Source organism: Siccibacter colletis (assembly GCF_000696575.1).
Taxonomy (GTDB): Bacteria; Pseudomonadota; Gammaproteobacteria; order Enterobacterales; family Enterobacteriaceae; genus Siccibacter; species Siccibacter colletis.
Map to the genome: position 1 here is coordinate 169,072 of NZ_JMSQ01000011.1, position 55,823 is coordinate 224,894.

Annotated in this window: 43 protein-coding genes, 1 other RNA gene and 1 other annotated feature (1 of these 45 running past the window's edge); of the genes, 25 read left to right on the plus strand and 19 right to left on the minus strand. The window is 55.2% G+C overall.

The genetic code is table 11. The features are described 5' to 3' along the window. The 3 genes from ET34_RS0114165 to ET34_RS0114175 all read right to left on the minus strand — a co-directional run. Nucleotides 1-552 carry the 5' portion of a WYL domain-containing protein gene (locus ET34_RS0114165; protein ID WP_031523101.1) on the minus strand. It extends 150 nt beyond the left edge of the window, so 552 of the gene's 702 nt are visible here — the first part of the coding sequence; it begins with the start codon at nt 550-552; the stop codon falls past the left edge of the window. A 216-nt stretch (nt 553-768) separates the two neighbouring features. Then, on the minus strand, nt 769-1,590 hold the full coding sequence (locus ET34_RS0114170; protein ID WP_031523103.1) for a DUF932 domain-containing protein: 822 nt from the start codon (nt 1,588-1,590) through the stop codon (nt 769-771). Nucleotides 1,591-1,683: 93 nt separating this feature from the next. Beyond that, nucleotides 1,684-2,547, minus strand: coding sequence for a GTPase family protein (locus ET34_RS0114175; protein ID WP_031523105.1), 864 nt, complete (start codon nt 2,545-2,547; stop codon nt 1,684-1,686). Between the two features lie 408 nt (nt 2,548-2,955). Between ET34_RS0114175 and ET34_RS0114180 the strand changes: the two genes are divergently transcribed. The 4 genes from ET34_RS0114180 to ET34_RS0114190 are packed head-to-tail and all read left to right on the plus strand — an operon-like array spanning nt 2,956 to nt 7,299. Further along, the gene (locus ET34_RS0114180) at nt 2,956-4,026 is read left to right on the plus strand and encodes a nucleotidyltransferase domain-containing protein (RefSeq protein ID WP_031523107.1); all 1,071 of its coding nucleotides are present in this window, start codon (nt 2,956-2,958) and stop codon (nt 4,024-4,026) included. Then, nucleotides 4,023-5,759 carry a ThiF family adenylyltransferase gene (locus tag ET34_RS21920; protein ID WP_053294971.1) on the plus strand — a complete coding sequence of 579 codons (1,737 nt, stop codon included), beginning with the start codon at nt 4,023-4,025 and terminating at the stop codon, nt 5,757-5,759. The genes ET34_RS0114180 and ET34_RS21920 overlap by 4 nt, the downstream gene beginning before the upstream one ends. Continuing rightward, entirely contained in the window at nt 5,752-6,222 is a 471-nt protein-coding gene (locus ET34_RS21925; RefSeq protein WP_053294972.1) for a Mov34/MPN/PAD-1 family protein, read from the plus strand. Before ET34_RS21920 ends, ET34_RS21925 begins: the two co-directional genes overlap by 8 nt. Nucleotides 6,223-6,225: 3 nt before the next feature. After that, on the plus strand, nt 6,226-7,299 hold the full coding sequence (locus ET34_RS0114190) for an SAVED domain-containing protein (RefSeq protein ID WP_081826938.1): 1,074 nt from the start codon (nt 6,226-6,228) through the stop codon (nt 7,297-7,299). Nucleotides 7,300-7,652: 353 nt separating this feature from the next. Here the strand turns inward: ET34_RS0114190 and ET34_RS21930 are convergent, their stop codons facing one another. The 3 genes from ET34_RS21930 to ET34_RS21935 all read right to left on the minus strand — a co-directional run bounded on the left by ET34_RS21930 (nt 7,653) and on the right by ET34_RS21935 (nt 10,169). Continuing rightward, the gene (locus ET34_RS21930) at nt 7,653-8,279 is read right to left on the minus strand and encodes an inovirus Gp2 family protein (protein WP_053294974.1); all 627 of its coding nucleotides are present in this window, start codon (nt 8,277-8,279) and stop codon (nt 7,653-7,655) included. A 135-nt stretch (nt 8,280-8,414) separates the two neighbouring features. Further along, the gene (locus ET34_RS0114195) at nt 8,415-9,830 is read right to left on the minus strand and encodes a YfjI family protein (RefSeq protein WP_031523111.1); all 1,416 of its coding nucleotides are present in this window, start codon (nt 9,828-9,830) and stop codon (nt 8,415-8,417) included. Between the two features lie 126 nt (nt 9,831-9,956). Beyond that, on the minus strand, nt 9,957-10,169 hold the full coding sequence (locus ET34_RS21935; RefSeq protein ID WP_053294975.1) for an AlpA family transcriptional regulator: 213 nt from the start codon (nt 10,167-10,169) through the stop codon (nt 9,957-9,959). Nucleotides 10,170-10,294: 125 nt separating this feature from the next. Between ET34_RS21935 and ET34_RS21035 the strand changes: the two genes are divergently transcribed. Further along, nucleotides 10,295-11,173, plus strand: coding sequence for a hypothetical protein (locus tag ET34_RS21035; protein WP_035891386.1), 879 nt, complete (start codon nt 10,295-10,297; stop codon nt 11,171-11,173). A 58-nt stretch (nt 11,174-11,231) separates the two neighbouring features. On the opposite strand, the gene ET34_RS0114205 is transcribed toward ET34_RS21035, so the two are convergent. Both ET34_RS0114205 and ssrA read right to left on the minus strand, forming a co-directional pair. Then, nucleotides 11,232-12,473: an integrase gene (locus tag ET34_RS0114205; RefSeq protein WP_031523115.1), complete on the minus strand. Its 1,242-nt coding sequence runs from the start codon at nt 12,471-12,473 to the stop codon at nt 11,232-11,234. A 203-nt stretch (nt 12,474-12,676) separates the two neighbouring features. After that, nucleotides 12,677-13,040: a transfer-messenger RNA gene (gene ssrA / locus ET34_RS21940) on the minus strand. Nucleotides 13,041-13,669: 629 nt separating this feature from the next. Between ssrA and ET34_RS0114210 the strand changes: the two genes are divergently transcribed. The 4 genes from ET34_RS0114210 (at nt 13,670) to ET34_RS0114225 (ending at nt 30,691) form a co-directional block, all read left to right on the plus strand. Then, nucleotides 13,670-25,888 carry an Ig-like domain-containing protein gene (locus tag ET34_RS0114210; protein WP_031523117.1) on the plus strand — a complete coding sequence of 4,073 codons (12,219 nt, stop codon included), beginning with the start codon at nt 13,670-13,672 and terminating at the stop codon, nt 25,886-25,888. Nucleotides 25,889-26,042: 154 nt separating this feature from the next. Further along, nucleotides 26,043-27,347: a TolC family outer membrane protein gene (locus ET34_RS0114215; RefSeq protein ID WP_051640547.1), complete on the plus strand. Its 1,305-nt coding sequence runs from the start codon at nt 26,043-26,045 to the stop codon at nt 27,345-27,347. Between the two features lie 27 nt (nt 27,348-27,374). Next, on the plus strand, nt 27,375-29,510 hold the full coding sequence (locus tag ET34_RS0114220) for a type I secretion system permease/ATPase (RefSeq protein WP_031523121.1): 2,136 nt from the start codon (nt 27,375-27,377) through the stop codon (nt 29,508-29,510). A gap of 11 nt (nt 29,511-29,521) precedes the next feature. Then, complete coding sequence (locus ET34_RS0114225) at nt 29,522-30,691, plus strand: HlyD family efflux transporter periplasmic adaptor subunit (RefSeq protein WP_031523122.1); 1,170 nt, start codon at nt 29,522-29,524, stop codon at nt 30,689-30,691. A 171-nt stretch (nt 30,692-30,862) separates the two neighbouring features. On the opposite strand, the gene smpB is transcribed toward ET34_RS0114225, so the two are convergent. Then, complete coding sequence (smpB, locus tag ET34_RS0114230; RefSeq protein WP_031523124.1) at nt 30,863-31,345, minus strand: SsrA-binding protein SmpB; 483 nt, start codon at nt 31,343-31,345, stop codon at nt 30,863-30,865. Between the two features lie 152 nt (nt 31,346-31,497). Between smpB and ET34_RS0114235 the strand changes: the two genes are divergently transcribed. Together ET34_RS0114235 and ET34_RS0114240 are read left to right on the plus strand one after the other, a co-directional pair. Beyond that, nucleotides 31,498-31,935, plus strand: coding sequence for a type II toxin-antitoxin system RatA family toxin (locus ET34_RS0114235; protein ID WP_031523126.1), 438 nt, complete (start codon nt 31,498-31,500; stop codon nt 31,933-31,935). Continuing rightward, nucleotides 31,925-32,215, plus strand: coding sequence for an RnfH family protein (locus tag ET34_RS0114240; protein WP_031523128.1), 291 nt, complete (start codon nt 31,925-31,927; stop codon nt 32,213-32,215). Before ET34_RS0114235 ends, ET34_RS0114240 begins: the two co-directional genes overlap by 11 nt. A gap of 110 nt (nt 32,216-32,325) precedes the next feature. Here the strand turns inward: ET34_RS0114240 and bamE are convergent, their stop codons facing one another. The 3 genes from bamE to nadK all read right to left on the minus strand — a co-directional run bounded on the left by bamE (nt 32,326) and on the right by nadK (nt 35,527). Next, complete coding sequence (gene bamE / locus ET34_RS0114245; protein ID WP_031523130.1) at nt 32,326-32,667, minus strand: outer membrane protein assembly factor BamE; 342 nt, start codon at nt 32,665-32,667, stop codon at nt 32,326-32,328. Nucleotides 32,668-32,900: 233 nt separating this feature from the next. Further along, on the minus strand, nt 32,901-34,562 hold the full coding sequence (gene recN, locus ET34_RS0114250) for a DNA repair protein RecN (RefSeq protein WP_031523132.1): 1,662 nt from the start codon (nt 34,560-34,562) through the stop codon (nt 32,901-32,903). Nucleotides 34,563-34,648: 86 nt separating this feature from the next. Next, complete coding sequence (gene nadK, locus ET34_RS0114255; protein ID WP_031523134.1) at nt 34,649-35,527, minus strand: NAD(+) kinase; 879 nt, start codon at nt 35,525-35,527, stop codon at nt 34,649-34,651. A gap of 122 nt (nt 35,528-35,649) precedes the next feature. Here nadK and grpE point away from each other — a divergent pair, with 122 nt between their 5' ends. Beyond that, on the plus strand, nt 35,650-36,246 hold the full coding sequence (gene grpE, locus ET34_RS0114260) for a nucleotide exchange factor GrpE (protein WP_031523136.1): 597 nt from the start codon (nt 35,650-35,652) through the stop codon (nt 36,244-36,246). 39 nt (nt 36,247-36,285) lie between these two features. Here grpE and ET34_RS0114265 read toward each other — a convergent pair whose 3' ends face one another. Both ET34_RS0114265 and ET34_RS0114270 read right to left on the minus strand, forming a co-directional pair. Next, nucleotides 36,286-37,572, minus strand: coding sequence for an HlyC/CorC family transporter (locus ET34_RS0114265; protein WP_031523138.1), 1,287 nt, complete (start codon nt 37,570-37,572; stop codon nt 36,286-36,288). 25 nt (nt 37,573-37,597) lie between these two features. Beyond that, nucleotides 37,598-38,389: a cytochrome C assembly family protein gene (locus tag ET34_RS0114270; protein ID WP_031523140.1), complete on the minus strand. Its 792-nt coding sequence runs from the start codon at nt 38,387-38,389 to the stop codon at nt 37,598-37,600. Between the two features lie 169 nt (nt 38,390-38,558). Here ET34_RS0114270 and ffh point away from each other — a divergent pair, with 169 nt between their 5' ends. From ffh to ET34_RS0114305, 7 genes are all read left to right on the plus strand, one after another. Further along, nucleotides 38,559-39,920 carry a signal recognition particle protein gene (gene ffh, locus ET34_RS0114275; protein WP_031523142.1) on the plus strand — a complete coding sequence of 454 codons (1,362 nt, stop codon included), beginning with the start codon at nt 38,559-38,561 and terminating at the stop codon, nt 39,918-39,920. Between the two features lie 245 nt (nt 39,921-40,165). After that, on the plus strand, nt 40,166-40,414 hold the full coding sequence (rpsP, locus tag ET34_RS0114280; RefSeq protein WP_031523143.1) for a 30S ribosomal protein S16: 249 nt from the start codon (nt 40,166-40,168) through the stop codon (nt 40,412-40,414). A gap of 18 nt (nt 40,415-40,432) precedes the next feature. Then, nucleotides 40,433-40,981, plus strand: a complete 549-nt coding sequence (gene rimM, locus ET34_RS0114285; RefSeq protein ID WP_031523145.1) for a ribosome maturation factor RimM — start codon at nt 40,433-40,435, stop codon at nt 40,979-40,981. Between the two features lie 31 nt (nt 40,982-41,012). Next, nucleotides 41,013-41,780, plus strand: a complete 768-nt coding sequence (gene trmD, locus ET34_RS0114290; protein ID WP_031523147.1) for a tRNA (guanosine(37)-N1)-methyltransferase TrmD — start codon at nt 41,013-41,015, stop codon at nt 41,778-41,780. A gap of 43 nt (nt 41,781-41,823) precedes the next feature. After that, the gene (gene rplS / locus ET34_RS0114295) at nt 41,824-42,171 is read left to right on the plus strand and encodes a 50S ribosomal protein L19 (protein ID WP_002914145.1); all 348 of its coding nucleotides are present in this window, start codon (nt 41,824-41,826) and stop codon (nt 42,169-42,171) included. Between the two features lie 159 nt (nt 42,172-42,330). Beyond that, on the plus strand, nt 42,331-42,777 hold the full coding sequence (locus ET34_RS0114300; RefSeq protein ID WP_031523151.1) for a DUF2946 domain-containing protein: 447 nt from the start codon (nt 42,331-42,333) through the stop codon (nt 42,775-42,777). A 60-nt stretch (nt 42,778-42,837) separates the two neighbouring features. Next, nucleotides 42,838-44,208 (plus strand): PepSY-associated TM helix domain-containing protein, encoded by a 1,371-nt coding sequence (locus ET34_RS0114305; RefSeq protein ID WP_031523152.1) that lies wholly within the window; start codon nt 42,838-42,840, stop codon nt 44,206-44,208. Between the two features lie 28 nt (nt 44,209-44,236). Here ET34_RS0114305 and ET34_RS0114310 read toward each other — a convergent pair whose 3' ends face one another. Beyond that, nucleotides 44,237-44,614 carry a DUF2799 domain-containing protein gene (locus ET34_RS0114310; protein WP_031523154.1) on the minus strand — a complete coding sequence of 126 codons (378 nt, stop codon included), beginning with the start codon at nt 44,612-44,614 and terminating at the stop codon, nt 44,237-44,239. A gap of 268 nt (nt 44,615-44,882) precedes the next feature. On the opposite strand from ET34_RS0114310, the gene aroF reads away from it, so the two are divergent. The 3 genes from aroF to ET34_RS0114325 all read left to right on the plus strand — a co-directional run bounded on the left by aroF (nt 44,883) and on the right by ET34_RS0114325 (nt 48,029). Next, nucleotides 44,883-45,953 (plus strand): 3-deoxy-7-phosphoheptulonate synthase AroF, encoded by a 1,071-nt coding sequence (gene aroF, locus ET34_RS0114315; protein WP_031523156.1) that lies wholly within the window; start codon nt 44,883-44,885, stop codon nt 45,951-45,953. Nucleotides 45,954-45,962: 9 nt separating this feature from the next. Next, nucleotides 45,963-47,084, plus strand: a complete 1,122-nt coding sequence (gene tyrA, locus ET34_RS0114320; RefSeq protein WP_031523157.1) for a bifunctional chorismate mutase/prephenate dehydrogenase — start codon at nt 45,963-45,965, stop codon at nt 47,082-47,084. A 72-nt stretch (nt 47,085-47,156) separates the two neighbouring features. After that, nucleotides 47,157-48,029 (plus strand): SMP-30/gluconolactonase/LRE family protein, encoded by an 873-nt coding sequence (locus ET34_RS0114325; protein WP_031523159.1) that lies wholly within the window; start codon nt 47,157-47,159, stop codon nt 48,027-48,029. Here ET34_RS0114325 and pheA read toward each other — a convergent pair. From pheA to bamD, 4 genes are all read right to left on the minus strand, one after another. Further along, the gene (pheA, locus tag ET34_RS0114330) at nt 48,026-49,186 is read right to left on the minus strand and encodes a bifunctional chorismate mutase/prephenate dehydratase (protein WP_031523160.1); all 1,161 of its coding nucleotides are present in this window, start codon (nt 49,184-49,186) and stop codon (nt 48,026-48,028) included. The genes ET34_RS0114325 and pheA overlap by 4 nt on opposite strands. A gap of 24 nt (nt 49,187-49,210) precedes the next feature. After that, nucleotides 49,211-49,336: a sequence feature (Phe leader region), on the minus strand. Continuing rightward, nucleotides 49,288-49,335 carry a pheA operon leader peptide PheL gene (pheL, locus tag ET34_RS22840; RefSeq protein ID WP_121497579.1) on the minus strand — a complete coding sequence of 16 codons (48 nt, stop codon included), beginning with the start codon at nt 49,333-49,335 and terminating at the stop codon, nt 49,288-49,290. It overlaps the preceding feature by 48 nt. A 99-nt stretch (nt 49,337-49,435) precedes the next feature. After that, the gene (gene raiA, locus ET34_RS0114335) at nt 49,436-49,783 is read right to left on the minus strand and encodes a ribosome-associated translation inhibitor RaiA (RefSeq protein WP_031523162.1); all 348 of its coding nucleotides are present in this window, start codon (nt 49,781-49,783) and stop codon (nt 49,436-49,438) included. A gap of 257 nt (nt 49,784-50,040) precedes the next feature. Further along, complete coding sequence (gene bamD, locus ET34_RS0114340) at nt 50,041-50,772, minus strand: outer membrane protein assembly factor BamD (protein ID WP_031523164.1); 732 nt, start codon at nt 50,770-50,772, stop codon at nt 50,041-50,043. Between the two features lie 153 nt (nt 50,773-50,925). On the opposite strand from bamD, the gene rluD reads away from it, so the two are divergent. The 3 genes from rluD (at nt 50,926) to clpB (ending at nt 55,337) form a co-directional block, all read left to right on the plus strand. Continuing rightward, nucleotides 50,926-51,906 (plus strand): 23S rRNA pseudouridine(1911/1915/1917) synthase RluD, encoded by a 981-nt coding sequence (gene rluD, locus ET34_RS0114345; protein ID WP_031523166.1) that lies wholly within the window; start codon nt 50,926-50,928, stop codon nt 51,904-51,906. Continuing rightward, on the plus strand, nt 51,903-52,634 hold the full coding sequence (gene yfiH / locus ET34_RS0114350; protein ID WP_031523168.1) for a purine nucleoside phosphorylase YfiH: 732 nt from the start codon (nt 51,903-51,905) through the stop codon (nt 52,632-52,634). Before rluD ends, yfiH begins: the two co-directional genes overlap by 4 nt. 129 nt (nt 52,635-52,763) lie before the next feature. Continuing rightward, the gene (gene clpB, locus ET34_RS0114355; RefSeq protein ID WP_031523170.1) at nt 52,764-55,337 is read left to right on the plus strand and encodes an ATP-dependent chaperone ClpB; all 2,574 of its coding nucleotides are present in this window, start codon (nt 52,764-52,766) and stop codon (nt 55,335-55,337) included. Nucleotides 55,338-55,823 lie beyond the last annotated feature (486 nt).

Below are 55,823 nucleotides of genomic sequence, written 5' to 3' on the forward strand. Positions count from 1 at the left end.
ATGGATTTCATCAAGTGTGAATACGGCGATATGCCCTTCGTGTTCAGCCACCAGATACCAGGTCTGCTGGTGGATGAGTAACCGGCAGGGAGCCAGGCGCTCACAGCGTCGCCCCTCCGCAATCAGCGTCACCCGCCTGCGCCCGGTAATGGCCTGAATCAGTCTCCAGAAAGACAATGCTCCTGAAGGCGAAGGAACCGGATTGGCTGGTGCTATCACGCAGGGAGACTCATCGCACATCAGCAGTGCATTCACCAGACGGCGGTCAAGGCCGGGAAAAAGCCCGGCCAGCCCGCTGCGGTGGGCAAAGATAAGCACGTCGGGCACCATCTGCATCTCACTGCCAGCAGTGCGTAAGCGGCAGTATCCGGACTGATACTCCAGGTCCAGATACATCAGTCGTTCACGAAAATCACGCCGCAACGTGCGCATTGACACGCCAAACTCAGCCGCCAGTTTGCGCACGCTCAACGTTTCACCCGCAACCAGACGGCTGATTATCAGTGACAGCCTGACAGCCAGCCGGTCATGGCGGCGTTCTGCCTGTGTCATGAGAGGTTCTCCAGAAAAGTTAACTGACTGAAAATGATGTGATTACTTTAAAGAGGGGGGCGGACAGGGTATGGACAACGCAGAAACTATTTTTTATTTCTGCAAAAGCCAGATGTAACGGGGGTTAAAAGCTATAACCGGGGGATTGAGGCACACGAGCACATAGCGATGCGGACAGGTGGTGTCCGATATTAACAACGTGGCAACATGAAACGTCTACTGCAGTTGCGTGAGCAGTGTTTCTGCCATCACCCACAGCGCACGGTTAAGCTTCACGTCCCCGTCAATGCCACGTACGGCACGGGTATGCGTTCGTCCGCCTTTAGCATTACGCCCGCTGAGTCCGCCCTTAATCAGGTTTTCCTGAATCCGCTGATAGATGGTCCACAGGTCATTGCTCTCATCCTGCCAGCGGCGCGGGGAGAGAATCTGCGATTCACTGACAGGCTGGTGGTCCTCACCAAAGCGGTACGTGAGTGCAGCTTTTGCCAGTGCCTGCTGAGCGGGAGGTGGTAATAGTAGCGATTGCATGGCATCCCGCTTTTCTTCCACCCGGTCAAAAATCCCCAGTACCTCATACGCTCCTTCTATTACCTGGCTTACCACGTCCCCCTTGTGCGGCACCCGTACCTCGCCAAACGACTCGCCGCAGACAAGACCGTTCTGACAAACCGCACGAAATAGTCCCGGCAGCATCTGATATGAGCTGGTTCCGTCATGGGAGTTGAGCAGGATAATTTCCGGCACCTGCTTACCGGTTATCTGCCCCTCCCGGCGCAGGCGCAACATGTGCTTTGTGTGTTCCCGACGACCTGGGTCACGAACACGGGTCTGGCAGGCAAAGAAAGGCTGAAAGCCTTCACGCTGCAGATTTTTAAGAACAGTAATTGTTGGTATCCAGGTATAACGTGCGCTGCGTGACGCATGCTTCTCCTCGCTGAAGACACTGGGCACCACACGAAACAGCTCTTCGTGCGTTAACGGACGGTCACGACGGATAAGATTTGCTGCGCCAAAGCGCGAAGCCAGACGGGTCATAAGCAGACTCCTCAAGATGGAAAATAAATACAAAAAGCCCCGCCGCAAAATCGCGGCAGGGCTCAGGAAACTACGGGTTAGAATGGTTAATGTTCAGAAGAAGAAATTCCAGACTGCACGGGCGACTGATACCACGATGTTGCGCACAGACTGAATGACTGTCCGAACCGGGGCCGGTATGAGGGGCAGGGAACTTACAGTGTCCAGTACCGAGCCTACCGTTTCACCAAAATCGTCACGGGCTTTTTTATTAACGGCATCGGTACGAAGAGGAGCACTAAGCTGTACCGCTACCGGGCTACTGGCCTCACGCGGAAGGCAACGAATCATACGCTCTGCCATCACCCGCAGTCCCCATTGCAGACGAACCGACACCGCACAGATCGGATTTACTGGTTGGAACAACTCATGCAGCAAGCAGATTTTGCGACTGATGTTCTGCTTTTGCTCCCTGGAGAGCTTACCACCGCCGCTGGTGGGTTCAGCCTTATCCGACTGACTGATAACAAACAGCACCTTATGTCGGTAAGCCTCTCCAATTACCTGATGGTAAAATTGCTCATCTACCCCCAGCGCCCGATCATCGCCCTTAATCAACCACAGCACCAGGTCCAGTTGGGGAAGTTGTTTACGGTAAAGGGCAGCATATTCGGTATCACGTGCGCCGCTTTCGCCAACACCGGGCAGGTCCACGATGGTCATATAGCGCTTTCCCATCTGCAGGCGAAAGCGCATGGGTTCGCGTGTGCAGGCGGCCACGTCGCTGACCGGTGAAACGTCCCCGGCAAACAGCGCATTGCACAGACTGCTCTTGCCCGCGCCGGTTTTCCCCATAATGCCTATTACAGGCTCGTAGTGGGTTAACTGATTTATCTGCTGCAGAATGCGTTCAGAGACCCACTGGGGCAGGCTGGAAAGCGGTTGCTGCAGGGACTGCAGACCTTCAGAATGTCTCATATATGTTCCTCGAAAAAGAATGCAAAACGGCAGAGCCAAATGGTTCTGCCGTTAAGGGGGTAGGTTCAACTATATGATATATATCTGAAATTTATTATAATACTGAAGTCCCTCTTGGCGAGATGTGAACATTATATCTGTATTAAATCCGCCACTAACATACGAACAGCGTTCTTGCTGAGCGTGGGTGAAAAGCGAACATTTTAAGCCATCTGGTTTGGCTCTCCCTCAAAGAGTTTTGTCTCCACAATTGCCGAAGTAGTTCACTTTCATGTACATGCTTATGGCTACAACCTTATGCCTATGCCTCTGTAAATCAGAAAAAGATTAATTTTTTTTGAATGTAACTTGAAAACAAGCGAAGCGGCCCCAGATTAAATTGTGTTCACAACAAATGCGGGGTTTTTTATGAGTCTTCAGAATAAATTCTTCAAGTTTCATGATGCCATACTGTTAGGCATAAAGGACGTGGCCTACAATACTGCCCGTCTTAAGGACGATAGTATCCTCAAGGAGATCAAGGCTCGCTTCAAAGAGGATGGGTTTCCAGTCATCGATGATTTCATTCAGGGCTCGATGGCAACCGATACGGGGATCCGTGAGAAGGGTCAAGATTTTGATATCGATCGCGCAATAGTTATTGAAGCGTCACTTGCGCCAGAAAATCCAATCACCCCCAAAAAGGCGGTCCTGGAAGTACTTGAAGACCGTGGATTTAAGAATGCAAAAATCAAAAAACCTTGCGTTACGGCTGATTACAAAACTGAAGATCTTCATATTGATATTCCTATATACCGCCGATATGAAAATGGACAGTACGAACTCGCGGTAGGTAAAGCACATTCTGATGAAGAAAATCGTCAATGGTCTCCTTCAGCTCCGCGTGAGCTGATTGATTGGGTGACTGCCTACGATGATAGTGCTGTGTATGCATCAAAAAAACACGATCAGTATCGCCGCATCGTTCGATATCTCAAACGATGGAGAAATTTCACTTTTAGTGAAAATGTTCGCCGCAAAATTTATTCGATTGGCATCACTGTGATGGTTAAAGAATCATTGGTCGCTTCAATCAATGATGAAGGTTTCCCTGATGACCTGTCAGCCTTACGCGCAACTATTCATCATATTTTGAATGATGGGGGTTATTTCAGCTTAATAGAGGCTGAAAAATACAAAGTTAAAGTAGATATCCCTGTAAGTCACACAAGGGATATTTTTGATAACAGTAGCATCACAACCGGCACTCAATTCCGTAATCAACTTGCCGCTCTGTTAAAAACTCTCGACAAGGTTGCGGATGAAGATAGCGAATCTAAGCAGTGTGAATTGCTTAGAAAGGTTTTTGGCGAAGATTTCCCTGAGCATGCTTCGACATCTACTGCATCGGCAGTGTCTACTGCATCCGTAGCGGCAAGTGCTGGTGCCAATACAGTCTATGCTTCCTCAGGAGCTGTAGGGACATCACAAGGCGCATGAACTATTCAGCTATCACGGATTACTTAGCCAAACGCGGATACAAGGTATCCGCGTACCCTGCTGAAACTGACCAGATTGAATTTTTCAGAATTGAACTGGAGATAGGGGATTTTCCGGTCACGTTAATCCATTACCCTGTCAAAGAAATTACCGGTTTGCCCATATTTCTCCTTGTAAACCCTTCAGCTTTGCCTAGATTGGCACATACGACAGTCTATGAAGAGATCGGCTTTGCTACTATATGTGTAAATGTTCCTGATGCGGTTTCAGTTAACTACGAGTGCCCTGAACTGGCGTTTGAGGAGTCACTTAAACGACATATTACATTACTTACACGTGCCTTAACGGACCGAGATTGGAATACCCAGGAACTGCTGAGAGAGTTTGAAGCGGGATGGGGAAGTATCATTGAGCCGGAAACAATACCATTTCTTTGCTTATCAGATGAGGGGGAGGCTGAGTCTCTTTCTGTTTTTAAGCCTCGTAAAAACGCCAAAGCTGGACTTAATACATATTTTTTAGGCTATAGAGAAGGTTGGAATCCTGATGCCCTCTTTTCGCCTTTGAGCCAGATCTTGAAAGAGCGCGAAGAAACTAAAGGAAATGGATTTGTCATACCACTAAAAGCAACTATGCCCGCCCCTTGGCAGAAGGAAGAATTGGCTCAATGGTATTTAGAATTACTACAAAATTTGCCACAGGATTTATTTACCATGCTGACACAACGCTTCGGTCAGCAACGAGCTCGCGAATTTTGGCTTATTTTTAATGCCCAAACCCCTTCTGGAAAAACATGGTTTGGGATCCATTTTGCGTTAAAAAATGCAGTTCAAGGTAAAAAGCATCTTCCCTTTAAAGCAAGCCACATTGAGGAGTGGGTTCTAAAAGCCCTACCTGTTTTAACATTCAATAAAGAGCGATTGATGCCTAGAAGCGGGGCTAACCAGTCCTTGCTGGGCAAGAAAGTCATGCTTGTAGGCTGCGGATCAGTTGGAGGAGAAGTTGCAGATAAGCTGGCTGCATCCGGTGTTGGTCACATCCATTTGTGTGATCCTGATTCACTATCGCTCAACAATCTTTATCGGCATATACTGCCTCCAGCATTTGTGTCATGCCCAAAAACAGTCGCGTTATGGTTAAATCTAAACAGTAAATATCCTTGGTTAGAGATTACAGGCGACATGACAAAGCTACTTGCTCTAAGAGATCGCAAGACTCTTTCTACATTCGACCTTATCATTATCGCGATAGGGTCCCCCACACAAGAACGCATGTTTCATGATTATCTGATTAAAGAAAAAATCAAAGTTCCCGTCATCAATACATGGGTTGAAGGCTATGGAGTTGGAGGGCATGCTGTTCTTGATATACCAGGAACACCAGGCTGCTTGCGATGTGCATACGTTGATTCCGACAATTTTTCTCGTGGGCTATCATCTAATCTTAATTTTCTTGCTACAAACCAAGATTTAACAAGAAATCATGCAGGATGTGGAGACGCCTTTCTTCCTTACTCCTATACATCATCAACTCTGACTGCACTTATTACAGTGGACCTGGCTGTAAAATATCTCAGTCATAGAGTAAACGTCTCATCGAGAGTTAGTTGGAAGGGCAGCTCAGAAGATGCGATTGAGTATGGTTTTGTACTGAGCGAAAGGTATCACGCGTTCAATCGCTCATTGGAAATATTACCTTTGTACAATCCTGAATGTGATATATGCAATGGATAATTCAGAACATCTCAAAATAAACACAGAAAATTTTAGCATCAATATTTTAAAAAATGTTAATGATATTTGGTTTGAATATCGACAAATAAATACAAATATGCCAGAAGCTTTTGGTGTACTGATTGGCAGTAAAGACCTTGTAACAGAACATTATAAAATCGTTAATGTGACAGTCCCACAACAGGGGGATCGCTGCTCAAGAATGAGTTTTACTCTAATGGATCCCGCACACCAACGTATAGTTGATAGCCATTATCGCGATTCCGGGGGGGAATTAGTTTATCGCGGTACATGGCATACGCATCCCGAAGATATTCCTTGTGCTTCAAATGTTGATATTAGAGACTGGAAGAAATGTAAAGAAAGAAATCAAGACAAGCAACTTTTCTTTATAATCATTGGTACAGAGAAAAAGGCTCTTTATTATTTTGTAGGTGAAAATCTACTACGGCATGAATTTTGAGGGATGATTATGAATAAAGCAATTATTTTATATATACTGAAATTAATTTTCAGACCTAAGGATATACTCACTCGTATTGGATTCGGCCTGTTCAGTGGAGGGGTAGCGGCCTCAGCCGGTGGGTGGGGCCTGAACTTAGTTTTTTCAGGGCAAATGATTAAAAAATATGTAAATATTTTTGATGGCATCTCCATTAGCTATCAAAAATGTTCTGAAGCGGTTCTATACATTGGGATCTTTGCATCCATTTTAGGGCTGTTAGTGCTGATGTATTGCATCTTCTTGGCGGTTCGTGATGTCCAAAAACGTGATATTGCTTTTATTCGTGCATATGGGTTTGAAAATATTGACCCACATGCAGCAGAAAAAATGCTTTCATCCAGAGAAAAAGTCAAAACTCTCCCCGTAGATTTAAAAGCAATTGATTCTAGGGCTAAAAGTAAAGTAATTGAAGAATCTACATTTATCAGAAGGATGATAAAGGATAGAATACAACACTCTGAAGCCACTGTCGCCTATGTTGCAGCTCTAGGGAGTATTCCTTATTTGTATATGATTGGTAGCTCAATGCGTGATGGGCACTTGCCTTTAAGACTATCCGATTTTGATCGTAATAAAAATTGCTTCCACCTTCTTGATGCCCCTCCAACCGGTTCCAAATTAATTAGGAAATTTGGTAGAGAGATAACAGAAAATAGTTCTATTGTTAGCTCGAATGTTAACAACCAAATAGGGCTAGCTATTTCATTTACGATGAATATACAGCCATCGGACCTTCCCGTAGACCTTAGCGATCATACGCTACATATCCAGCTTGATACAGGATTCAGGTTTGATAACCTTCCTTCTGAGGAAGAGCAAGAAAACATCACTAAAGAAGTAAGTTTTATAATATCAGAATTGAATAAAAAAGCTGATGAAGTACATCTATTTATCTCGGCTCAGGCATCTTTTGTTGTTCGTCTTGGCTCTCTTTACCAGGAGGGGTTACACGGTGTAATCTATGTCTGGCATTGGAACTCTATAAAAAATGAATATGAATGGAGCTTGAAAGTTTCAGGTAAAGAGTTGAGCTGAAATATGGTAAAAGCCATCGAGCCTATGCAGGTAATACTGTTGAACTGCTTGGTGTGTTGGAGCTATTAGCTGACAGTTTGCTAAAAAACAATTTCGAAAATATTAGATTAAAAATTTCATGATTATATTAACCGGCGCATATTCCGAAGAAGGCCGGTTATTTTATCAATTTAAATGTGTTTCTAGGAAATTAGGCTTACATTAATATTAGCGAGTTTGTTATCAATCATGATTGTTTACCCTACCTGTAATAACAGTAAATGACAATTTAGAGGTGCAACTTTCCGAGCATATGATTATCTACCAGGCTGTAATGCTCAAGGTAATCCATAAGAAAGGATGCTGTTTAAATATTATCCTCGACTACATCCGAAGTTACGGTCTCCATCACCGAATATTTTAGTTCTTTCTTTGGTCATGTAATCCACCCTATTCATTAAATCGTTGTAAGTTTTCTCGAAGTTGTTCCTTTTACGATTTAGGAGATATTTTCCATTTGATGGGTAATTAACTAGCTTCCCAGAGTCATCTATCGGGATGCCAAGCGCACTGTACCAGGCTGTTGTTATCATTGTGCGTAACGTGTTACGATTCAAGTCGTAATCTCCCAGGTGATAATAAGCATCCTGATTGAAAGATAATATTAAATGGTAATGCCGCTTTCCATTTTTAGTATATTCCCTGACCCATGCGTAACGTAAGGTGGAATATCGGGTAACAGGCCAGTCTTTCCGTTGAGTTTTGATATGTTTATCGTGTCTAAGCTTTGCTTTTAACGCACTGGTGAAACGAGATATAGCACCAGAGTCTATTTTTGGTTGAAAGAATGGGTTGTCTAGACTCTCTGGATCTATTGGGTCATGTAAATCAACACGTATAATCATTGTATTAGGATGTTCATTGAGTGAATCATCAATAACCTGTTTGATTCTATCCCGATATAGAGATACATGTGATCCAAACTCACTATTGTATGTCATATAGTATCCTGTTTAAAGATAATGGTGTAGGTAATATATACTGTATATTATATATTACCTATCATGATAACAAACCATTAGCCGGACTGGGCTCGGTGTTTGTTTTTACTCCTGAATTAAAATCATTTGTTATCATCAGATCACGGGGTTTAAACCAGCTATGGTTATCAATGTGGTTTTGCCTTTCTTTGCCACTAGTATTCTATTTTGAGAGTACAACATACCGAGTAATTCATTTGCTTTACTACGATTTCTAAATTTATTAGGGCCATATTGGAGCACAGTATTTTTAGTAATGTAAGGTACAACAAGGCGATTACAATGATTTTTTATCCACCAATAAAGCTCATCCGCCTCCGAGATTGCGGGCGTTAATTCCGGAGGTTTAGAAAATATGTGGATGTACTCATTAACATACCAGGTAGTTATCTTCACAGCATCTTCGACTGCAGAAAGAGGTATATCTCCATCATTGCCATTAAAATAATGCAGCAGAGAGGCCACTCTGGCCATATTTTCTGCGACCTTAGATGCATAGTCTCTAAAATCTGATAAGGTGCCGAGTAAGCCCATATCTGACTCCACCTTGTTATAAAATTCGATCCAGCGATTTTCTGCTTCTACAGAAAATCGCAGGCAAAGACGATCATTTTGGTTATCTCTGGCAATACTTTCGTTAACTATCTCCATCAGTCGTTGATGGAATACCGGCAAATGTTCGCTTGAAACAACGGGGCTGGAGATTCTTCTGGAACCTTGCTTTGAATCAGGCTGGCATATGAGACATCGAGCGAAAAAACCGATCCCTTTGGCTGTATCGCCTTTACGTTGCAGATAACCTTTAAACACATCAGGCTGAACCATAAGTGCTAGCGTCAGTCTGGCATCTCTGATTAATTTCTCTGGCTCACTTTTCCTTTCCACTGAAAATGTTGCGCCATCCCACATTTTGTTGATGAAAGGTAGTTCGTTCAACGTGTAACCGTTAAAAATAGTGCCAGCCTCATCAGACATGATACCGACAGATCTCCAATAACCACAGAGGTAATCTTTAATAGCCGCAGGAGTGGCATCATTAAATATCTGCTTGAACCTGATCGGTGGTTGCTGGTGCGACGCCAACAGCGCTTTAAGTTGTTCATTTGTCGCCAAATGATCTTTGTTACGGCGAATATCTGATTTGAGTTTTGATATCAGTGCTTTTCTTTCAAAATTAAAAATTTCTTCATCACTTCGCCAAGTATTAAGAGCATGCGTGTACTTATCAAATAATTTTTCATCCAGTTGATATAATGGCTTCATCAGCATTTTATCAACCGTACTTTTCCGTTCGCCAGATTCTGCAAGTGTCAGCAAGAAAAGTGATACTGGGCTACGTAGATTAGTAAGTCGACAAACATCAATCCGGTTCTGACAGGCAAGAGAAATTACTCCAAGAGCAGAAGCAGCAATCAAACCTTGAGGGGCCTGCGTATGCTGTTCCACTTCATAAATTGCATTTCTGATAATCTGAGGGAACGCATTTACAGGAAAAGGATGACCGTTAAACATATAATACCTCTAATACAATTCACGTTAAAAAGTTCTACGCAAGTTGCTATTCCGCTATTAATAGCAGAAATAGCAGGATGAAATAACTCTAATTACAACATTTTGAATGTATGTTAGGTAATTCCTTCAAATAAGTTTGCTGCGTTGCGCTAGCCATTCATCAATCTCTGATTCAACCCATCCAACAGATTTCACTCCGAGCATTCGCTTTTTGGGGAAGGAAGCGTCGTAACGCGGTGATTTGGGGTTCAACCAGTCGTAGATTGTTGCCCTTGCCATACCAGTTTTTTGGATTACCGCAGGTAAGCGGAGTATCCTAACGGTTGATGGATTGTTCATGCTTGATTGCCTCTCGTTAGTTCATTTTGGTTGTAGAAAGATTAGCGGCAAGCATTAATGCAAAAAATCCGCGTACCAAAAATACATTTTTTACAACACTTAACTAATTGATATTTGGTGTTTTAATGTTGACAGCGATTGAGTTTTGCGAAGAAATTAGTCAAAAATCGGTTTGTCTTTCTGGGCAGATGGTCGAATGTGATTGGGACATATACATTGATATGCTCAGCGAAAGTTATCCTGCGATACTGAAGGAACTAAGCGAAATGCGAGATCAGTTCTGGAATTCTGATAAGGTAGGAACACGAGTGGTTTTGTATAGTGATCCATCTCATGAAGAGTATAAATATTGTACTGGTGACAGAGTGGGTCAATTAATAGAGGAATATGCTGAATTATATGATCCAGTTCAGGAATGCTGGAAAGAGTTAAAGTCACGTATTTTCAGGGGAACATTTTCTCATCTTATTCAGGATCCTTTTTTAATTAATGATGTGTTTAAATCACATCTATTTTTTGCCTCGATGTCTTATCAATGGGGAAAATCAGTTATGTCAGAGAATGAGTGTGTTGCTATTAAAGCATTCATTAAATCTTCTGAATTATTTGATAGATGTATTGGTATGTCATGGTTTCATGTTTCTGTATGTGCTCAAAAAAAATTATCCCATGTTAGAGCTAAAGCCGGAAAACAAGGTGGGAGAAGTAAAGCGGAAGTATATCGAGTAATTCAAGATAAACTTGTTTATTTGATCAATGAATCTGTTCCTGAAGGTGGGTGGAAAAGTAAAGCAGCTGCGGTAAATGCTCTCATTGATCCTTTGTGGGACTTTATTAAAGAGTCAAATTTTGACATTAACAATGAAAGTAAAAAATATCGTATCGCAACAATGAGCCAAGATGCTTTGGAAGATACCATTATTAAAAACTGGTCAAGAAATATTGAAAGTATCAAATTGGCTTTAGATAATACAGTTGCTAGAAAAAAGAAAGTCACAGGATAAAAGCCCGTATTATTAATAGTTGAATTATCAGCACCCATTATGGGTGCTGATAAAGGATTCATCCCACAAGACGTATTCCCCTTACCCCACTATTAACGATACTGCCGCTATCTGCTGCTTTTACAAAATCAGCCCACCATTGCATCATCGGACGACGTTGCTCAAGATAATCACTGCGATTATAAGCGCGACGTACCTCATTTTTGTCTACATGAGCAAGTGCTGCTTCAATGACATCAGGTGGAAATCCTTCCTCATTGAGTGCCGTACTGGCGATAGAACGTAAGCCGTGTGAAACGAGTACTCCCCCTAAACCAGCACGCTTAAGGGCTGCATTCACTGTCTGGCTGTTCATCGGCTGGGTAGGCTTAATGCGACTGGGAAAGATAAATTCTCGGTCACCACTAAGTGACTTCATCATTTCCAAAACAGAGAGGGCCTCATCGGATAGTGGAACCGTATGGTCCCGGTTCATCTTCATTCGGGCAGCAGGGATTTTCCATTCGCTAGCATCAAAATCGATCTCATCCCATCGAGCTTCAGCGGCTTCGGCAGGGCGGGTAATGGTGAGAAGCTGCCACATGAATAGGCATCGTGTGGACAGGCTGATACTTGCCGTGCCCATAGTCTGCATTAATTGTGGAAGTTGATCCGGGCGGATACTAGGCATGTTTTTCTTCTGCGGTTTCTCGAATGCTTTCCCGATGTTAACGCTGGGAACAGCATCAATTAGGCCTGTGTTCTGAGCATAAATCATGACTTCGTTAATACGCTGACAAAGGCGGCGAACAGTCTCTAATGCACCTCTGGCCTGAACCGGCTGCACTGCTTTAACAAGAGTATGAGCCTTAATCTCGGTGACACTGATATCACCGATTGCTGGGAAAACATCTCTCTCAAGCGAGCGCCAGATATCATCGGCATAATCCTCTGTTACGCTGGCTTTCTTCACATTCCACCAACGCTCCGCAACTAACAGGAAAGTATTGGTTTTGGCTTCTTGAGAATTCCTAACCTGTTCTTTCTGATGTTCCTGAGGATCAATGTCTTTCGCCAACAAAACTCGAGATTCAGCTCTGAGTTTACGTGCATCAGAAAGCGAGACGGCAGGGTAGGCACCGAAGCTCTGTTTGGTTCGCAGCTTGGTTAGAGGCCGATAGTAACGGAACTGCCAGAGCTTACTACCGCTGGACTTGATTAGCAGAGTAAGCCCGTCACCATCATACAGCTGGTAATCGGCATCTTTAGGTTTGGCGGCTTTGATTTCCGTATCTGTTAACGGCTTGGTTTTTCTTGCCACGGGGGAGTCTCCATGCGTTTAGGCCCAACGAAAACAATAGAGCTTTTCGTTGGGCCTATCAATGGGCCTAAAAGGTTCGGATTTAATTAGTTCAGTTCAGACTTCGAGGGACAAATTGAGGCACAAAAAAGCCCGCAGGGCTTGCGCCGTGCGGGCTCTTAGGACTTCACCGGATGACTCTGGTAATCACCGATGGAGAATTTTGGTGGAGCTGGCGGGAGTTGAACCCGCGTCCGAAATTCCTACATCCTCGGTACTACATGCTTAGTTTGTCTTTACATTCGCCTGGCAGCTGCGGACAAACACGCCACTACCAGACTAGCCTGATTAGTTTTAACGCTTCAACCCCAGGCAGGGCATCCACGCGATCTCTTTTTGGTTTGACCTCTCTTGATCCCCGTCCTAAGAGCGGAGGCTAGGGAGAGAGGGCTCTAAGCAGGTTATTAAGCTGCTAAAGCGTAGTTTTCGTCGTTTGCGACTATTTTTTTGCGGTTTTTTTACGAGGCCTACCGCACCTCGGCATGCACCTTGGGTTTCGCGAATCCCGTCGAATCCAGAATCAGCCCCAGAAGTGTTTGCGAAGTATAGCAGAATTGTGACACGACATGCCAGTCCATATCACGTCCGCCGGTTGCGCACCACACCCCATGCGCGAAAACGCTCAAAAATCACTCACCACTATCCTGCTGAAAATCCTGACGTTGCGCAGCTATCACCTGTGCACTTTATATTATTTGCAATTATTCATGTTCGATAATATTCGTTTTGATTAATTAAACTCGTGCGCAATTAATAAATGAAAATACAGGATATATTTTTACGTTTCTTTATATTCCGTAGTCTCATAGTCACGGGTTATTAAATTTAACGCCTGTAATGCAATTATGTAGCAATACTTAACCAACGCGGAATAACTGCGGGATATATCATCTTTCATTGATAGTTTTTTGTTATTTTTGGTTTTATATTGCCTATTCCCGGATCGTTGTTTATACCTTTACATAGGAGCGCCCGCCTTATTCTGCGCCAGCGCACGTAATAAAATATCAATACTTTCATGGTGTTGTGTAACTCCATAACCGCACGGCATATACCTCCTGCGCGCCACGCTTTTGCGTGACGTTAATGCCCTGCGTCTGCGCCATATACGGAGCGGTGAGGTAAAAATATGAATAATGTTTTAGCATGAGGATAAAATGATTGCCGTGCAAAATAACCTTTCCGATTCCGTGGATATCCTTAATAAGCAAACGGGTGATGTCGTTTCGCAATATCCTCAGAGCGCAGACCGCGTTGTTAACCTTGCCGACACCAGTATTGTCAGGGTAAATGCTTCTCCCGACGTGGTTAATTTTTATGAGCGTCAGGGCGGGGACTTAATTGTCCATATGAAAGACGGGACCACGGTCCGCTATCAAAATTTCTTCCGTCTTGACCTTGACGGCCAACACAGCGAACTCATTTTTGAAGACAGCCTGGGCACGCACCACGCTGTCTTTCCTTTTGCCAGCGAGGCCGCGCCGGCCACCGCTGAAGTTATCGTTCCCACCTTCACCGATACCTCTCTCGGGGCGCTGATTGGTGCGGAAGGCCTGGGCGCCAGCGGTATCTCCGGGCTGGGTGTGCTGGGCGCTATTGCCGCCGCAGCGGGCGTGGCCGGGATCGCTATCGCCGCCAGCAACAGCGGCGGTGGCGGTGGGGATGATAACAACAACGGCGGCGGCGATGGTGGGAACGGTAATCCGAATCCCAATCCAAACCCGAATCCCAACCCGCCGGATTCCACACTGACCGTCGATCCGCTTACCGCCGATAACACCGTTAACGTAGCGGAAAGCCAGCAGCCACTGACGCTGAGCGGCACCACCAATGCTGCCAACGCCGGGAGGCCCGTGTCGTTCGTGCTCGGCGGGCGCACCTGGACCACCACCGTTGGCGAGAACGGCGAGTGGAGCGTCACTATGCCGGTGGAGCTGCTGCAGTCGCTGCCGCAGGGGCTGAACTCCATCAAAATCATCATGGTGGACAGCGAAGGGCGCACCATCTCCAAAGATTACTCGTTCAACGTCGATACCGTGCCGCCGGCGCTGGAGATGGGCGAGTTCGTGCCGGGTAACGTACTGGACTCAAGCCATCTGAATGCAGACCGCTTCGTGCGTGGCTCCTCCGACTCGGCGGACGCCGGAAGCCGCGTCGTCATCACCCTGAACGGCAAAACCTACACCACGGTGGTGGGCGAAGATGGCAACTGGCTGTCGCGTATCCCGGTCAGCGATCTGAAAGCGCTGGCCGACGGCCAGGAATACACCATCACCTATACCGTGACCGACAAGGCCGGGAACGTCACGAAAGGTGAAATCGACTTCACGGTTAACCTCAACCAGGGTGCCATTACCGTTAATCCGCTGACCGGCGACAACACGCTGGACGGTGCTGAACTGCAGCTCGACCAGATCCTTACCGGCCAGACGCAAAATATTGCCGCCGGACAAACCGTGACCATTACCCTCGGCGGCAAAACCTATTTCGCTATCGTGCAGGGCGACGGCAACTGGAAAGCCACTATACCGTCGGGCGATCTGCTGGCGCTGCAGGACGGTAGCCAGACGCTGGTGGTCAGCGTGCCGGGCAACAACGGCAGCGTGATCACCAAAGAGACGCCGATTACGGTGGATCAGAGTGAAACCAGCATTGCCATCGCCATCATCTCTACCGATGACTATCTCAACGCCGCAGAAATCACCCAGCCGCTGGAGATCCGCGGCGTTTCCACCGTTTACGGACCGGGCGTCACCATCGTGGTGCAGCTCAACGGTAAAAGTTATACCGCGGTGGTGGACGGTTCAGGTAACTGGAGTGCGGTGATCCCGACGGCGGATCTGGCCCTGCTGAAAGACGGCCCGCGTGAAGTGACCGCTACGGTAACCCTCGGTAATCAGAGCGCGTCCGATGAACATATTCTGAACGTGGCGACTAACCAGCTGCCGAAGCCGGAGATCGATACCCCGTTCGTGGATGGCATTCTCAATGGCCTCGAAGTCGGGCAGGCGCAGACCCTGACCGGTAATACTGGCGTCAGCGGCGTCGGTCAGAAAGTGTCGGTCGTGCTGGGTGGGAAAACCTATACCGGCACCGTCAACAGCGACGGTAGCTGGTCGGTAACGGTGCCAGCCGCCGATCTGCAGCAGCTGCCGCAGGGAACTGCGCCGATCGTGGTAAACGTGTCGGATGCGGCGGGCAACAACGCCTCGCTGCCCGTCAACGCCACGGTAGACACGCTGCCGCCGGAGCTGGCCGTGCTGCCGATTAGCGGCGACGGCAAGCTGAGCAGCGCCGATCTCAATACCCCGCAGGTGCTGAGCGGCGTTTCCGCCGTGAGCGAGGCCGGGCAAACCGTCACCGTCACGCTGAACGGCAAAACCTATACCACCCAGGTGGGTGGCGACGGCAACTGGCAGATCGCTATTCCGTCAGCGGATCTGAAACAGCTTCCGCCGGATGACAGCATCGCCACCGTGCGCCTGACCGATGCGGCGGGTAACGTGCGTGAAGTGCAGCAGACCATCAACGTGAAAACGGCGCAGCCGACCATCGACGTCGCCACCTTCACCGCCGACAACACCCTGGATGCAGCGGAGCTGAAAACCGATCAGGTGCTGAAAGGCACCACGACTAACGTTGAAGCGGGCAGCGTAGTCACCGTTACCGTTAACGGCTCCACCTTCAAAGGCGTGGTGGGCAGCGACGGAACCTGGTCTGTGACCCTCCCGGCAGGCGTGCTCCAGCAGCTCGCTAACGGTGAGGCGACGATCGGCCTGAGCGTCACCGACGGCTATGGCCAGACCGGAACCGGTTCCCATACCGTGGTGGTGAATAACGATACCGCCGGGGTCGCGATCAGCATTATCAGCAGTGACGATTACCTGAGCCGTGCCGAGGCGGATTCCCCGCTCACCATCAACGGCACCAGCGCCGGGCTGACGACAGGCACCGTGGTTACGGTGGTGATCAACGGCGTAACCTACACCTCGCCGGTGGATGCGGACGGAAACTGGGCGGTTACGCTCACGCCTGCGCAACTGCAGGCGCTGCCGGACGGCCCGGTCGAGATTGTTGCCAGCGCGCCAGCCAACGGCGGCACCATCACCGATGAGCACGTGCTCAACGTCGCCATCGACACCGTGCCGGAGCTGACGGTCGATCCGCTGTTTGGCGACAACACGCTGAACGGCACTGAAATTCTTGAAAATCAGGTACTGACCGGGAAAACCGGTATCACCGGGCCGGGCCAGACCGTGACGGTGACCCTCGGCGGCAACGATTACGTTGGCACCGTGGATAACAACGGTAACTGGAGCGTAACGCTTCCCTCCGGTGCGCTGGACGGCTATACCAATACTGATTCGCCGGTACCGGTGGCCATCGAAGTGGGCGACGCGGCGGGCAACACCGATTCCAGCGTGGTCGACGTGATTGTTGACGTTACCCCGCCAGTGGTCACGGTGAACCCGTTTGCCGGTAACGATTTCCTCAATCTTACCGAATCCAACAGCGCCCAGGCCATCTCTGGTATCGCCGACGGGGCAGAAGTGGGTAGCCCGGTAACGGTGGTGCTGAACGGCGTTACCTATACCGGTACGGTAACCGGGGCTGACGGGGCCTGGTCCATCTCCATTCCGTCCGCGGCGCTGAAAAACCTGCCAAACGGTGAGAACACCTTCAGCGTCACGGTAGAAGACGCGGCGGGCAACAGTGTGACTACGCCGCATACCGTCAACGTCAGCATCGATCCGCAGAAACAGCCGCTGCTGACCGTCGATCCGGTGGCGGGCAATAACGTTATCGATGCCGCAGAACGTGAAGGGGCAGTGAATATTACCGGTACCGCGCTGAACGTCGGGGCCGGGCAGACCGTGACCGTCACCCTTGGCGAGCAGAGCTGGACCGGGCTGGTGGGCGCGGACGGCAGATGGTCGGTGAGCATTCCGCAGACCGCCATCGGCGGCCTGACCACCGGGGCCTACACCCTGACGGTGCAGGTCAGCGATGCGGCGGGTAACAGCACCACCGCAGAGCGTCCGTTTAGCGTAGATACCACCGTCAGCGCCATCTCGGTTGCGCCGCTGACCGGGGATGACTTCGTCGGCCTTGACGACCTGACCAACGGCCTGACCGTCAACGGCGGCAGCACCGGGCTGGCGGACGGCACCGTGGTGACCGTCACCCTCAACGGCAAGCAGTACGAAGGCCAGGTGACCAACGGCAGCTGGAGCGTCACCATTCCTGAAGCGGATGCCAACGCCATTGCTGACGGCACCGCAACGCTCACCGTCTCGGCACGCGATACTAACGGTGCCAGCGTCAGCAAATCCCATGATTTCACCATCATCACCGATGCCGTGCCAGCGGTGAGCCTCAACACGCCGTTTACCGATGGCGTGGTGAACAGCAGCGAAGCGCTGGCTGGCGGCACCCTCAGCGGCAGCACCGGCGTGAACGGCGCAAGCCAGACGGTGACGGTGCAGATTGGCAGCGAAACCCTGACGGCGACGGTAGATGCTAACGGCAACTGGTCGGTGAACGTGCCGTCCAGCGTGCTGGTCGGCCTCGCTGACGGCAGCACCGTCCCGGTAGTGGTTACCGCCACGGACCGCGTCGGCAATGAGAACGTGCTGAACAGCAGCATTGAGATCGATAAAACGCCGCCGGCCATCACCATCGGCACCCTTGGCGGCACCGACAACATCGTCAACGCCGCCGAAGCCGCAGGTTCGCTGGCGCTGACCGGCACCGCCACCCCGTACGATCCGGATAACCCGCAGTACGTGGTGGTGCAGGTGAACGGCCAGACCTATAACGCGCTGGTACAGCCGAACGGCACCTGGAGCGTTACGCTCCCGGCCGGGGCGCTGAACGGTATGCCGGACGGCCCGGCAAGCGTGACCGCCACCGCCACCGATGCGGCGGGTAACACCTCCAGTGCAAAAGGCAGCTTTACGCTGGACGCTTCACCGGCCAATGCTCCGGTAGTCACGCTTAATCCTGTGTCTGACAATAACTTTGTCGGGGCGGATGAGATTATCGATCCGCTGATCATCAGCGGCACGGTACAGAATGTGGAAGTTGGCCGTCCGGTGACGGTGGTGCTGAACGGCATCACATACAACACCACCGTACAAGCGGGCGGCGTCTGGAGCGTTACCGTACCGGTAGAAGCGCTGGAAGCGGTGCCGGACGGGGTGCGCGAAGTGGTGGTGACGGTGACCGATGCGGCGGGCAATACCGACGACGCCACCCAGAACGTCACCTTCATTACGCAACCGGCCAGCCTGCCGACCCTGACCATCAACAACGTGGCGGTGGATAACATCATCAACGCCCAGGAGAAGGGCGAGCCGCTGACGATTACCGGCGTCTCCACTAACCTGGCGGCGGGTACCCGCGTCAGCGTCTTCCTGAACGACAAGATTTATCAGGCGACCATCGGTACCGACGGCACCTGGAGCGTGACCGTTCCGCTGGCCGACGTCACCGCCCTGAACCTGACCAACTACAACGTGGTGGCGAATGCCAGCGATGCGGCCGGTAACCAGGCGGGCGACGTTCAGCCGATCGTCATTGACCTCACCGGGCCGGTGGTTGACGTCGATACCAGCACCGGCTTCCTGCAGGATGGCAATATCAGCATTGCTGAGCTGGCAAGCGAGCAGGTGCTGAGCGGCACCACCGCGCCTGGCTCCACCGTGGTACTGGTGATCAACGGCAAAGAGATCCCGGCGCTGGTGAACGAGCAAGGGGAATGGAGCGTAACCATTCCGGCAGCCGAACTGCAGGCGCTGCCGCAGGGCGAATCCGACCTTACCGTGCGGGTGACCGATCCGCAGGGCAACACCACCAATGAACCGGTGCCGGTGAACGTCAGCGGCCCGACGCTGCCGACCATCACCTTTACCGAGTCTTATACCGCCGGCGGTATCAATGCCACCGAGTTCGCCAACGGCGGCACGATCACCGGTACCGCCAGCGGTCTGCCGGAGAACACCGTCATTACGCTGTATATAGGCGATACCGCGATTGGAACGGCGATCGTGGGCGCGGGCGGAGCATGGACGGCGACCATTGCGCCGGGGGCGCTGGACGGCCTGACCAGCGGGCAGTATGACGTGGTTGCTCAGGCGACAGACGCCTTTGGTAACCCGGCACGCGGCACGCTGGCGACCGAAATCGTGCTGGAGGAGCCTGCGGCGACCCTGCCGGGTACGCTGTTTGATGACGGGTATATTAACGAGGCCGATGCGGCTGCCGGGCAGACCCTCACCGGTAACACCGGCGTTACGGGTAGCGGCCAGACCGTGGTGGTGAATATTCCGGGCCAGGAACCTATCACCGGTACCGTAGATGCTGACGGTAACTGGACGGTGCTGGTGCCGCCGGAAGTGCTGCAGGATCTGCCGCAGGGCGAAAATACCGCTACCGTCACCGTGACCGACAGAGCCGGGAATGAAAACACCGACGACGGCACCTTCATCGTGCGCACCGAGCCGCTGGCTCCGGCGACCCTGACGCCGCCGTTTGGTAACGGCTATCTCAATGATACCGAGGCTGGGACTAACCAGACCATCGGCGGTGCCACCGGACTGGACGCCGATGAGATCGATACGGTACAGGTCAGCATTAACAACGGTCCGCTGCAGGATGCGGTGATTAATCCAGACGGTAGCTGGAGCCTGGTGGTGCCTTCCGCCGATCTGCAGGCGCTGCCGGACGGCACCATTCCGGTACGCGTTGTGGTCACCGATGTGGCGGGGAACACCTCGACCGGCGGTGGGAACTTCGAGGCTATCGTTAACGATCTGCCTGAGCCGACGGTGGAACCGCTGTTTGGCGATGGCGTGCTGAACAATAGCGAAGCCGATACCCCGCAGGTGATCCGCGGCTCCACCGGGGTGACCGGCGAAGGCCAGACCGTCACCGTGACGCTGGGCGGTGAAGACTATCCTGCCACCGTGAACCCGGCGACCGGGGAGTGGAGCCTTACCCTGCCGCCTGCGGCATTCACTGGTTTGCCTGTGGGCACCCCCCAGACCGTTACCATTGTCGCGACCGATGCGGCGGGGAACACCACCCCGATTACGCCGGCACCGACATTCACGCCGCAAACCGACCTGCCGACGCCGACCGCGCCCGATCTGTTTGGCGGCGATAACGTGTTGAACCTTGCCGAAGCCGCCGGGCCGTTAACCATCACCGGTTCCACCGGGGTGACCGGCCCGGATCAGGCGGTGACCATTACCATTGACGTCGACGGCGTCACCTATCCGGCCACCGTCACGCCGGACGGCACCTGGAGCGTCGATCTCCCGGCGGGATCGCTGCAGAACCTCGATCCTTCCGTTCCGCATGAGATTATCGTCCGGGCGGAAGATCAGTACGGTAACATCGTGGAAACACCGTTCCCGTTTGAAGTGGCCTTCACGCCACCGACGGTGGCCGTTACCACGCCGGTGTTTGGTGATGGTACGGTCAATGCTTCCGAGGCTGTAGCAGGCACCACGCTGAGCGGCACCTTTGTCTCTGACCGGCCGGAAGGCGCTACCGTCACCGTGACTATCGGTGGCAAAGAATTTGCTGCGGTTGTCGATGAGGCAAATGGCACCTGGAGCCTGGCCCTGAGCGAAGACGACTGGGATGGCGTGGGGCGCGGCGCACAGAGCATTGTGGTCACCATCGAAGACGGAGCAGACAACACCGGCAGCACCACTCAGCCTGTGAATGTCGCGGTGGATACCCCGACGCTGACGGTCACCGCGCCGCTGTTTACCGACGGCACGCTGGACTTCCTGGAAAGCCAGCAGCCGCAGGTGATTAGCGGCACCAGCACCAATCTCGCACCGGGTCAGGCGATCAGCCTTATCATTGGCGGGACCACCATTACCAATGCTGCAATCGTGCAGGCGGACGGCAGCTGGTCCTACACCGTAACGCCACAATTCATGGACGGGCTGACCAACGGCCCGCTTACGGTGCAGGCAACGGTTACCGACGCCGCGGGTAACACGGGCGAATCGGCCGAGATCCCGGTCACGGTGGATATTACGCCGCCGCCTGTCAGCGCTACCGTCTTCAGCGTGGCGGGCGATAACGTGATTAACGCCAGCGAGGCCAGTTCGGGCAACGTCACCATCACAGGTACGTCGACCGGGTATACCGCAGGCCAGGTGATCACCATCTCCATTAACGGCACCGACCTCACCGGTACCGCAACCATTGGTGAGAACGGCACCTGGTCGCTGACGGTGCCGGCGTCAGAATTCCCGACCGACGGCGTGTATGAAGTGATCGCCACCGGCGAGGATGGCATCGAAAGCCCGCCGGTCAGCGTTACGGTGGATACCGTGCCGCCAACGGTGACCATCGGCGCAATTTCCGGGGACGACATCATCAACAGCACGGAAGTGGATTCTCCGCTGGTGCTGAGCGGTACTGCCAGCGCGGACGATGCCGGGCGTCTGGTCACCGTCACGCTGAACAATAAAACCTACACCGCCACGGTGACGCCTGCAGGCACCTGGACGGTCACCGTACCGCAGGCTGACGTGAATGCGCTGCCGCAGGGTGAAAACCCGGTGACCGCCAGACTGACGGATGCGGCAGGTAACCCGAGCAATCTCGCGACCCGTCCGGTCAACGTGGACAGCGACGCGCCGCTGCTGGAGGTGGATACCCTGAGCCTGCCGCCGGTACTCAACACCGTGGAAGCGGCAACCGGCCTGCTGGTGCAGGGGCGCGGCGAGCCGGGGGACACCGTCACGGTTCGCATCGGGCCGCTGGAGTGGACCTCCACCGTCGGTCAGGACGGCAACTGGAGCTACACCTTCCCGCAAATCGATCTGAATACCCTGACCGACGGGCCGCAGGTCATCGCCATCACCACTACCGATGCGGCGGGTAACACCTCGTCGAACAGCGTCGGGCTGAACGTGGCGCTGAACCAGGGCCTTGGCGTGCTGGTGGACGATCTGTTCGGCGGCGACGGCATCCTTAACGTCGCCGAATCGCTGGTGACCCAGACCCTGACCGGGCAGGTCAGCGGGGATTCACGCGGGGCGACGGTACGCGTCACCATCGCCGGGACCGATATTGAGATCCCGGTGGGCGTGGTTGGCCCGGACGGACGCTTCAGCATCGACCTGCCGCCGAGCCTGTGGCAAGGGCTGGTAGGTAATACCGCGGAGCTCAACGTGGAGGTTACCGACGCGAACGGCAACACTACCAATGAGATCATTGATGTTGGCCTGGCGCTGACCGATCTGCCAGTGGTCGGCGATATCCTGGTGGGCGTGGATAACGCCATTAGCCTGGTCGAAAGCGGGCTGAACCAGACCGTGACCGGTACCCTCACGAATGCAGAGAACGTCGCCAGCGTCGTGGTCACCCTGGCCGGGCGCACCTTCAACGCCGTGGTTAACGAACTGGGGCAGTGGACGGCGGAGCTGCCGTCCACACTACTCGGCACGCTGCCGGACGGGCAGATTGCCCTCGGGGTGAGGGTGACCGATAACGCGGGCAACGTCACCACCGGCAGCACCAACCTCACCGTTGCCGCCAACGTTCAGCCCTCGATCGTGCTTAACCCGCTGTTTGGCGACAACATTCTGAGCATCCCGGAGCTGCTTAACGGGGTGATCAGCGGCACTGCCAGCGGGCTGAACGGCCGCACGCTGACAATTAAAATCGGCGATACCACCGCCTTTACCACCAACGTGGATAACACCGGTAAATGGTCAATTGCTCTGCCGGAGGCGGTACGCGCCGCGCTGGAAGGGCTGGGCAGCGGTAACGTCGGCGTAACCGTCACCGCGACGGATACTTACGGCAACACCGCTCAGGCGGGCGGCAACGTGTCGCTGGATCTGCTGCGCCCGGTGCTGAATGCGGTCACGGTGTTTGGTGACGGCCTGCTGAGCGCCGCCGATGCGCTGGTCACCCAGACCATCAGCGGTACCGTGGGTAACGCGCCGGTTGGCTCGACGGTGAACGTCACCGTCGGCGGCAAAACCTTTGCCGGACTGGTGGCCGCCAACGGCACCTTTGCTATCAACGTTAACCCGGCGGATCTGCTCGGGCTGGCGGACGGCACCCTCGCCACCAGCGTGACTCTGCGTACGCCGGACGGCAACACCTCCACCACAACCGGCCCGTCGATTAAGGTCGGGTTGACTAACCTGCCGACGGTTGCCATTAACTCGCTGTTTGGCGGCGATGGCTTCCTGAGCCAGGCGGAAGCGGGGGTAGCGCAGACTATCTCCGGGGTCTCCAGCCTGGCGAACGGCACGGTGACGCTGCGCATCGGCAGCGAAACCCTTACCGGCACCATCACCAACGGAACCTGGTCAATCAGCGTACCGTCGGCCACGCTGAAAGGCCTGACTGACGGCGGTGTAAACGTCAGTGTCAGCGTGCGGGATGAGGTCGGTAACGTCGGCACCGGATCGCAGCTGGTGAACGCCATCATCAATGCGGTTCCGACGGTGACGCTCGCGACGCCGTTTGGCGATGGCAACCTGAGCCTCGCGGATCTGCTCAACCCGCAGCTGTTGAGCGGGACCACCAGCAACCTGGCGGCAGGCACGGCGCTCACTATCACCCTTGGCGGCCTGACCTTTAACACCACCGTGGCAGCCGACGGCAGCTGGCGTCTGCCGCTGCCGACCGCCAGCCTGCAAGGGCTGCAGGACGGCACGCTGACCGTCGGCGTGACGGCGAAGGATGTGGCGGGCAACGTCGCCAGCGCCACCCAGAACCTGGCGGTGGCGATCCAGCAGGTGCCGTCGCTGGTGATTAACTCGCTGTTCGGGGATGGCGGCCTGAACGCCGCGGATATTCTCAACGCCCAGGTGATCACCGGGACCAGTACCAATGCGGTGGGATCGCGGGTGAACATCAGCCTCGGCGGCAAAACCTACCAGACCACGGTAGGCGCGGACGGCGGCTGGTCGGTGTCAGTACCGAAAACCGATCTCGGAGCGCTGCTCGACGGCACCCTGACGGTGAACGCCAGCCTGACCAACCCGGCGGGGAATGCGGCCAGCACCAGCGGTCTGGTGAACGTGATCACCCACAGCCTGCCCACCATCTCGCTCGGTTCGCTGTTCGGTAACGATGGCTTCCTTAACGTGAGCGAGGCCGCGGGCACCCAGACGCTGTCCGGGCGCATCTCCGGCGGTATCACCGACGGCGCGAAAGTGGTGGTGACCCTCGGCGGCACCGCCTACAACGCCACGGTGAACCCGGACGGCACCTGGTCGCTGCCGGTTGCCAGCAATATTCTGCAGGGGCTGACCAACGGCGCGCTGAAAGTTGGCGTGGCGGTTACGGATAAGGTGGGGAACACCAACAGCACCAGTGCCGACGTTACGGTGAAACTCACCACGCCGGAGCTGACCTTCAACCCGCTGGCAAGCCTCAACCTGCTGACGTTGCTGAGTAAAGGCCTGACCCTGAGCGGCGGTTCACGCAACCTGGCGCCAAACTCGATTGTCCACCTCTCGCTGCTGAACGGTACCGTGAGCACGACCGCGAAGACCGACGCCAACGGTAACTGGAGCGCCAACATCGGGCTGGGGCTGAATATTCTGGAGCTGCTGTCGCTCTCCAGCGTGCTCAATATCTACGCTACCGATGTGGCCGGGAATACCGGTTACCTCAACGTCGGGCTGGGCGGGCAGATCATCTCCACCACGCCGCCGGCGGGCCTGATGGCAACCACCGCCTCGGCGGATGAGATCGCCTTTGCGTTGCAGGCCGATGAGCAGCACACCGTAACCACAGTCACCAGCGAAGAGCGCGCCGACCATACCCTTGCGGCGACCGCAACGGTTGCCGCGGTCGCAGAAAGCGATGCCGCCGCCGCGCAAACCGCAGATGATGCCTACACTATTGGAGGGGTAAGCATCACCCTGGCCGATGGGCAGCAGCAAAGCGGTGATAGCGTCGAGGGCAGTACCGGCAGCGACACCATCCACCTTACCGGCCTGGATTTCTCGCAGATCGACGGCGGCGCAGGGGTCGATACCCTGGTGCTGGATGGCGTCAACCTGACGCTGGACCTCATCGGGCTCGGCAGCAAAATTCAGCATATTGAGATTGTTGACCTCGGGAAATCCGGGACCAACAGCATCACGCTGGATGCTAACGGCGCACTGTCCATCACCGACCGGCCTGAAGATGACCTGATCATCAAAGGCAGCGACGGCGATCGGGTAAATCTGGTGCATGGCAACGGGGATATCTGGGCGGTAAGCGGCCAGCGCGAAGTGGACGGCGTGCAGTTCGACGTCTGGCACAACAGCGGGCAGGGCAACACGCTGGGTGATGTGCTTATCCAGCACGGCCTGCACGTCAATATGGTGTAACGCATGACGGCCTCAGGGATGAGGCCTTGCTGCTGATGCTATTGATAATATTAACAATATCACCACGTCGCCCGGTTGCGGGCAGGGGTAAGGTGGAACAATGAGAAAAGTAAAACCCGGTCGGGTTGCGTTAGTGGTACTGGCGCTGCTCGGGATGACGGGTGGGCTCAGCCCGTATGCGTCTGGCGAGGAGAATTTCAACTGGCAGGCGCCCCCCGGTGAGCAGCTCCAGGCCAGACTCACCATAAAAGAGGCGATCCTGCGTGCTTTCGCCCGCAATCCTAAAATCGCGCAGGCCTCGGCGCAAATCCAGGTCGGGCATGCCAATCTTGATGAAGCCCAGAGCGCCTGGTTCCCGCAAATCTCCCTCCAGGGTAACGCCGGCCGCAACCACCGCACCGACTCCGCCGGATCGCTCAACAGCAACGCCGCAGGCGGTATCAATCTCAAACAGCTTATCTACGACTTCGGTAAAACCGGCGGCAGCATTGACGAGCAGGAAAATCTCTCCGATGCCTACCGCTACCAGCTCTACAGCACCCTGAACGAGGTCGGCATGGAAACCCTGCAGGCCTATTTGCAGGTGAAGCGCTATCAGGCGCTGACCGAGGCGGCAAAGCGCAACATCGACTCGCTGAAAGCGGTGCAGGAGATGGCCAACCTGCGCGCTGACGCCGGGCTGAGTTCCCAGTCTGACGTGCTGCAGGCGCAAACCCGCATTGCCGGCATGAACGCCAGCTATGAGCAGTACCGCGCCCAGATGCGCTCCGCCCAGGCGGCGCTCAGCGTGCTCACCGGCGTGATGGCCCAGTCGCTGCCCGATCTGCCGGAAGATCTGCTGCGTCAGGAGATCTCCCTGAAAACCCTGCCCTATGAGCGCAACAGTGCGGTTCGCAGCGCCCAGGCGAAGCAGCTGGCGGCGGAGGACCGCATTCGTCAGGCCCAGGCCCAGCATCTGCCAACGCTCTCGGTGCAGGCGGGGCGCACCCGCTACCAGAACGACGGCGGCAACTACTGGGATGACCAGGTGCAGCTGGTGGTGGATGCCCCGCTGTATCAGGGCGGGGCGGTTAACGCCCGGGTCGATGCGGCGGAAGGGGATCGCGCCAGCGCCCGTGCCGACGTGGAAGCCAGTAAGCTGGATATCAACCAGCGGGCCGCCACCGCCTGGGCCGATCTCACCGGTGCGCAGGCCCGTCAGCGGGCCGGCGAGCTGCAGTTTAACAGCGCCGAAAGCGCACGCGGCGTCTACCGGGATGAGTATCGCCTCAGCAAACGCAGCCTGAACGATCTGCTGAGTATCGAACAGGATGTGTTCCAGGCCGACAGCTCGGCGATCACCGCCCGCTATGACGCCTGGGATGCCGCGGTGCGCTACGCCGCCGCCGCCGATAACCTGCTCGACATGTTGGGTATTGAACGTACCCGCGTTACGGGTGATGACCTGCCCGCGCTGTAAGCGTGACACCGGGAAAAGGAGTACGTGATGTCAGAACGTCCGGATACTGAAAGCTGGATAAGCGCGATGGTCCGCGCGGCGGGGCGCTTCGGCCTGCCCGCCGACGCCCCTGCAGTTCGCCAGCAAATGCGCTGGTTTGAAAATTTACCGCTCTCCCAGCGCCTGGAGCGCATGAGCGGCCTGATGGGTTTACAGATGCGCATCGTGCAGAAAGAGCGCGTGCGCTGGAGCGCCCAGTCCCTGCCAGTGATCGTGGAGCTGGAGAGCGGCGGGCTGATGCTGCTTGAAGCGCTCGACGCCGACGGGCTGGCCAGTTACTGGCTCAGCGAAGGCGGCGATCTGGTGCGTGAAGAGGCGCTGGAAACTTTGCTGGAGCGTGCTAAAGGCGATGTGGTGATGCTCGGCATCGCCGCGCGCGGACGCGATGCGCGCATTGATGACTTCACTAAACCCTGGGAGCCGCACTGGTTCTGGCGGCACTTTCGTCATACCGGCCGCAAGCTGTTTGAGATCTCACTGGCGTCGATCATCGGCAACGTGCTGGCGCTTGGCGGCATTCTGTTCTCGATGCAGGTCTACGATCGGGTGATCCCCGCCCAGTCGTTTCCCACGTTATGGGTGCTGTTCTTTGGCGTGATCCTCGCTGCGTTGCTGGAATTCTTCATCCGCCTGGCGCGTACCCACGTTTCGGACATCATGGGGAAACACATCGATCTCAACGTCTCCTCGCTGTTCTTTGCCCGGGCAATGGCGATCAAAAACGATGCCCGCCCTAAATCCACCGGATCTTTTATGGCGCAGCTGCGTGAGATCGATCAGGTGCGCGAGCTGTTGACTTCCACCACCGTCGGTGCGGCGATGGACATTCCCTTTGTGCTGCTGTTCCTCGGCATCATGGCGCTGGTAGGCGGCCAACTGGTGGCGATCCCGCTGATCGCCATTCCGCTGATCGTCATTCCCGGCATTCTGGTGCAGTGGCCGATGGCAAAGCTGGCGAAAGAGGGGATGCGCGAGAGCGCGATCCGCAACGCGGTACTGGTGGAGTCGATTGAAGGTATCGAAGACATCAAATCCCTGCAGGCGGAGCCGTACTTTCAGCGCCAGTGGGAGCACACCCACAGCGTCGGGGCCAGTATCGGCATGAAGCAGCGCGTCTGGGGTGCACGCCTGAGCGGCTGGGCTTCCACCGTACAGCAGATGACTTACGCCAGCATGCTGGTGTTCGGCTGCTATCTGGTGATGGACGGGCAGATCACCACCGGGACGCTGGTGGCCTGTAGCCTGCTCTCGTCGCGCACCATTGCGCCGCTGATGCAGCTCACGATGGTCTTTTCGCGCTGGCAGCATGCCAAAACCGCGATGAGCGGCCTCAACGAGCTGCTGAAGAAGCCGCTGGATAACGACAACCAGAAGAAAATGGCGCACTGCCCGGTGCTGGCGGGGCACTTCCAGTTCCAGCAGGTGCAGTACAGCTATGACGAAGAGAAGGGCGATCAGGCGATTCAGATCCCGTCGCTGGAGATCAAGCCCGGTGAACGCGTGGCGATCCTCGGTAAGGTCGGGGCCGGTAAATCGACGCTGCTGCGTCTGCTGGCCGGGCAGTCCATCGCCACCAAAGGGAAGGTGATTATCGACGGCGTCGATCTGGCGCATATCGATCCGCGCGACGTGCGCCGCCAGGTGGGCTTTCTTTCCCAGGATTCACGCCTGTTCTTCGGCACCCTGCGCCAGAACCTGATGCTCGGCCACCCGAACGCCACCGAAGCCGAACTGCTGCAGGCGCTGCGCATCAGCGGCGCGCTCAGCATGGTGCAGCAGGATGCAGCGAGCCTCGACCGCCTGATCAACGAAGGCGGGCGCGGACTGTCCGGCGGTCAGCGCCAGATGGTGCTGCTCAGCCGCCTGATCGTACGCAATCCGCAGATCGTGCTGCTGGATGAACCTACCGCCTCAATGGATGAGCAGCTCGAAGCGCAGGTGATCCGCCAGCTCCAGCAGTGGCTCACCGGGCGCACGCTGGTGCTGGTGACGCACCGCCCGGCGCTGCTCAACCTGGTGGATCGCATCATCGTGATGGAGAACGGGAAAGTGATCGCCGATGGCCCGCGCGATCAGCTGCTTAAGCAGGCCCAACGTAACAGCAACGTGGCCTCGGTGGCCTGAAGGAGCGCGCGATGAGTCAACTGACAATGCAGGAAGATCTGGCGCGCCAGGGGCGGTTTTACTCGTCGGTGATCTGGCTGACGCTGGCCGGGCTGGTGGTGTTTTTCGTCTGGGCGTGGTTCGCGACCCTCGACGAAGTGACGGTCGGTACCGGGAAAATCACCCCCTCCACCCATGCGCAGGTTATCGAGAGCCTCGACGGCGGCATCGTCAATGCGCTGCTGGTGAACGAAGGGGATATTGTCGAGCGCGGGCAGCTGCTGGCCCGGCTGGATCCGACGCGCTTTGCGTCTAACTTTGGTGAAGCGGCGGCCCGGGTGCGGGCGCTGCGTGCTTCCAGCGAGCGTTTGCGCTCCGAGCTGACCGGCGAGCCATTGCGCTTCAGCCCGGAGTCGATGCGCGAGCCGGATCTGGTGGCGCGCGAGCGTCAGCTGTATGAGTCGCGCCGTCGTACCCTGAATGAAACCGTGGCTAACCTGCAAAAAACCTGGCAGCTGGTGATGTCGGAGCTGCGCATGACCCAGCCGCTGGTGGCGAAAGGCGCGGCCAGCGAGGTGGAGGTGATACGCCTGCAGCGCCAGGCGGCGGAGCTGAAAGGGAAGATTGACGAGGCGCGCAACCAGTTTGCGGTCCGCGCTCGCGAGGAGCAGGTGAAAAACAACGCCGATCTTGATGCCCAGCTGCAGGTGATGGCGGGGAAAGAGGATCAGGTGACCCGTGCGTCGCTCTATTCGCCGGTGCGCGGCATCGTTAAGGACGTGCAGGTGACGACGGTAGGCGGCGTGGTACAGCCCGGCGGCAAGCTGATGGAGATTGTGCCGCTGGAGGATCAGCTGCTGGTGGAAACGCGCATCAACCCGCGCGACATCGCCTATATCCGTCCGGGGTTGCCGGCGACGGTAAAGGTCACGGCCTATGACTCGTCCATCTACGGCAATCTCGACGGCACGGTAGAGGTGGTGTCGCCGGATACCCTGCAGGATGAGGTTAAGCGCGATCAGTTCTATTACCGGGTTTACGTGCGCACCCAAAAAGCGGAGCTACAGAACCGCGCCGGGAAAGTGTTCCCAATCCTGCCGGGGATGGTAGCGAACGTGGAGATCAAAACCGGGCAGAAAACGGTGCTCGATTATCTGATTAAGCCGCTGAATAAGGTGAAAGAAGCGCTGCGCGAGCGTTAACGCGGGGTAGGGTAGTGGTGGGTGCGCTGGCGCTTACCCACCCTGGGGGCGGTGCGACGCTGCGATAGGGCTGTGGTGGGTGCGCTGGCGCTTACCCACCCTACAGGCTCTTCGCGCAGTGTGGAGCAGCGGTGGGGTTCACCCACCCTGCGCAGAAGCGAAAGCCGGGTATCAGCGCCCGGCGTTTTTCATGATGCGGGCTTTGTCGAGCTGCCACTCGCGCTCTTTCAGGTCGGAACGCTTGTCGTGCTGTTTCTTACCTTTCGCCACGCCGATTTTTACTTTGCACCAGGCGTTCTTCCAGTACAGCGACAGCGCTACCACGGTATAACCGTCACGCTTCACCAGCCCGTAGAGGTTGTCCAGCTCGCGCTGATTGAGCAGCAGTTTACGGGTGCGGGTCGGATCGCAGACCACGTGGGTGGAAGCCACGTTAAGCGGAATGAAATGGGAGCCGAACAGGTACGCTTCGCCTTCAATGAGCGTGACATAGCTGTCGCTGATGTTCGCTTTACCGGCGCGCAGGGATTTAACTTCCCAGCCCTGCAGAGCCAGACCCGCTTCAAATTCTTCTTCGATGAAATATTCGTGGCGGGCGCGCTTGTTAAGCGCGATGGTGGCTGAGCCTGGTTTGTTTGATTTTTTCTTCGTCATAATGGCGCTCAGTATACGTAATCCAGTAGTTCAAAGACACCCCATCCGGTGGGACGGAAACGGATATCTTAGCATGAGTTCCGGCGTAGCGTTTTTCTTTAGTCGATGATAAATGTTATTATTTATGGGTCCTATGAATCGCAGGAAATGCTATGCCGCAGATTAGTCGTACTGCCCTGGTGCCATACAGCGCCGAGCAGATGTATCAGTTAGTGAACGACGTGAAATCCTACCCGGAGTTTATCCCCGGCTGCGTAGGAAGCCGCGTGCTGGAATCAAGCCCCAACCAGATGACCGCTGCGGTGGAAGTCTCGAAGGCCGGGATCAGCAAAACGTTCACAACCCGGAATACGCTAACCAGCAATCAAAGCATTCTGATGCACCTGGTTGATGGCCCCTTTAAAAAGCTGATGGGTGGCTGGAAATTTACCCCGCTTAGCCCTGACGCGTGTCGCATCGAATTCTCGCTCGACTTTGAGTTCACCAACAAACTCATCGAACTGGCGTTTGGCCGCATCTTTAAAGAGCTGGCGTCTAACATGGTGAGTGCGTTCACCAACCGTGCCAAAGAGGTCTACAGTGCCGGGTGAGATCGCCGTTGAGGTCGTTTACGCGCTGCCTGAAAAGCAGTACCTGCGTAAAGTGACGCTGAGCGAAGGTGCGACGCTTGAAGATGCCATCGTGGCGTCGGGCCTGCTGGAGCTGCGTCCTGATATCGATCTTAAAAAGAATAAGGTCGGCATCTACAGCCGCGCGGCAAAGCTGCGTGATACGGTGCAGGATGGCGATCGGGTGGAGATTTATCGCCCGCTGATTGCCGATCCAAAAGAGCTGCGTCGCCAGCGTGCGGAGCGCTCGGCGAAGAAGTAACGCCGTCTCGCCGCTGTTCTGTCAGCCGATAAAAAAAGGTGCCTCAGGCACCTTTTTTGTTTTGAACATCGATGTTTTGTCACGTCTTTGTTTTATAACATCGCTCGCGCTTACTGCTTCGTCAGCTGCGGCTTGTTGTCGATGTTGGTCAGCACGCCATTGCTGTTAAAGGTGAGCGTCAGCGTCTGCTGGGTCACGCCTTCATGGCCAGGCTGCTGGCGGAAAACGTAGAACCAGGTGTTGGTTCCGAACGGATCGGACATCATCGGCGTACCCAGGGCGTAAGCCACCTGCTGCTGGGTCATCCCCACGCGCACTTTAGACACGTCGGTAGGTGCCAGGTAGTTGCCCTGGTTAATGTCGGGGCGGTAAACCACTCGCTCCAGAGTGGAACAGCCGGCGGTTAACATCAGAAGAACCGCTGCGACAGCAGTCAGCGTTTTACAGCGCATAGTGATTTGATTCCTTTTGGGGCCCGAACAGAACGCGGCGCATTCGTAATCGTGATATACCGATGATAATAAACCTTCAGGCAGTTTGAAACCTTAAGCCGCTTCACTATGACCCTGATAGTCGAAAAAAGTTGAGCAAATTTCTGCCCATATGACAATTTAACGACGTAACTGCTCTCTTTTTGTACGGGGAACGGGTGGGGCGCCCCACCCGTGTCATCGGGACTTAACCGTTATGCTGCCAGCAGCTCTTTAGCGTTGGCGAGGGTATTGCGGGTGACTTCGCTGCCGCCCAGCAGGCGAGCCAGCTCCTGCAGACGCGCACGTTTATCCAGCGGCTGCATGTGGGTTTCGGTCATCGCGCCATCGGTTTCTTTACTGACGAAGAAATGCTGATGGCCACAGCCCGCCACCTGCGGCAGGTGGGTAACGCACATCACCTGCGTTGATTCCCCTAGCTGACGCAGCAGCTTACCTACCACCGCCGCCGTCGGGCCGCTGATCCCCACGTCCACTTCATCGAAGATCAGCGCCGGGGTTTCCATCTTACGTGCCGTAATCACCTGAATCGCAAGCGCGATACGCGACAGTTCGCCGCCAGAAGCCACTTTTGACAACGCCTGAAGCGGCTGGCCCGGGTTGGTGCTGACGCGGAAATCGATACGGTCGGCGCCCTCGGCGGTCAGGTGGTGCTCGTCAAATTCCACCTGAATCAGCAGCTGGCCGTGCGGCATCGACAGAGAGTGGATGCTCTCGGTGATCAGCTCGCTCAGCTCTGCGGCGTATTTGACGCGGGCATCATGCAGCTGGTGCGCCGTCTCCAGCGCCTGCTGATGCTGCACCGACACCGCCTGCATCAGCGCGTCCAGGGTATCGGACTGGGTGTCCATCTGCTGCTGCTCTTCCAGCAGCGAGGCGTGAAACGCCGGCAGCGCTTCCGGGGCAATATGATGCTTGCGGGCAAGGGTAATCTGACGCGAAATGCGCTGCTCCAGTTCGTACAGGCGATTAGGATCGAGATCGAGACGCTCGCAGTAGTGGCGCAGCTCGTCGCTGGCTTCGCTAATCTGAATCGCCGCCTCTTCAAGCATGTTCAGCACGCCGGAGAGCTTATCGTCCATCCCGATCAGTTCGGTGACCATGTTGCGCACGCTGTAGAGCTGGCTTTGCAGGTTGCTGTCTTCACCATCGGCCAGCGCGTTGAGCGCCTGCTGGCTGGTGGAGAGCAGCTGGCCGCTGTTGGCAAGGCGCTTATATTCTTCATCGATCTGCTCGAACTCTCCCGGCAGCGGGTTGAATTCGTTCAGCTCCTTAAGCTGGTAGGCGAGCAGTTCGGCACGGGCGGCGCGCTCCTGGCTCAGCTGCTGGTGCTGGGCCAGCGCACGGCAGCTCTGGTGCCATTCGCGGTAGGTAGCCGCCATCTTTTGAGTGAGCGCATGCTCACCTGCATAGCCATCAAGCAGGGTTTTCTGGTGATCGGGCTTAAGCAGCAGCTGGTGCGCGTGTTGACCGTGGATCTGGATCAACAGCTGACCCAGTTCGCGCAGCTGTGACAGCGGCACGGCGGTACCGTTGATAAAACCGCGTGAGCGACCGTCGCTGCTGATAACGCGGCGGAGTAAACACTCACGCCCATCATCAAGCTGGTTCGCTTCCAGCCAGCGCAACGCCGCAGGGGTGTCTTTCAGGGAGAAGCGTGCGCAGAGATCTGCGCGACCCGCACCGGGACGCACCATGTCTGCGTCCGCACGACCGCCGAGGCACAGCCCGAGCGCATCAATCGCGATGGATTTACCCGCACCGGTTTCACCGGTGATGGCCGTCATCCCGGCGTGAAAATCGATTTCCAGCTCACGAACGATTGCGAAATTGCTGATGGTCAGTTGTGCCAGCATAGCCGTCTTCCTGTATAAACTAACATGACTGTGTTTTCGTACAGTATAATCTGGTTTTTTATACAGTAAAGCGGCTTCGCACAAAATCAGAACAATTTTTTAGACCAGCCCAGCTTTGAGCTTAATGTATTGAAATAATTGTAATCTTTCGGGTGTATCAGGTTGAGGTGGTAGTCGCAGCGGCGGATAAGCACGTCTTCGCCTTCCTGAATAGGCAGCGCGATCTGGCTGTCGCAGCTGATCTCCAGATCGCTGCGGCGGTGGGAAAAGCGCAAGCGAATGGTGCTGCTGCTGTTGATCACCAGCGGGCGCGCCGACAGCGTATGCGGGAACATCGGCACCAGGGTTATGGCATCAAGCGAGGGGGTGAGGATGGGGCCGCCGGCAGAGAGCGAATAGGCGGTCGATCCGGTGGGGGTGGAAATAATTAATCCGTCCGAGCGCTGGGAGAAGGCGAATTTTTCATCTATATAGACTTCAAACTCGATCATGTGCGCGACTTTGCCCGGATGCAGCACCACTTCGTTAATGGCGGTACTGATGCGGGTCTGGCAATCCTGCTGGCACACCTGTGCTTCCAGCAAAAAGCGCTGCTCGGCAATGTAATGCCCGTCGAGCACGTCGGCGAGCTGCTGTTGGGCGTTATCGGGGTCAAGGTCGGTGAGAAAACCGAGGTTGCCGCGGTTGATGCCAATAACTTTAATATCGTAGCGCGCCAGGGTACGCGCGGCGCCCAGCATGTTGCCGTCGCCGCCGACCACCACGGCGAGATCGGCATACTGACCGATATCTGCCAGGGTTCCGGTTCTGACGTGCTGCAGCTTCAGTTCCTGGGCAATCTGCTGTTCGACGATGACGTCGTACCCCTGCTGATCGAGCCAGCGCCAGAGCATTTCATGTGTGGTGAGGGCGGTAGGATGGCGTGGATGTCCGACAATACCGATACACTTGAAATGATTATTCATTTTGCTGGTGGTCCTTGTGCAGATTGGTTGACTCAAAACGTCAGGTTCCCTTGAAACCCGGAAACTGATCCCCATAATAATCCAGGTTAGCGAGTTGAATGCGAAAAAACGCGGAGAATTTCATGAGTAGTAAAGAACAGAAAACGCCTGAGGGGCAAGCCCCGGAAGAAATCATCAAGGATCAGCAGCAGGACGAGGTTGAGGCTGTTGAAACCGCCGATTCCGCTGAACAGGTGGATCCGCGCGATGAGCAGATTGCCGCACTTGAGGCACAGCTTGTTGACGCGCAAACCCGTGAGCGCGACGGCGTGCTGCGTATCAAAGCGGAAATGGAAAACCTGCGTCGCCGCACCGAACAGGATATCGAGAAGGCGCATAAATTCGCGCTGGAGAAGTTCGTCAACGAACTGCTGCCGGTGATCGACAGTCTCGATCGCGCGCTGGAAGTGGCGGACAAATCTAATGCCGAAATGGCGCCGATGGTGGAAGGCATTGAGCTGACCCTGAAATCCATGCTCGACGTGGTGCGCAAGTTTGGTGTGGAAGTGATCGACGAGACCAACGTCGCGCTGGACCCGAACGTGCATCAGGCCATTGCCATGGTGGAGTCTGAAGAGGTTGCGCCGAACCACGTGCTGGGCGTAATGCAGAAGGGCTACACGCTCAACGGACGTACCATTCGCGCTGCGATGGTGACCGTCGCTAAAGCGAAGGCGTAAGCCCCGCGCTCCCCTCTCCTGCGGGAGAGGGGAATATCGCTATTCCGCCACGCTCTCGCGCAGTGCTTTCACCGGCACCACTTTCACCTGCTTAATCATATTCTCCTGCACGTCGAGGATCTCAATGTCGTACTGGTTGATGCGCACCTGCGTACCGGCCTGCGGGAACTCCTCCAGCGCTTCAAGCAGCATGCCGTTCACGGTCCGCGCATCGTCCTCTGGCAGATGCCAGTTAAACGCTTTATTGATTTCGCGAATATTCGCGCTGCCTTCAATCAGCACCGAGCCGTCGTCCTGAGGGATAACCTCTTCCGCCAGACCCGGCGACATAGAGGTAGTGAAGTCGCCGACAATCTCTTCCAGAATATCTTCCACCGTCACCAGCCCCTGAATATCGCCGTACTCGTTAACCACCAGCCCGACTTTTTTCTTGTTGCGCTGGAATTTCACCAGCTGCATGCTGAGCGGCGTGCCTTCCGGGACGTAGTAGATCTCATCCGCCGCGCGCAGCATCACTTCTTTAGTGAACTCATTTTTCTCGGCCATCAGCCGCCATGCTTCGCGCATACGCAGCATGCCGATGGCGTCGTTGAGCGAGTCGCGATACAGCACAATGCGCCCGTGTGGGGAGTGGGTGAGCTGGCGCACGATGGATTTCCAGTCGTCGTTAATATCAATCCCGACGATGTCATTGCGCGGCACCATGATGTCGTTGACGCTGACTTTCTCCAGATCGAGCACCGACAGCAGCATGTCCTGGTTGCGGCGCGAGAGCTTCGAATTCGATTCGTTCACCAGCGTGCGCAGCTCGTCTTTGCTGAGCGCGGCGCTGACGACGTTGTCCACCTTAATACCGCCGAGGCGCATCAGCAGGCGGGTCACCATATTCAGCAGCCACACCAGCGGCATCATCAGGATCTGCAGCGGGCCGAGCAGCACGCTGCTGGGGAAGGCGACCTTTTCCGGATAAAGCGCGGCGATGGTTTTCGGCAGCACTTCGGCAAACACCAGCACCACGAACGTCAGGATACCGGTAGCGATGGCGACGCCCGCGTTGCCGTAAAGGCGCATGCCGACGATGGTCGCGATGGACGAGGCGAGGATGTTAACCAGGTTATTGCCGATGAGGACCAGGCTGATAAGGCGGTCCGGCTTGCGCAGTAGCTTCTCGACGCGACGGGCAGCGCGGTTGCCCTGTTTTACCTGGTGGCGCAGCCGGTAGCGATTGAGGGTCATCATGCCGGTTTCTGAACCGGAGAAATAAGCCGAGACCACCACCATGACGATCAGGGAGACGATCAGCGTGGTGGTTGAGATGTGTTCCAAAAGTGTGTCCTGTAAAGAGTGAAGGTTAGCGGATGAATTCCTGAATCATACGGCTACCGAAATAAGCGAGTGTGAGAAGCGTTGCGCCGGTCACGTTGAACCAGACCACGCGGCGTCCGCGCCAGCCTTCATGATAGTGGCCCCACAGCAGCACGATATAGACAAACCACGCCAGGATAGAGAGCACGGCCTTGTCGATGTTTTCCGAGCTGAACAGGTTATGCATATAGAACAAACCGGTGCAGAGCGTCAGCGTCAGCAGGACCACGCCCACCTGGGTGATGTGGAACATTTTGCGCTCTATGCCCATCAGCGGCGGCATTTCGCTGGTGAAAATCAGCCGTTTGTTTTTCAGCTGGTAGTCGATCCACGCCAGCTGCAGCGCATAGAGCGCGGCGATAATCAGCGTAGCATACGAGAACAGCGACAGCCCGATATGCACCATCATCCCCGGGGTGCCTTCCAGATGGGTGATGTACTCGTTGGGCACAAAGGCGGCCAGCGCGAGGTTAATCAGCGCAAACGAGTAGACGATCGGCAGCAGCAGCCAGCCGCGGTTATGCGAGGCGACAAAGGTCATCACCGAGCAGATCATCAGGCTCACCAGCGACCCGACGTTCAGCAGGCTCAGGTTCTGACCGCTGTCGTCGTCCGGAAAGATACGGGCTTCCAGCGCCAGCGCGTGGCAGATAAGCGCGATCACCGCGGAAAGGATTGCCATGCGGCGCCATGCGCTGTTCTTTGTGAGCAGGCCGGGAATGATCAGCGCCAGGCTGATGGAGTAGGCAACAAGCGCAAGCAGTGCAAAAACAGGCATATTGTAGTGTCGGTTGTCGGCAATTGAGAAAGAGAAGCAGTATAGCGCCAGCGGCGGCACGCTCCAACCGTTGCTTACATCGCATAACAGCGGCTTCATGTTATACTCCGGGCCATTATTCTCCAGATGTCGCTGCGGCGGCCTTAAGTGACAACCTCAGGCAAAGACCATGTTTGATAATTTAACCGATCGTTTGTCGCGCTCGCTGCGCAACATCAGTGGCCGCGGGCGCCTCACCGAAGACAATATTAAAGAAACCCTGCGCGAAGTGCGTATGGCGCTGCTGGAAGCTGACGTTGCGCTGCCGGTAGTGCGTGATTTTATCAACCGCGTTAAAGAGAAAGCGGTTGGTCATGAAGTGAATAAGAGCCTGACCCCGGGTCAGGAGTTTGTGAAGATCGTGCGTAGCGAGCTGGTCAGCGCGATGGGGGAGGAGAACCAGAGCCTCAACCTGGCCGCGCAGCCGCCTGCGGTGGTGCTGATGGCGGGCCTGCAGGGTGCCGGTAAAACCACCAGCGTCGGTAAGCTGGGTAAGTTCCTGCGCGAGAAGCACAAGAAGAAAGTAATGGTGGTCTCGGCGGACGTTTATCGCCCGGCGGCGATCAAACAGCTGGAAACCCTGGCGCAGCAGGTCGGCGTCGATTTCTTCCCGTCCGACGTAGCGCAAAAGCCGATCGACATCGTTAACGCGGCTCTGAAAGAAGCGAAGCTGAAGTTCTACGACGTGCTGCTGGTGGATACCGCCGGTCGTCTGCACGTTGATGAAGCGATGATGGACGAGATCAAACAGGTTCACGCCGCGATTAACCCGGTGGAAACCCTGTTCGTGGTCGATGCCATGACCGGTCAGGATGCGGCGAACACCGCGAAGGCGTTTAACGAAGCGCTGCCGCTTACCGGCGTGGTGCTGACCAAAGTGGACGGCGACGCCCGCGGCGGTGCGGCGCTCTCGATTCGTAACATCACCGGTAAGCCGATTAAATTCCTCGGCGTCGGCGAGAAAACCGAAGCGCTGGAGCCGTTCCACCCGGACCGTATCGCCTCGCGTATCCTTGGCATGGGCGACGTACTGTCCCTTATCGAAGATATCGAAAGCAAAGTTGACCGCGCGCAGGCCGAGAAGCTGGCGAGCAAACTGAAGAAAGGCGACGGCTTCGATCTGAACGACTTCCTCGACCAGCTCAAGCAGATGAAGAACATGGGCGGCATGGCGAGCCTGATGGGCAAGCTGCCGGGCATGGGGCAGATCCCGGATAACGTGAAATCGCAGATGGACGACAAGGTGCTGGTGCGCATGGAGGCGATAATCAACTCCATGACCCTGAAAGAGCGTGCGAAGCCGGAAATCATCAAAGGTTCGCGCAAGCGTCGTATCGCGATGGGCTGCGGCATGCAGGTGCAGGACGTTAACCGCCTTCTGAAACAGTTCGACGACATGCAGCGCATGATGAAGAAGATGAAGAAGGGCGGCATGGCAAAAATGATGCGCAATATGAAAGGGATGATGCCGCCAGGCTTCCCGGGCCGCTAACGGCCTGGCGTATTAGCCATTCTGACACCGGGGCGTGCTCGTCGTCTTCAGGCACAGCGAGGACGCGCCGGCCACAGTACCTACGCCGGTGTCAAACTGGCTCCCGCGATATACGCCTGATTGCCCCGGCTAACAGATGTAGATTGCATTTTCCCCAGAAATCAGTAAAATTTTCGGGCTTTTAATATGACGCCGGGCTCCGTTCCTCGATGGGGCCCGGTGTTTTATTCACACAAGAGGATGTTATGGTAACTATTCGTTTAGCTCGTCACGGCGCTAAAAAGCGTCCGTTCTACCAGGTTGTCGTTACTGATAGCCGCAATGCACGCAACGGTCGCTTCATTGAGCGCGTTGGCTTCTTCAACCCGATCGCTAACGAGAAAGAAGAAGGCACCCGCCTGGATCTGGATCGTATCGCTCACTGGGTTGGCCAGGGCGCGACCATTTCCGATCGCGTTGCAACGCTGATCAAAGCAGCACAGAAAGCAGCTTAATCTGTCACGGTGGTCATGATGAGCAAGCAACTCGCAGCGCAGGTTCCTGTTAACCCAATCGTATTGGGGAAAATGGGTTCGACCTACGGTATTCGTGGTTGGCTCAGAGTGTTTTCCTCCACCGAAGACGCCGAAAGCATTTTTGATTATCAGCCCTGGTTTATCCAGCGTGCCGGTAAGTGGGAGATGGTTGAGCTGGAAAGCTGGCGTCACCACAATCAGGACATTGTTATCAAGCTGAAAGGCGTTGATGACCGTGATGCCGCGAATCTACTGACTAATTGCGAAATTATCGTGGATTCCTCGCAGTTGCCGGATCTGGACGCGGGCGATTACTACTGGAAAGACCTTATCGGTTGCCAGGTAGTCACCACCGAAGGATACAGCCTCGGTAAAGTCATCGATATGATGGAAACCGGGTCTAATGACGTTCTCGTCATCAAGGCAAACCTGAAAGATGCGTTCGGTATCAAGGAGCGGCTGGTTCCGTTCCTCGATGGGCAGGTTATCAAGAAAGTCGATCTCGCTACTCAAACCATTGAAGTAGATTGGGATCCTGGTTTTTGAACCTCCGGATAATACGGTAAGAAACGGCACTATGTGGATTGGCATAATCAGCCTGTTTCCTGAGATGTTCCGCGCAATTACCGATTACGGGGTAACTGGCCGGGCAGTTAAAAAAGGCCTGCTAAGCATCCAGAGCTGGAGTCCGCGTGATTTCGCTCATGACCGGCACCGTACCGTGGACGAACGTCCTTACGGCGGCGGACCGGGGATGCTGATGATGGTGCAACCCTTGCGGGATGCCATTCATGCAGCGAAAGCAGCTGCTGGCGAAGGCGCAAAGGTGGTCTATCTTTCACCTCAGGGACGCAAGCTTGATCAGGCGGGCGTCAGTGAACTGGCGGCACATCAGAAGTTAATTCTGGTCTGCGGTCGTTACGAAGGGATCGATGAGCGCGTGATCCAGACCGAAATTGACGAAGAGTGGTCAATCGGTGATTACGTACTCAGCGGTGGTGAGTTACCGGCAATGACGCTGATTGACTCGGTTTCCCGGTTTATTCCGGGCGTACTGGGCCATGAAGCTTCCGCAACTGAAGATTCGTTTGCGGATGGATTGCTCGATTGTCCTCACTACACCCGTCCTGAAGTGTTAGAGGGCATGGACGTACCGGCGGTGTTGCTGTCGGGTAACCATGCAGAGATCCGCCGCTGGCGTCTGAAACAGCAGCTGGGCCGCACCTGGCTTAGAAGACCTGAACTTCTGGAAAACCTGGCTCTGACTGAAGAGCAAGCAAGGTTGCTGGCGGAGTTCCAACGTGAACACGCACAACAGCAACATAAACATGATGGGCAAGCGTAAAACGCGCCCGATTATCAGTTTACCCAGGATAAGAGATTAAATTATGAGCAACATTATTAAGCAACTTGAACAAGAGCAGATGAAGCAGGACGTACCTTCCTTCCGTCCGGGTGATACCGTGGAAGTGAAAGTATGGGTTGTTGAAGGTTCCAAAAAACGTCTGCAGGCATTCGAGGGCGTGGTTATCGCTATTCGTAACCGCGGTCTGCACTCTGCATTCACTGTTCGTAAAATTTCCAACGGCGAAGGCGTTGAGCGTGTCTTCCAGACTCACTCTCCGGTAGTTGACAGCATTGCTGTTAAACGTCGTGGTGCTGTACGTAAAGCTAAACTGTACTACCTGCGTGAGCGCACTGGTAAGTCTGCTCGTATCAAAGAGCGTCTTAACTAAGATTCGCTTTCGCGACATCCCAATGAAAAAGCCTGGCATCTGCCAGGCTTTTTTTATGCGCGTTTGTAAAAACGCCCGCCAGCGCGCCTCAGCCGTAACACTGCGCCAGCAAATCCGCTACAATGTCGGCACTTTTCATTTTCCGGATCGACACACGTAATGACGCCGCGTAAAACCACACTGCAAGCAGCAAGGCTGGCTCTGTTCGCCATGCTGCTTATCGTGTTTGCGCCGCTGGTGTCGATTACGCTGCAGCTGGCGTCCCATTCGCCGGTGCAGATGATGCATCACGATATGCCGGGCATGATGATGCCGGAACATCACGCTCATCATGAAGGCATGGCGCATCACGACGCGCCTGAGCCGACGCTCAGCCAGCAGCATCAGGATGCCTTAATGCTGATGGAGCACGCCGGGGCATGTGGTTACTGCGTGTTGCTCACCCATATGCCAGGCCTGCTGATGCTGGCGGTAGTGATGCTGGGCGGCTCGCTGCGGCTCCAGCGCATCGCGCCTGCGCCACCGACCCTCTCGATCTGGCTGTTTATTCCCTGGCTCTACCCCCATACCCGCGCCCCGCCGCGCCTGCCTGCTTTCTCCCGTTGATAACTTACAAACGTTGCGCTCCGGCGTAACGCGTTGGCTTTCATCCGTTAAGGAAAAAGTATGGCTACCTGCACTCCGCGACAGGCGTGGTTAACCCTGTTGCGACGTATTCATTTCTACATCGGGCTGTTCGTCGGTCCGTTTATTTTCATCGCCGCGCTCTCCGGCACCTTGTATGTGGCAACGCCGCAGCTGGAAAACGCATTCTACAGCCGGGCACTGTTCAGCGACGCGCGCGGACCGGCGCATCCACTGGCTGAGCAGATCGACGTTGCGCAGCAGGTGACCGGCGGTCATCTGCGCCTGCACGCTGTGCGTCCCGCGGCTGAAACCGGTGAAACCACGCGCGTCATGTATGCTGACCCGGCGCTGGGCGTTTCGGAAAACCGGGCTGTTTTTATCGACCCTGTCACGCTGGAAGTGCGTGGGGATATGACGGTATACGGCACCAGCGGCATCCTGCCGTTGCGCCAGTGGATTGACTATCTGCACCGCTCGCTGCTGCTTGGCGATGCCGGGCGTCTCTACAGCGAGCTGGCGGCCTCCTGGATGTGGGTGGCCGCGCTGGGGGGCATTGTGCTGTGGTGGATGACTCGCCCGCGTAAAGTGCTGAATAACCGCTTTCAGAACACGCGGCGGCTGCACGTCACGCTGGGTTGGGTGCTGCTGGCGGGCATGCTGCTGTTCTCGGCGACCGGTCTGACCTGGTCGCAGTGGGCGGGGGGGAATGTCGATAAGCTCCGCACCGCGTTTGGCTGGCTGACACCGCAGGTGAATACTGCACTGCACGGCACCACACCGGAGGTGCACGATCCTCATGCTGAACACCATATGCATCACGATATGGCGGACATGCCGACGCTGCATATCGCCTCGCAGCAGTTCGACGGCGTGCTGGCCGCAGCGCGCCGGGCGGGTATTGATGCCGGTATGCTGGAGATACGCCCGCCGCGCGAAGCCGGTAAAGCCTGGACCGTGACCGAGATTGACCGCCGCTGGCCGACGCAGGTGGACGCTGTGGCGGTAGATGGCGCTTCGCTGGCGGTGGTTGATAAGGTTAACTTTGCCGACTTCCCGTTAATGGCGAAGCTGACGCGCTGGGGCGTCGATCTGCATATGGGTGTGCTGTTCGGATTACCGAACCAGCTATTGCTGATCGCGTTCGGTATCGGGCTATGCGTGATGATTGTGGTGGGCTACCGGATGTGGTGGATTAAGCGTCCTGCCGGTGCGGCGGCCAGCCCGGCACAAACCGTCACTCAGGCATGGCAGGCGCTGGGAACCGGGGGAAAATGCCTGACGCTGCTGATAACCCTGGGACTGGGCATTGCGCTACCGGTAATGGGGGTCAGCATGCTGCTGTTCTTTATCGTTGATATTCTGCGCTGGCGCAGTGCCAGACCCGCGCCGCTCCACTCTTCTTCCACGTAACCGCAGGGCGCCGTGTCGCCACGGCGCTTTATTTTTTCTCCAGGGCGTCACGGGCGCCCTGATCCATGCCACGCTGCCATGCCTCGCGCAGCTTTCCGGCATTGTTCAGCCCGTCACAGCTGGCGGGATAGAGTTTGCCGTTCACGCCCCAGGCGTAAAGCGCTTCAGGCTGACAGATTTTTTTCTGTCCGCTGGCATAACCTTTCAGATAGCGGCTGCGGTCCGGTTTCAGATTGTTATAGTTTGCCGCCAGGGTGGCGTCATCTTTAACAACCGCCCCGGCGATCGCATCGTCATACCCTGCCTGATACCAGTTGGTTTTCCCGGTATCAGAAGCGGGGAGATCGGGCGTCAGCTGACAGCCGGTCAGGATAAAAGCGATGGTGAGCAATATCGAACGTAACATGGGCGCGTTTCCTTACTGAATACCTTCTTAAAGCATAGCGAGCCACCACGTATTTAGCCGTCAGCGGCAATAAAAAGTGACGCCTGTGAAGTGGTGTAACTATATGTTTACATTATTAGGGTGTTTTCGTGATTAAAGGCAGCTATAAAATGCGTAATGTAAACATAAGTGTACGTATTTTGGATTGAAATGTTTACCGCTTATGATATTGTGATGGCTCCTCTACGAGGAACGACTATCGCAAACGAGCACACCGAGGATCGCCATCATGCAAAAAGACGCGCTGAACAACGTACATATCGCCGACGAACATATTCTCATCACCCCGGAACAGCTGAAAGCCGAATTCCCGCTCAGCCTGGCGCAGGAAGCGCAAATCGCCGAATCGCGTCAGACCATTTCGAATATTATTGCCGGTCGCGATCCGCGTCTGCTGGTGGTGTGTGGACCTTGCTCGATCCACGATCCTGAAGCCGCGATTGAATATGCTCGTCGTTTTAAAACCCTGTCTGAACAGGTCAGCGATAGTCTCTACCTCGTTATGCGCGTCTATTTTGAAAAGCCACGTACCACCGTGGGCTGGAAAGGGCTGATCAACGACCCGCATATGGACGGCTCGTTTGACGTGGAAGGCGGGCTGAAAATTGCGCGTCGTCTGCTGGTGGAGCTGGTTAACCTCGGCCTGCCGCTGGCGACCGAAGCGCTGGATCCGAACAGCCCGCAGTACCTCGGCGATCTCTTTAGCTGGTCAGCCATCGGGGCGCGTACCACCGAATCCCAGACGCACCGCGAAATGGCGTCTGGCCTGTCGATGCCGGTAGGTTTCAAAAACGGCACCGACGGCAGCCTTGCTACGGCGATTAACGCCATGCGTGCTGCAGCGATGCCGCACCGCTTTGTCGGTATCAACCAGGCCGGTCAGGTCTGCCTGCTGCAAACCCAGGGCAACCCGGACGGGCATGTGATCCTGCGCGGCGGCAAAGCGCCTAACTACAGCCCGGCGGATGTTGCGCAGTGCGAGCAGGAGATGGAAAAAGCGGGTCTGCGTCCGGCGCTGATGGTGGACTGCAGCCACGGCAACTCTAATAAAGACTACCGTCGTCAGCCCGCGGTGGCGGAATCCGTGGTCGCACAGATCAAAGACGGCAACCGTTCGATTATCGGGTTGATGATTGAGAGCCATCTGCACGAGGGCAATCAGTCCTCCGAGCAGCCACGCAGCGCCATGAAGTACGGCGTGTCGGTGACCGATGCCTGCATCAGCTGGGAAACCACCGAAGCGCTGCTGAGAGAGCTTCATCAGGATCTCAATAACGCCCTGTCGGCGCGGCGCGGATAAGAGGCACACATGGCTGCAGAACTGACCGCGTTACGCGATCAAATTGATGAAGTAGATAAAGCGTTGCTGGCCCTGCTGGCAAAGCGACTGGAGCTGGTGGCCGAGGTGGGCGAAGTAAAAAGCCAGTATGGTTTACCGATTTACGTGCCGGAGCGTGAAGCCTCAATGCTGGCGTCGCGCCGTGCCGAAGCGGAAAAGCTTGGCGTGCCACCGGATCTGATTGAAGACGTGCTGCGCCGCGTGATGCGCGAGTCCTACTCCAGCGAGAACGATAAAGGCTTCAAAACGCTGCACCCCGCGCTGCGGCCGGTGGTGATTGTCGGCGGTGGCGGGCAGATGGGGCAACTGTTCGAAAAAATGCTCACGCTGTCGGGTTACCAGGTACGCATTCTCGAAAAGGCCGACTGGGACAACGCGCCGGCACTGTTAGACGATGCGGGTATGGTGATCGTCAGCGTGCCAATCCACGTCACCGAAGAGGTAATTGCCGCGCTGCCGCCGCTGCCGGATGACTGTATCCTGGTCGACCTGGCGTCGGTGAAGAACGGTCCGCTGCAGGCGATGCTGAAAGCCCACGCTGGCCCGGTGCTGGGGCTGCACCCGATGTTTGGCCCAGACAGCGGCAGCCTTGCCAAGCAGGTGGTGGTGTACTGCGACGGGCGCGAGCCGCAGGCCTACCAGTGGCTGCTGGAGCAGATTCAGGTCTGGGGTGCGCGTCTGCACCGCATCAGCGCGGTGGAGCACGATCAAAACATGGCGTTTATTCAGGCGCTGCGCCACTTCGCGACGTTCGCCTACGGTCTGCATCTGGCGGAAGAAAACGTTCAGCTGGAGCAGCTGCTGGCGCTGTCATCGCCCATTTACCGCCTGGAGCTGGCGATGGTCGGGCGTCTGTTTGCCCAGGATCCGCAGCTGTACGCCGACATCATTATGTCGTCCGGGGATAACCTCGCGCTGATCAAGCGCTACTACAAGCGCTTCGGGGAGGCCATTGCGCTGCTGGAGCAGGGCGACAAGCAGGCGTTTATCGACAGCTTCCGCAAGGTGGAACACTGGTTTGGCGACTACGCCACGCGCTTCCAGAGCGAAAGCCGCTCGCTGCTGCGTCAGGCCAACGATATCCGGCAGTAACGCCAGAGCAGGATATACTGAAAAGCCAGTGGGGAAACCCGCTGGCTTTTTTTTCGCAACGGGAGTGTGAGCATGACTGAACCTCAACCGCTATTCGATTACATCGGGCATCTGCCGGAATGCCCGGTCTGGCAGGAAGAAGCACAGGCGCTGTGGTGGGCCGATATCCTTGAAGGGGAGATCCATCGCTATCACCCGGCAAGTGGGGAGCACCGGGTGCTGCGCTTTCCGGAAGAGGTAGGATGCTTTGCGCTGCGTGAGCAGGGTGGGTTTATCGTCGCGATGCGCAGCGCCATCTGGCTGGCGGACGAGAACGGCACGCTGGTTACTAAAGTGTGCGATAACCCCAGTAACCCGGCGCTGGCGCGGTTTAACGACGGCGGCACCGATCATCACGGGCGTTTCTACGCTGGCACCTTCTGGGGTCCGGGAGACTATAACGGCGCGCTGCTGGTCAGGGTGGATAACGATCTGACCCCGCATGTTATCCAGTGTGACATTCACGGTGCCAACGGTCTGGCGTTCAGCCCGGACGGCCGCTGGATGTACACCTCCGATACGCCCAACGGCATTATCTGGCGCACGCCGCTTGATGACAACGGCGAACCGGGCGACCGTGCGACGTTTAAAACCTTTGCGCAAGGCGAGGGCATTCCTGATGGTGCGGCTATGGACGTGGAGGGCTGCTACTGGAGTGCGCTGTTCGACGGCTATCGCATTGCGCGTTTTTCACCGCAGGGGGAGGAGCTGGAGAGCTACCGTCTGCCGGTGCGCTGTCCGACGATGGTGTGCTTCGGTGGCGAGCAGATGAAGACCCTGTATATCACCACCACGCGGGAGAATATGGATGAGCAGGAGCTGCAAGCGCGCCCGCTCTCCGGGGCGATCTTCACCCTGCCGGTGGCGGTGGCAGGGATGAAGAAAGGACCGTTCCGCGAAGCTTAAGCCGGGTCGACCGGGACGACGTTCTCGCTCGGGTAGCAGCCGAGTACCTTCAGCGAACGGGTAATGGCGGTCAGTTCCCGCAGGGCCGCCTGCATGCTGGTTGATTCGAGGTTAGCCTGGATATCGAGATAGAACATCTCTTCCCATGGGTTGCCGTTGATCGGGCGCGACTCCAGTTTGGTCATGATCAGGTTGTGATTGCGCAGCACCAGTAGCGCTTCAACCAGCGCCCCTGCCTGTTGGCCGGTCGCCATCAGCAGGGTAGTTTTCGCCGGAACCTGATCCGAGACGTCGATGGCTTTACGCGCCAGCACGATGAAGCGGGTGATGTTCTGGGTCTGGTTGGCGAGATTACGCTCCAGCACCTGAAGCCCGTACAGGCCGCCCCCAGCTTCATTCCCGAGCGCAGCGACGCGCGGCGAATTAGCTTGCGCGACCTTCTCCATCGCCGCGGAGGTGCTTTCGCAATACTCAATTTTCCAGTGCGGGTAGCGGTTAATAAACTGGCTGCACTGCTGGAACGGCTGGGGATGGCTGTAAACCGTGTCGATTTGCTCAAGCGTCGTGGTGCCAGATACCAGCACACAGTGATCGATGGGAATGGTCAGCTCGCTGACAATCGACAGGCTGGTGTGCTGAAGCAGATCGTAGACATCGTTAATCGCGCCGGAGCTGGTGTTCTCAATCGGCACCACCGCGTAATCGGCTTGGCCGGTTTCAACCTGCTGAAAGATGTCCTGGAATTTTGCGCAGCCGCTCTCAATAAACGTATCAAAGTGGCGAGCGGCATACTGGCGCGCCGCAAGGTGAGAGTAAGAGCCTTTCGGGCCAAGAAACGCAACTCTGGCCGAACGTGGATTGGTTTTATTGAGATGCTGCTGGAGTAACGCCTGCTGCGTCAGCACCGAATCTTCGATAATCAACTGAAACAGACGGGTGATGTAGTGCGCATCCAGCTGCTGCTTTTGCCCAAGCTGAATCAGGCGGTCCAGCAGGTCGCGCTCGCGATCGATATCCCGCACCGGGCGATGAGTGGTCAGCTTGGCTTTGCCCACCTCAACCGCCAGCAGGCGACGCTCCGCCAGCAGCATCAGTAATTTTTCATCCAGCGCGCTGATCTTCTCACGCAGGGCCAGTAACGGGTTTTCCGCTGTCATAACGCCACCTTTTTTCTTGTTATCAATAAAAAAGCCTCCCGGTGTGGGAGGCTTTATTGTTCGTCTTCGCATTCTTTATCACATGACGACACGCCTCCCGTTCAGGGGAAGGTAAAAAAGAATGCGAAGAAAAACGGAAGTAATTTCATTGGGGATCTCTGTTGGCTGCTCTCAGTAAAGTACCCGCTGGGTTTTCCTTGTGTCAATAAAAAACGCGCCCGCAGGCGCGTATGAAGAAAAGGCGATGAGTTACTCTTCTTTTTCTTCGACTTCCTCGACGAGGCTCATATCTTTAACGGAGCCGGTAGTACGGCGAGCTTCGCCCTTATGCTGAACCTTATTGAGCTGGCGCTCCAGCTTGGTGATCAGCTCGTTAATGGCGGCGTACATATCATCGTGCTTCGCACTGGCAACCAGTTGCCCGTTTGGCGTGTTGATGGTGGCATCGGCCACAAAGCCCTGCGGCTCTTTAGAGAGAATGATATGCGGATTGATTAACTGAGTTTGCCATTTTTCGAGCTTGGCGAGACGGTCTGCGACATGCTGGCGAATTGCCGGGGTGATGTCCATTTGCTTGCTGGTAATGTTCATTGTCATAAATGTTACCTCTCGTCTTTCCGTCTTGGTAACTTCAGCATAACGCCTCAACGGTCAAAATGTGTGATTCGAGTCACTTTTTTTCGTCACTTTTTGTCAATGAATGTTTTTTGTGATTACCGACAGGGAGAGGATAGAGAGGACTTGAGAAGCCCATCAAAACAGGCCATAGTTGATGGGATGACCTGAATGACGCGGTCAACGAATCGCATAAAAAAACGGCAGCCACTGGCTGCCGTTTTTGCGTTCTGACGTTATCAGCTCGGATTGGCGGCGATGATTTTCGCCACTTTGTCTGCCTGCGCATTCAGCTGCAGTTCACGATAGGCGTTTTCCATCAGCTTCAGACCATCGCGAGTCGCCTGCGTATCAGGATAATTACGCAGCATGCCTTCAACGCGATTGGTCACAGCTACCCATGCGCCACGATCGGTATAGTATTGTGCGACCGAAAGCTCATACTTAGCCAGACGATCTTTCAGATAGACCAGGCGCTTAGACGCGTCGGTCACGTACTGGCTGTTCGGATAGCCACGCACCAGTTTAGAGAAGTCGTTGAACGCCTCGCGCGCGCGCTGAGGATCGCGGTCGCTACGGTCCACGCCGAAGAAGCCCTGCAGTGCGCTGTCATCCAGTGCCATGTTGGTCAGGCCACGCATATAGATTACATAATCGATATTCGGGTGAGTCGGATTCAGACGCATAAAGCGGTCGATGGCAGCCTGAGCCAGCGGCAGATCGGCATTTTTATAATATGCGTAGATCAAATCCAGCTGCACCTGCTGTGAGTACGGCCCAAACGGATAGCGGTTATCCAACGCTTCCAGTTGCGTTATTGCTGCTTTCCAGTTACCGTCCTGGAGTTTTTGCTGAGCAGTCGCGTAGATTTCAGAGGGCGGATTATCAGGAACCTCGTCCTTAGAACCGGAGCAGCCCGCCAGAGCAAGGCTCAACGTGGCAGCTGCCAACAAATATTTCATGCGCGTCATGACGTTTTGACTTTCCTCAGAATGTTTCCGGGAGACTTACCTGTTCCTGCTCCCGATTAAGACCAGCTACAATAGCACACTATGCCCGTCATACTTCAAGGCACATATTATACGGCTAAGCCGTAAAACCCAACGTTAACGAAGAAGCTGTATATGGCACAACGAGTACAACTCACCGCAACGGTGTCCGAGAATCAACTCGGTCAACGCTTAGATCAGGCTTTGGCCGAATTGTTCCCTGATTATTCACGTTCGCGCATAAAAGAATGGATCCTCGACCAGCGCGTACTGGTGAATGACGTCGTCAGCGACAAGCCGAAAGAGAAAGTATTGGGCGGCGAACGCGTTGCTATCAATGCTGAGATAGAAGAAGAGGCGCGTTTCGAACCTCAGGATATTCCGCTGAATATCGTTTACGAAGACGAAGACATTATCGTCATCAACAAGCCGCGCGACCTGGTGGTGCATCCGGGCGCCGGTAATCCGGACGGCACGGTGCTGAATGCCTTGCTGCATTACTATCCGCCTATCGTTGACGTACCGCGCGCCGGTATCGTTCACCGTCTGGATAAAGACACCACCGGCCTGATGGTGGTAGCAAAAAATGTCCCGGCGCAGACCCGTCTGGTAGAAGCGCTCCAACTGCGTGAAATTACCCGTGAATACGAAGCGGTAGCCATCGGCCATATGACCGCCGGCGGTACGGTGGAGCAGCCGATCAGCCGCCACCCAACCAAGCGCACCCATATGTCGGTACACCCGATGGGTAAACCGGCGGTAACGCATTATCGGATTATGGAGCACTTCCGTATCCACACCCGTCTGCGTCTGCGCCTGGAAACGGGGCGTACTCACCAGATCCGTGTTCACATGGCGCATATTACCCATCCGCTGGTGGGCGATCAGCTCTATGGTGGCCGTCCGCGTCCGCCGAAAGGGGCGTCAGAAGCTTTCATTCAGACGCTGCGCAAGTTCGACCGTCAGGCGTTGCACGCGACCATGCTGCGTCTTTATCATCCGATCAGCGGCATTCTGATGGAGTGGAACGCGCCAATCCCGCAGGATATGGTCGACCTCATCGAGGCGCTGCGTAACGATTACGAAGAACACAAAGACAGCGTGGACTGGCTATGACAACACTGATTATTCCCGACTGGCCGCTGCCGCAGGGCGTGCAGGCGTGCAGCTCAACGCGTATCGGCGGGGTGAGCCTGCCGCCTTACGACTCGCTCAATCTGGGCGCGCACTGCGGGGATAATCAGCAGCATGTCGACGAGAACCGTGAACGGCTTCATCGCGCCGCGGGTTTTCCACAAAAACCGGTATGGCTGGAGCAGGTGCATGGCCGCGACGTGCTGAAGCTGACCGGCGCACTGCCAGTTGTTAAGCGTGCTGATGCGTCGTGGACTAACCAGCGCGGCACGGTCTGCGCTGTAATGACCGCAGATTGCCTGCCGGTGCTGTTCTGTAACAAAGCCGGCACTGAAGTTGCCGCCGCCCACGCTGGCTGGCGCGGCCTCTGCGAGGGCGTTCTGGAAGAAACCGTCGCCTGTTTTACCGACGCACCGGAAAACCTCATCGCCTGGATGGGGCCCGCCATCGGCCCTGATGCTTTCGAAGTGGGAGGGGAGGTCCGGGAAGCGTTTATGGCACATGACGCCCAGGCTGACGCGGCGTTCGTGCCGAAAGGCGAAAAATACATGGCTAATATTTATCAGCTGGCGCGCCAGCGTCTGGCTACGGCAGGGGTGACCGCCGTCTATGGCGGCGACCGCTGTACTTTCAGCGAAGCCGACGCCTTTTTCTCCTGGCGTCGCGACAGAACCACAGGCCGCCTGGCAAGTTTCATCTGGCTGATATAACCTATTGAATCAAGACGATCCAGTGCGGATAACTCCCCGCTTACATAATTAGCGTCTCTAACCTTGAATAATTGAGGGATGACCTCATTTAATCTCCAGTAGCAAATTTGACCTGTTATGGGAGGAGTTATGCGTCTGGATCGTCTTACCAATAAATTCCAGCTTGCTCTTGCCGACGCCCAGTCCCTGGCGCTGGGGCAAGACAACCAGTTTATCGAACCCCTTCATCTTATGAGCGCCCTGCTTAATCAGGAAGGCGGTTCCGTTCGTCCGTTATTAACCTCAGCCGGTATTAATGCCGGTCAGTTGCGTACCGCCATTGAGCAGGCACTGAGCCGTCTGCCGCAGGTGGAAGGTACCGGTGGGGATGTACAGCCATCTCAGGATCTGGTGCGCGTCCTGAATCTGTGCGACAAGCTGGCGCAAAAACGCGGCGACAACTTTATTTCGTCCGAGCTGTTCGTTCTGGCGGCGCTTGAATCGCGTGGCACGCTGGCTGATTTACTGAAGTCGGCCGGTGCTACAACAGCAAACATTACCCAGGCAATTGAACAGATGCGCGGAGGCGACAGCGTGAACGATCAGGGGGCTGAAGACCAACGTCAGGCGTTGAAAAAATACACCATCGATCTGACCGAGCGTGCCGAACAGGGCAAACTCGATCCGGTTATCGGGCGCGATGAGGAAATTCGCCGCACCATTCAGGTACTTCAGCGCCGTACTAAAAACAACCCGGTACTGATTGGGGAACCCGGCGTGGGTAAAACCGCCATCGTCGAGGGGCTTGCGCAGCGCATTATCAATGGCGAAGTGCCGGAAGGGCTGAAAGGCCGCCGCGTACTGGCGCTGGATATGGGCGCGCTGGTGGCCGGTGCGAAGTATCGCGGGGAATTCGAAGAACGCCTGAAAGGCGTCCTCAACGATCTCTCTAAACAGGAAGGCAATGTCATCCTGTTTATCGATGAGCTGCATACGATGGTCGGCGCAGGTAAAGCCGATGGCGCGATGGACGCCGGTAACATGCTGAAACCCGCGCTGGCTCGCGGCGAGCTTCATTGCGTTGGTGCCACCACGCTGGATGAATATCGCCAGTACATCGAAAAAGATGCGGCGCTGGAACGTCGTTTCCAGAAAGTGTTTGTCGCAGAGCCGTCGGTGGAAGACACCATCGCCATTCTGCGCGGGCTGAAAGAGCGTTATGAACTGCATCACCATGTTCAGATCACCGACCCGGCAATTGTTGCAGCGGCCACGCTGTCGCATCGCTACATTGCCGATCGTCAGTTGCCGGATAAAGCCATCGACCTGATTGACGAAGCGGCATCCAGCATTCGTATGCAGATAGACTCCAAACCAGAAGAGCTGGATCGCCTCGAACGCCGCATTATTCAGCTCAAGCTGGAGCAGCAGGCGCTGATGAAAGAGTCTGATGACGCCAGTAAGAAACGGCTCGAGATGCTCAACGACGAGCTTGCTGATAAAGAGCGGCAGTATTCTGAATTAGAAGAAGAGTGGAAAGCTGAGAAAGCATCGCTTTCCGGTACTCAGACGCTGAAATCAGAACTGGAGCAGGCAAAGATTGCTATTGAACAGGCGCGTCGCGTCGGCGATCTGGCGCGCATGTCTGAACTGCAGTACGGCAAAATTCCTGAACTGGAGAAACAGCTGGAAGCTGCCTCGCAGTCTGAGGGGAAAACCATGCGGCTGCTGCGTAACCGTGTTACTGATGCAGAGATCGCCGAAGTGCTGGCACGCTGGACCGGTATCCCGGTGTCGCGCATGCTGGAAGGCGAGCGAGAAAAGCTGCTGCGCATGGAGCAGGAGTTACATAGCCGCGTGATTGGTCAGGATGAAGCCGTAGAAGCGGTATCGAATGCCATTCGTCGTAGCCGCGCGGGCCTGTCCGATCCAAATCGTCCGATAGGCTCCTTCCTGTTCCTTGGCCCGACCGGGGTAGGGAAAACCGAACTTTGTAAGGCGCTGGCAAACTTTATGTTTGATAGCGATGACGCCATGGTGCGCATCGATATGTCCGAGTTTATGGAGAAACACTCCGTATCGCGGCTGGTGGGCGCGCCTCCGGGCTATGTCGGTTATGAAGAGGGCGGTTATCTGACGGAAGCAGTACGCCGTCGTCCTTATTCAGTCATTCTGCTGGACGAAGTCGAGAAAGCGCATCCGGATGTCTTCAACATTCTGTTGCAGGTTCTGGATGACGGGCGCCTGACCGATGGGCAGGGAAGAACGGTAGATTTCCGCAATACCGTGGTCATCATGACCTCTAACCTCGGTTCCGATCTGATTCAGGAGCGCTTCGGCGATCTGGATTACGGGCATATGAAGGATCTGGTGCTGGGTGTGGTAAGCCAGAACTTCCGCCCTGAGTTCATCAACCGTATAGATGAAGTGGTGGTATTCCATCCGCTCGGCCAGCGCCATATTGCATCCATCGCGCAGATCCAACTGCAGCGGCTGTATAAACGTCTCGAAGAGCGTGGCTACAGCGTCACGATGTCTGATGAAGCGCTGCAGTTACTGGGTGAGAATGGCTACGACCCGGTATACGGTGCGCGTCCCCTGAAACGCGCTATCCAGCAACAGATTGAGAACCCGCTGGCGCAACAGATTCTCTCCGGTGAGTTGATTCCGGGTAAAACGGTACAGTTAACGGTAAAAGACGACCGTATTGTTGCGGTGCAGTAAGGGGCAGAAACGTAAAACGAGCCTCGCGGGGCTCGTTTTTGTTTGTTTTCCAGTCGCTGCAGGCGTTAATTTATACGCATTGCCTGGAAAGTGAGCGAACGGAATTTATTTTAAGAATTGCTCTTGTCAGTTTCTGAGAACTCCCTATAATGCGCCTCCACTGACACGGAACAACGGCGAACAGGCCGGCCTGTCAGGTGAAGGCAAGCGAAATAAATGCTTGACTCCACAGCGGGATAGCGTAGTATACGCAGCCCGCGCCGCTTGAGAAATAAGCGAAGCGGCACTGCTCTTTAACAATTTATCAGACAATCTGTGTGGGCACTCGGGGCACTGATATCTTTCACGTCGCAAGACGAAAAAGCATTATCAAGTCTCAAGAGTGAACACGTAATTCATTACGAAGTTTAATTCTTTGAGCATCAAACTTTAAATTGAAGAGTTTGATCATGGCTCAGATTGAACGCTGGCGGCAGGCCTAACACA

Bases quoted from the DNA above. Each gene is read 5' to 3' on its own strand.
- ET34_RS0114170 (WP_031523103.1), bottom strand. From the start codon at position 1,590: ATGACCCGTCTGGCTTCGCGCTTTGGCGCAGCAAATCTTATCCGTCGT.
- ET34_RS0114175 (WP_031523105.1), bottom strand. From the start codon at position 2,547: ATGAGACATTCTGAAGGTCTGCAGTCCCTGCAGCAACCGCTTTCCAGC.
- ET34_RS0114180 (WP_031523107.1), top strand. From the start codon at position 2,956: ATGAGTCTTCAGAATAAATTCTTCAAGTTTCATGATGCCATACTGTTA.
- ET34_RS21920 (WP_053294971.1), top strand. From the start codon at position 4,023: ATGAACTATTCAGCTATCACGGATTACTTAGCCAAACGCGGATACAAG.
- ET34_RS21925 (WP_053294972.1), top strand. From the start codon at position 5,752: ATGGATAATTCAGAACATCTCAAAATAAACACAGAAAATTTTAGCATC.
- ET34_RS0114190 (WP_081826938.1), top strand. From the start codon at position 6,226: ATGATTATGAATAAAGCAATTATTTTATATATACTGAAATTAATTTTC.
- ET34_RS21930 (WP_053294974.1), bottom strand. From the start codon at position 8,279: ATGACATACAATAGTGAGTTTGGATCACATGTATCTCTATATCGGGAT.
- ET34_RS0114195 (WP_031523111.1), bottom strand. From the start codon at position 9,830: ATGTTTAACGGTCATCCTTTTCCTGTAAATGCGTTCCCTCAGATTATC.
- ET34_RS21935 (WP_053294975.1), bottom strand. From the start codon at position 10,169: ATGAACAATCCATCAACCGTTAGGATACTCCGCTTACCTGCGGTAATC.
- ET34_RS21035 (WP_035891386.1), top strand. From the start codon at position 10,295: ATGTTGACAGCGATTGAGTTTTGCGAAGAAATTAGTCAAAAATCGGTT.
- ET34_RS0114210 (WP_031523117.1), top strand. From the start codon at position 13,670: ATGATTGCCGTGCAAAATAACCTTTCCGATTCCGTGGATATCCTTAAT.
- ET34_RS0114215 (WP_051640547.1), top strand. From the start codon at position 26,043: ATGACGGGTGGGCTCAGCCCGTATGCGTCTGGCGAGGAGAATTTCAAC.
- ET34_RS0114220 (WP_031523121.1), top strand. From the start codon at position 27,375: ATGTCAGAACGTCCGGATACTGAAAGCTGGATAAGCGCGATGGTCCGC.
- ET34_RS0114225 (WP_031523122.1), top strand. From the start codon at position 29,522: ATGAGTCAACTGACAATGCAGGAAGATCTGGCGCGCCAGGGGCGGTTT.
- smpB (WP_031523124.1), bottom strand. From the start codon at position 31,345: ATGACGAAGAAAAAATCAAACAAACCAGGCTCAGCCACCATCGCGCTT.
- ET34_RS0114235 (WP_031523126.1), top strand. From the start codon at position 31,498: ATGCCGCAGATTAGTCGTACTGCCCTGGTGCCATACAGCGCCGAGCAG.
- bamE (WP_031523130.1), bottom strand. From the start codon at position 32,667: ATGCGCTGTAAAACGCTGACTGCTGTCGCAGCGGTTCTTCTGATGTTA.
- recN (WP_031523132.1), bottom strand. From the start codon at position 34,562: ATGCTGGCACAACTGACCATCAGCAATTTCGCAATCGTTCGTGAGCTG.
- nadK (WP_031523134.1), bottom strand. From the start codon at position 35,527: ATGAATAATCATTTCAAGTGTATCGGTATTGTCGGACATCCACGCCAT.
- grpE (WP_031523136.1), top strand. From the start codon at position 35,650: ATGAGTAGTAAAGAACAGAAAACGCCTGAGGGGCAAGCCCCGGAAGAA.
- ET34_RS0114270 (WP_031523140.1), bottom strand. From the start codon at position 38,389: ATGCCTGTTTTTGCACTGCTTGCGCTTGTTGCCTACTCCATCAGCCTG.
- ffh (WP_031523142.1), top strand. From the start codon at position 38,559: ATGTTTGATAATTTAACCGATCGTTTGTCGCGCTCGCTGCGCAACATC.
- rpsP (WP_031523143.1), top strand. From the start codon at position 40,166: ATGGTAACTATTCGTTTAGCTCGTCACGGCGCTAAAAAGCGTCCGTTC.
- rimM (WP_031523145.1), top strand. From the start codon at position 40,433: ATGAGCAAGCAACTCGCAGCGCAGGTTCCTGTTAACCCAATCGTATTG.
- trmD (WP_031523147.1), top strand. From the start codon at position 41,013: ATGTGGATTGGCATAATCAGCCTGTTTCCTGAGATGTTCCGCGCAATT.
- rplS (WP_002914145.1), top strand. From the start codon at position 41,824: ATGAGCAACATTATTAAGCAACTTGAACAAGAGCAGATGAAGCAGGAC.
- ET34_RS0114300 (WP_031523151.1), top strand. From the start codon at position 42,331: ATGACGCCGCGTAAAACCACACTGCAAGCAGCAAGGCTGGCTCTGTTC.
- ET34_RS0114305 (WP_031523152.1), top strand. From the start codon at position 42,838: ATGGCTACCTGCACTCCGCGACAGGCGTGGTTAACCCTGTTGCGACGT.
- ET34_RS0114310 (WP_031523154.1), bottom strand. From the start codon at position 44,614: ATGTTACGTTCGATATTGCTCACCATCGCTTTTATCCTGACCGGCTGT.
- aroF (WP_031523156.1), top strand. From the start codon at position 44,883: ATGCAAAAAGACGCGCTGAACAACGTACATATCGCCGACGAACATATT.
- tyrA (WP_031523157.1), top strand. From the start codon at position 45,963: ATGGCTGCAGAACTGACCGCGTTACGCGATCAAATTGATGAAGTAGAT.
- ET34_RS0114325 (WP_031523159.1), top strand. From the start codon at position 47,157: ATGACTGAACCTCAACCGCTATTCGATTACATCGGGCATCTGCCGGAA.
- pheA (WP_031523160.1), bottom strand. From the start codon at position 49,186: ATGACAGCGGAAAACCCGTTACTGGCCCTGCGTGAGAAGATCAGCGCG.
- raiA (WP_031523162.1), bottom strand. From the start codon at position 49,783: ATGACAATGAACATTACCAGCAAGCAAATGGACATCACCCCGGCAATT.
- bamD (WP_031523164.1), bottom strand. From the start codon at position 50,772: ATGACGCGCATGAAATATTTGTTGGCAGCTGCCACGTTGAGCCTTGCT.
- rluD (WP_031523166.1), top strand. From the start codon at position 50,926: ATGGCACAACGAGTACAACTCACCGCAACGGTGTCCGAGAATCAACTC.
- yfiH (WP_031523168.1), top strand. From the start codon at position 51,903: ATGACAACACTGATTATTCCCGACTGGCCGCTGCCGCAGGGCGTGCAG.
- clpB (WP_031523170.1), top strand. From the start codon at position 52,764: ATGCGTCTGGATCGTCTTACCAATAAATTCCAGCTTGCTCTTGCCGAC.